Origin of the sequence: Paracoccus zhejiangensis (assembly GCF_002847445.1) — a bacterium.
In the GTDB taxonomy this organism is placed as follows: Bacteria; Pseudomonadota; Alphaproteobacteria; order Rhodobacterales; family Rhodobacteraceae; genus Paracoccus; species Paracoccus zhejiangensis.
On the sequence record NZ_CP025431.1, the window covers coordinates 171,671 to 227,690 of the forward strand.

The 56,020-nt window shown below is 66.3% G+C and carries 53 protein-coding genes (2 of these 53 cut by a window edge); 31 read left to right on the forward strand and 22 right to left on the reverse strand.

The features are described from left to right. From CX676_RS20105 to paaZ, 14 genes are all read left to right on the forward strand, one after another. On the forward strand, positions 1 to 556 hold the 3' portion of the coding sequence (locus CX676_RS20105; RefSeq protein WP_101754580.1) for a sulfotransferase family protein. 347 nt of this gene lie to the left of the window's left edge; the window shows 556 of its 903 coding nt (coding positions 348-903); its start codon lies off the left edge, out of view; the stop codon is at positions 554 to 556. A 29-nt stretch (positions 557 to 585) separates the two neighbouring features. Next, the gene (locus CX676_RS20110; protein WP_101754581.1) at positions 586 to 1,848 is read left to right on the forward strand and encodes an O-antigen ligase family protein; all 1,263 of its coding nucleotides are present in this window, start codon (positions 586 to 588) and stop codon (positions 1,846 to 1,848) included. Positions 1,849 to 1,850: 2 nt separating this feature from the next. After that, positions 1,851 to 2,705, forward strand: a complete 855-nt coding sequence (locus CX676_RS20115; RefSeq protein ID WP_101754582.1) for a sulfotransferase family 2 domain-containing protein — start codon at positions 1,851 to 1,853, stop codon at positions 2,703 to 2,705. Continuing rightward, positions 2,702 to 4,912 (forward strand): GumC family protein, encoded by a 2,211-nt coding sequence (locus tag CX676_RS20120; RefSeq protein WP_101754583.1) that lies wholly within the window; start codon positions 2,702 to 2,704, stop codon positions 4,910 to 4,912. Before CX676_RS20115 ends, CX676_RS20120 begins: the two co-directional genes overlap by 4 nt. 93 nt (positions 4,913 to 5,005) lie before the next feature. Beyond that, on the forward strand, positions 5,006 to 6,025 hold the full coding sequence (locus CX676_RS20125) for a nucleotidyltransferase family protein (RefSeq protein ID WP_101754584.1): 1,020 nt from the start codon (positions 5,006 to 5,008) through the stop codon (positions 6,023 to 6,025). 77 nt (positions 6,026 to 6,102) lie between these two features. Beyond that, complete coding sequence (locus tag CX676_RS20130; protein ID WP_101754585.1) at positions 6,103 to 6,948, forward strand: PaaX family transcriptional regulator C-terminal domain-containing protein; 846 nt, start codon at positions 6,103 to 6,105, stop codon at positions 6,946 to 6,948. A gap of 151 nt (positions 6,949 to 7,099) precedes the next feature. Then, positions 7,100 to 8,305, forward strand: a complete 1,206-nt coding sequence (gene pcaF, locus CX676_RS20135; RefSeq protein WP_101754586.1) for a 3-oxoadipyl-CoA thiolase — start codon at positions 7,100 to 7,102, stop codon at positions 8,303 to 8,305. Between the two features lie 15 nt (positions 8,306 to 8,320). Continuing rightward, complete coding sequence (gene paaA, locus CX676_RS20140; RefSeq protein WP_101754587.1) at positions 8,321 to 9,313, forward strand: 1,2-phenylacetyl-CoA epoxidase subunit PaaA; 993 nt, start codon at positions 8,321 to 8,323, stop codon at positions 9,311 to 9,313. Positions 9,314 to 9,337: 24 nt separating this feature from the next. After that, a complete protein-coding gene (paaB, locus tag CX676_RS20145; protein ID WP_101754588.1) occupies positions 9,338 to 9,622 on the forward strand; it encodes a 1,2-phenylacetyl-CoA epoxidase subunit PaaB in 285 nt (94 codons plus the stop codon). Next, a complete protein-coding gene (paaC, locus tag CX676_RS20150; protein ID WP_101754589.1) occupies positions 9,622 to 10,473 on the forward strand; it encodes a 1,2-phenylacetyl-CoA epoxidase subunit PaaC in 852 nt (283 codons plus the stop codon). The genes paaB and paaC overlap by 1 nt, the downstream gene beginning before the upstream one ends. A gap of 6 nt (positions 10,474 to 10,479) precedes the next feature. Continuing rightward, entirely contained in the window at positions 10,480 to 11,010 is a 531-nt protein-coding gene (paaD, locus tag CX676_RS20155) for a 1,2-phenylacetyl-CoA epoxidase subunit PaaD (RefSeq protein WP_101754590.1), read from the forward strand. A gap of 31 nt (positions 11,011 to 11,041) precedes the next feature. Beyond that, positions 11,042 to 12,118, forward strand: coding sequence for a 1,2-phenylacetyl-CoA epoxidase subunit PaaE (gene paaE, locus CX676_RS20160; RefSeq protein ID WP_101754591.1), 1,077 nt, complete (start codon positions 11,042 to 11,044; stop codon positions 12,116 to 12,118). 22 nt (positions 12,119 to 12,140) lie between these two features. Further along, positions 12,141 to 12,893: a Phenylacetic acid catabolic protein gene (locus CX676_RS20165; protein WP_101754592.1), complete on the forward strand. Its 753-nt coding sequence runs from the start codon at positions 12,141 to 12,143 to the stop codon at positions 12,891 to 12,893. A 40-nt stretch (positions 12,894 to 12,933) separates the two neighbouring features. Further along, positions 12,934 to 14,985, forward strand: coding sequence for a phenylacetic acid degradation bifunctional protein PaaZ (gene paaZ, locus CX676_RS20170; RefSeq protein ID WP_101754593.1), 2,052 nt, complete (start codon positions 12,934 to 12,936; stop codon positions 14,983 to 14,985). A 79-nt stretch (positions 14,986 to 15,064) separates the two neighbouring features. On the opposite strand, the gene CX676_RS20175 is transcribed toward paaZ, so the two are convergent. The 5 genes from CX676_RS20175 to paaG form a co-directional block, all read right to left on the reverse strand. Beyond that, a complete protein-coding gene (locus CX676_RS20175) occupies positions 15,065 to 15,412 on the reverse strand; it encodes a DUF1801 domain-containing protein (protein WP_157936016.1) in 348 nt (115 codons plus the stop codon). A gap of 75 nt (positions 15,413 to 15,487) precedes the next feature. After that, positions 15,488 to 16,087, reverse strand: coding sequence for a TetR/AcrR family transcriptional regulator (locus CX676_RS20180; protein WP_101754595.1), 600 nt, complete (start codon positions 16,085 to 16,087; stop codon positions 15,488 to 15,490). Between the two features lie 40 nt (positions 16,088 to 16,127). After that, positions 16,128 to 17,438: a phenylacetate--CoA ligase PaaK gene (gene paaK / locus CX676_RS20185; RefSeq protein ID WP_101754596.1), complete on the reverse strand. Its 1,311-nt coding sequence runs from the start codon at positions 17,436 to 17,438 to the stop codon at positions 16,128 to 16,130. A 31-nt stretch (positions 17,439 to 17,469) separates the two neighbouring features. Beyond that, the gene (gene paaI, locus CX676_RS20190; protein WP_232816695.1) at positions 17,470 to 17,919 is read right to left on the reverse strand and encodes a hydroxyphenylacetyl-CoA thioesterase PaaI; all 450 of its coding nucleotides are present in this window, start codon (positions 17,917 to 17,919) and stop codon (positions 17,470 to 17,472) included. Between the two features lie 11 nt (positions 17,920 to 17,930). Next, on the reverse strand, positions 17,931 to 18,725 hold the full coding sequence (gene paaG / locus CX676_RS20195; protein WP_101754598.1) for a 2-(1,2-epoxy-1,2-dihydrophenyl)acetyl-CoA isomerase PaaG: 795 nt from the start codon (positions 18,723 to 18,725) through the stop codon (positions 17,931 to 17,933). Positions 18,726 to 18,924: 199 nt separating this feature from the next. Here paaG and CX676_RS20200 point away from each other — a divergent pair, with 199 nt between their 5' ends. The 5 genes from CX676_RS20200 (at position 18,925) to CX676_RS20220 (ending at position 23,459) form a co-directional block, all read left to right on the forward strand. Continuing rightward, positions 18,925 to 20,070 carry an ABC transporter substrate-binding protein gene (locus tag CX676_RS20200; protein ID WP_101754599.1) on the forward strand — a complete coding sequence of 382 codons (1,146 nt, stop codon included), beginning with the start codon at positions 18,925 to 18,927 and terminating at the stop codon, positions 20,068 to 20,070. Between the two features lie 81 nt (positions 20,071 to 20,151). Continuing rightward, the gene (locus CX676_RS20205; protein WP_101754661.1) at positions 20,152 to 21,024 is read left to right on the forward strand and encodes a branched-chain amino acid ABC transporter permease; all 873 of its coding nucleotides are present in this window, start codon (positions 20,152 to 20,154) and stop codon (positions 21,022 to 21,024) included. Positions 21,025 to 21,026: 2 nt separating this feature from the next. After that, the gene (locus tag CX676_RS20210) at positions 21,027 to 21,983 is read left to right on the forward strand and encodes a branched-chain amino acid ABC transporter permease (RefSeq protein ID WP_101754600.1); all 957 of its coding nucleotides are present in this window, start codon (positions 21,027 to 21,029) and stop codon (positions 21,981 to 21,983) included. Then, complete coding sequence (locus CX676_RS20215; protein ID WP_101754601.1) at positions 21,980 to 22,765, forward strand: ABC transporter ATP-binding protein; 786 nt, start codon at positions 21,980 to 21,982, stop codon at positions 22,763 to 22,765. The genes CX676_RS20210 and CX676_RS20215 overlap by 4 nt, the downstream gene beginning before the upstream one ends. Continuing rightward, entirely contained in the window at positions 22,758 to 23,459 is a 702-nt protein-coding gene (locus tag CX676_RS20220; RefSeq protein WP_101754602.1) for an ABC transporter ATP-binding protein, read from the forward strand. Before CX676_RS20215 ends, CX676_RS20220 begins: the two co-directional genes overlap by 8 nt. 7 nt (positions 23,460 to 23,466) lie before the next feature. Here CX676_RS20220 and ade read toward each other — a convergent pair whose 3' ends face one another. Next, a complete protein-coding gene (gene ade, locus CX676_RS20225) occupies positions 23,467 to 25,170 on the reverse strand; it encodes an adenine deaminase (protein ID WP_101754603.1) in 1,704 nt (567 codons plus the stop codon). A gap of 124 nt (positions 25,171 to 25,294) precedes the next feature. After that, on the reverse strand, positions 25,295 to 28,717 hold the full coding sequence (locus CX676_RS20230) for a PKD domain-containing protein (RefSeq protein WP_157936017.1): 3,423 nt from the start codon (positions 28,715 to 28,717) through the stop codon (positions 25,295 to 25,297). 619 nt (positions 28,718 to 29,336) lie between these two features. Here CX676_RS20230 and CX676_RS20235 point away from each other — a divergent pair. From CX676_RS20235 to CX676_RS20255, 5 genes are all read left to right on the forward strand, one after another. Then, a complete protein-coding gene (locus tag CX676_RS20235) occupies positions 29,337 to 31,373 on the forward strand; it encodes a DEAD/DEAH box helicase (RefSeq protein WP_101754605.1) in 2,037 nt (678 codons plus the stop codon). A gap of 83 nt (positions 31,374 to 31,456) precedes the next feature. Beyond that, entirely contained in the window at positions 31,457 to 32,191 is a 735-nt protein-coding gene (locus tag CX676_RS20240) for an energy-coupling factor ABC transporter ATP-binding protein (RefSeq protein WP_101754606.1), read from the forward strand. After that, the gene (locus tag CX676_RS20245; protein WP_101754607.1) at positions 32,166 to 32,783 is read left to right on the forward strand and encodes an energy-coupling factor transporter transmembrane component T family protein; all 618 of its coding nucleotides are present in this window, start codon (positions 32,166 to 32,168) and stop codon (positions 32,781 to 32,783) included. Before CX676_RS20240 ends, CX676_RS20245 begins: the two co-directional genes overlap by 26 nt. A gap of 4 nt (positions 32,784 to 32,787) precedes the next feature. Further along, positions 32,788 to 33,363: a biotin transporter BioY gene (locus CX676_RS20250; protein ID WP_101754608.1), complete on the forward strand. Its 576-nt coding sequence runs from the start codon at positions 32,788 to 32,790 to the stop codon at positions 33,361 to 33,363. Positions 33,364 to 33,617: 254 nt separating this feature from the next. After that, entirely contained in the window at positions 33,618 to 34,658 is a 1,041-nt protein-coding gene (locus CX676_RS20255) for a 2-keto-3-deoxygluconate permease (protein WP_101754609.1), read from the forward strand. A gap of 70 nt (positions 34,659 to 34,728) precedes the next feature. Here the strand turns inward: CX676_RS20255 and CX676_RS20260 are convergent, their stop codons facing one another. Continuing rightward, entirely contained in the window at positions 34,729 to 36,378 is a 1,650-nt protein-coding gene (locus CX676_RS20260) for a flavin monoamine oxidase family protein (RefSeq protein ID WP_101754610.1), read from the reverse strand. 90 nt (positions 36,379 to 36,468) lie between these two features. Between CX676_RS20260 and CX676_RS20265 the strand changes: the two genes are divergently transcribed. Next, positions 36,469 to 37,245, forward strand: a complete 777-nt coding sequence (locus tag CX676_RS20265) for a nitrilase-related carbon-nitrogen hydrolase (RefSeq protein ID WP_101754611.1) — start codon at positions 36,469 to 36,471, stop codon at positions 37,243 to 37,245. Position 37,246: 1 nt separating this feature from the next. Here the strand turns inward: CX676_RS20265 and CX676_RS20270 are convergent, their stop codons facing one another. The 5 genes from CX676_RS20270 to cyoA are packed head-to-tail and all read right to left on the reverse strand — an operon-like array spanning position 37,247 to position 42,086. Beyond that, on the reverse strand, positions 37,247 to 37,972 hold the full coding sequence (locus CX676_RS20270) for an SURF1 family protein (protein ID WP_232816696.1): 726 nt from the start codon (positions 37,970 to 37,972) through the stop codon (positions 37,247 to 37,249). Continuing rightward, positions 37,969 to 38,343, reverse strand: a complete 375-nt coding sequence (gene cyoD / locus CX676_RS20275; protein WP_157936018.1) for a cytochrome o ubiquinol oxidase subunit IV — start codon at positions 38,341 to 38,343, stop codon at positions 37,969 to 37,971. Before cyoD ends, CX676_RS20270 begins: the two co-directional genes overlap by 4 nt. Beyond that, positions 38,343 to 38,969: a cytochrome o ubiquinol oxidase subunit III gene (gene cyoC / locus CX676_RS20280; RefSeq protein ID WP_101754613.1), complete on the reverse strand. Its 627-nt coding sequence runs from the start codon at positions 38,967 to 38,969 to the stop codon at positions 38,343 to 38,345. Before cyoC ends, cyoD begins: the two co-directional genes overlap by 1 nt. Next, positions 38,966 to 40,984: a cytochrome o ubiquinol oxidase subunit I gene (gene cyoB / locus CX676_RS20285; protein WP_101754614.1), complete on the reverse strand. Its 2,019-nt coding sequence runs from the start codon at positions 40,982 to 40,984 to the stop codon at positions 38,966 to 38,968. The genes cyoC and cyoB overlap by 4 nt, the downstream gene beginning before the upstream one ends. Positions 40,985 to 40,994: 10 nt before the next feature. Beyond that, a complete protein-coding gene (gene cyoA / locus CX676_RS20290; RefSeq protein ID WP_232816697.1) occupies positions 40,995 to 42,086 on the reverse strand; it encodes a ubiquinol oxidase subunit II in 1,092 nt (363 codons plus the stop codon). A 221-nt stretch (positions 42,087 to 42,307) separates the two neighbouring features. Here cyoA and CX676_RS20295 point away from each other — a divergent pair, with 221 nt between their 5' ends. Then, a complete protein-coding gene (locus tag CX676_RS20295) occupies positions 42,308 to 43,627 on the forward strand; it encodes an MFS transporter (protein ID WP_101754615.1) in 1,320 nt (439 codons plus the stop codon). A gap of 85 nt (positions 43,628 to 43,712) precedes the next feature. After that, positions 43,713 to 43,958, forward strand: a complete 246-nt coding sequence (locus CX676_RS20300) for a WGR domain-containing protein (protein ID WP_101754616.1) — start codon at positions 43,713 to 43,715, stop codon at positions 43,956 to 43,958. On the opposite strand, the gene CX676_RS20305 is transcribed toward CX676_RS20300, so the two are convergent. From CX676_RS20305 to CX676_RS20335, 7 genes are all read right to left on the reverse strand, one after another. Then, a complete protein-coding gene (locus CX676_RS20305; protein WP_101754617.1) occupies positions 43,955 to 44,920 on the reverse strand; it encodes a VOC family protein in 966 nt (321 codons plus the stop codon). The two genes, CX676_RS20300 and CX676_RS20305, sit on opposite strands and share 4 nt — an antisense overlap. A 35-nt stretch (positions 44,921 to 44,955) precedes the next feature. Then, positions 44,956 to 45,528 carry an NADPH-dependent FMN reductase gene (locus CX676_RS20310; protein WP_101754618.1) on the reverse strand — a complete coding sequence of 191 codons (573 nt, stop codon included), beginning with the start codon at positions 45,526 to 45,528 and terminating at the stop codon, positions 44,956 to 44,958. Between the two features lie 12 nt (positions 45,529 to 45,540). Beyond that, a complete protein-coding gene (locus CX676_RS20315) occupies positions 45,541 to 46,338 on the reverse strand; it encodes an SDR family NAD(P)-dependent oxidoreductase (RefSeq protein WP_101754619.1) in 798 nt (265 codons plus the stop codon). Between the two features lie 28 nt (positions 46,339 to 46,366). Continuing rightward, entirely contained in the window at positions 46,367 to 46,735 is a 369-nt protein-coding gene (locus tag CX676_RS20320; RefSeq protein WP_157936019.1) for a nuclear transport factor 2 family protein, read from the reverse strand. Continuing rightward, positions 46,732 to 47,634, reverse strand: coding sequence for a VOC family protein (locus tag CX676_RS20325; protein WP_101754621.1), 903 nt, complete (start codon positions 47,632 to 47,634; stop codon positions 46,732 to 46,734). The genes CX676_RS20320 and CX676_RS20325 overlap by 4 nt, the downstream gene beginning before the upstream one ends. 45 nt (positions 47,635 to 47,679) lie before the next feature. Then, positions 47,680 to 48,522 carry a fumarylacetoacetate hydrolase family protein gene (locus CX676_RS20330; RefSeq protein ID WP_101754622.1) on the reverse strand — a complete coding sequence of 281 codons (843 nt, stop codon included), beginning with the start codon at positions 48,520 to 48,522 and terminating at the stop codon, positions 47,680 to 47,682. Between the two features lie 85 nt (positions 48,523 to 48,607). After that, positions 48,608 to 49,306, reverse strand: a complete 699-nt coding sequence (locus CX676_RS20335) for an FCD domain-containing protein (protein ID WP_198590377.1) — start codon at positions 49,304 to 49,306, stop codon at positions 48,608 to 48,610. Between the two features lie 211 nt (positions 49,307 to 49,517). On the opposite strand from CX676_RS20335, the gene CX676_RS20340 reads away from it, so the two are divergent. From CX676_RS20340 to CX676_RS20350, 3 genes are all read left to right on the forward strand, one after another. Continuing rightward, a complete protein-coding gene (locus CX676_RS20340) occupies positions 49,518 to 51,284 on the forward strand; it encodes an FAD-dependent oxidoreductase (protein ID WP_101754624.1) in 1,767 nt (588 codons plus the stop codon). Positions 51,285 to 51,380: 96 nt separating this feature from the next. Continuing rightward, positions 51,381 to 52,424, forward strand: a complete 1,044-nt coding sequence (locus CX676_RS20345; protein WP_101754625.1) for a C4-dicarboxylate TRAP transporter substrate-binding protein — start codon at positions 51,381 to 51,383, stop codon at positions 52,422 to 52,424. 53 nt (positions 52,425 to 52,477) lie between these two features. Then, the gene (locus CX676_RS20350; RefSeq protein WP_232816698.1) at positions 52,478 to 54,424 is read left to right on the forward strand and encodes a TRAP transporter large permease subunit; all 1,947 of its coding nucleotides are present in this window, start codon (positions 52,478 to 52,480) and stop codon (positions 54,422 to 54,424) included. On the opposite strand, the gene CX676_RS22650 is transcribed toward CX676_RS20350, so the two are convergent. Next, positions 54,421 to 54,564: a hypothetical protein gene (locus tag CX676_RS22650; protein WP_157936020.1), complete on the reverse strand. Its 144-nt coding sequence runs from the start codon at positions 54,562 to 54,564 to the stop codon at positions 54,421 to 54,423. The two genes, CX676_RS20350 and CX676_RS22650, sit on opposite strands and share 4 nt — an antisense overlap. Further along, complete coding sequence (locus CX676_RS20355; RefSeq protein WP_101754626.1) at positions 54,561 to 55,790, reverse strand: MFS transporter; 1,230 nt, start codon at positions 55,788 to 55,790, stop codon at positions 54,561 to 54,563. Before CX676_RS20355 ends, CX676_RS22650 begins: the two co-directional genes overlap by 4 nt. Before the next feature lie 135 nt (positions 55,791 to 55,925). Between CX676_RS20355 and CX676_RS20360 the strand changes: the two genes are divergently transcribed. After that, positions 55,926 to 56,020: the 5' end (the start) of a MaoC family dehydratase gene (locus CX676_RS20360; RefSeq protein ID WP_101754627.1), read on the forward strand. It continues 367 nt past the right edge of the window; only the first 95 of its 462 coding nucleotides appear in the window; its start codon is at positions 55,926 to 55,928; its stop codon lies beyond the right edge, outside the window.

The window sequence follows — 56,020 nt, forward strand, 5'->3', positions numbered from 1 at the left end:
GCGGCTGATCTACCTGGTGCGCGACCCGTTGCGCCGGGCGGTCTCGCAATATGGCCACAGCTGGACCATGGGCCTGCTGGAGACTCCCCCCGGCGATCTGCCCGACAGTCACGAATATCTGAGCCTCATCGACGCCAGCTGCTATGCGCGGCAGCTGGACCTGTGGCGCGCGCATTTCGACGCCGGGCAGATCCTGATCGTCGATTTCGACGCGCTGATCGCCGATCCGCAGGGGCAGATTGACCGGGTTCTGGCCCATATCGGCGCCGCGCCGCTGCAGATAGACGAGCTCGAGCGGCAGAATGGCGGCGGCGAGCTGTCGCGGGTGCCGCGCGGGGTGCTGAAACTGGCGCATGGGCCATTGCGCCCGGTGCTGACCGGGCTTTTCGGCCATCGCAGCCGCGCGGCGATCCGAGGGCTTCTGGCGCGAGGCCCCGAGCGGCGTCCCCCGGCCTTCCCAGAGGCGCTGCTGGCGCGGATGCGCACAGATCTGGCCGAGGACGCGGCGCGGTTCCGTGCCATGACCGGGATGGAGCAGGCGCATTGGTCGGTGTGACGACAGAAAACATCCCGCAACGGACCCGGTTGCCGGGCGCCGGCCTGTCCCGTCCGGGGCAGCGATCGCTGTGGGTCCTGCTGGATGTCGGGCTGGCGCTGCTGGTTCTGCTCACCGCAGGCGACATTCCCAATCGCTGGGGGGTCAGCACGGCGCTTTGGGCACTGATCTATGGGCTGACGGTGCTGCGCATCCTGTCGGTCTGGCCGGCCTTCTTCCGGCTTCTGGCACGGAACTGGGTTTATCTGCTCTATCCCGCCATCTGCCTGATCTCCGTGGTCTGGTCGGTCGCGCCCAGGACCACGCTGGTCGGTGGAGTCCAGATCACCATGTCGGTGCTGATCGCCTGCTTCCTCGGCTGGCGCTTCGACCCGCGCCGGCTGATGCTGCTGGTCTTTGCCACCACCTTCGCCGGAGCCTTGGCTTCGATGTTGAACTATGCCAGCGGCGGGGCGATCACCCGGCCGCTTCACAGCGATGTCGGCGGTCTGCTGGGGATCTATACCAACAAGAACATGCTGGGCCATTACTCGGGCCTCTGCGCGCTGATCGCGATGACCTTCCTCTTGGCGCCCCGGACGCAGGTGCCGGCCCTCGCGCGGCGGGTGGCGCTGCCGGCGCTGGCTATCTGCATGGTCGCGGTGATGCTGTCCAAATCGATGACGGCGGTTCTGCTGCTGCCGCTTTACCTGGGCCTTATGCTGCTGCTGGCGCGCAACCGGCTTCCGGGCTGGCTGCGTTACGGCGCGATCGGCGTGATCATCCTGACCGTGGCGCTGGCCCCGGCGCTGATGGCGCTGGCGGATTTCGACCCGGCGGCGGCTTTGTTCGCCTCGACCGGCAAGGACGCCACACTGACCGGGCGGACCGAGCTTTGGGCCATTGCCGCTGGCGAGATCGCCAAGGTGCCGCTGATTGGCTATGGCTTCGGCGGCTTCTGGGCCGCGCCGCGATTCGAGCACCTGCATTTCCTCGTCCTGCAGGCCGGGGCCACCGCCCCCACCTTCCACGATTTCATCGCCGATGTCGGCATCGGCACAGGCTTCATCGGGATCATCGCCATCCTGGCGCTGGTCACCACCACCCTGCGCCGGGCCCTGCGGCTGTGGCGCTGGTCCGGTTCGGTCTTTGCCGCCGGCTGTCTCGTGACCGTGCTCTGGCCGCTGAACCTGGCGCTGGTCGAACCTTACCTCTACCGCCAGCACGAGTTGATGCTGGGCTGGATGATCATGATGGGCGTCAGCCTCGGACAGTTGCGCCGGGCCGACCTGCATCCCAACCGTAAAGAGTGACCATGAGAGAACTTCCCCCCTTCGCCCGCTTCAAGCAACGCTCGCGCCTCTATGCCGGGCGCTCCCTGCGCACCGTCGCCGGCCAGAGCCTCAGCGCGCCTTGCGTCTTCCTGCATGTGCCGAAATGCGGCGGCACCTCGGTCTCCGAGGCGCTCTATGCAACCGTGCCGCTGCATCGCAAGATCGGCATCCTCGACTCGCCCTCGATCCGCCGGGCGCTGGCGATGCAGGCGACCGGGCAGGACGATCTGTCCTTCCATGACGAGGGACCAAACGCCGAGGCGACGACCCGCTTCCGCGAGGCGCTGGTCTTGATGCACATGGCCCATCAGGCGACGCTGATCCACGGCCATTTCCTCTGGTCCGAGATCGCCTGGCAGCAGTTCGGCACCCGTTACCGCTATGTCACCATCCTGCGCGACCCGGTGGCGCGGACGATTTCCAACTATCGCATGGACAAGCGCAGCGGCACCTTCACCGGCGATTTCGACGCCTTCCTCGACAGCGACGAGGGGCGGCGGAAGGCGCTGCACAAGCTGCGCTATTTCAGCGGCATGGCAACGGTGACGCCGGAACAGGAGGCCGAGGCGCTGGAACTGGCGCGGCGGAACATGCAGCGCTTTACTCTGATCGGCTTTCTGGATGACCTGCCGGGCTTTGCCAGCGATTTCGCCCGCATCTTCGGCCCGCGCCCGCGCATCCCGCATTACAACATGGCCGAGGATCGCCCCGTTCAACTGACCGAAAATCAGATGGACCGGCTGCGCGCCCTCTGCGCCCCCGATCTGGAACTTTACCAACTGGCCAAGGAAATCGCGCCCGGCCTGCCGGCGCGCGCGCGCGAGGATGCCGCATGATCCAGAGCGATGGACCCTTCTGGCGCCGCGACGGCGTCAACCGCGACCCCGAGGCGGTGCCCGAGGTCGATCTGGCCTCGACGCTGCGCGCGCTGCGCGGCGGGCTTGGCCGGCGCTGGCGGCTGATCGCCGGGGTGACGCTGGCGCTGACCCTTCTGGCGCTGGTCTATGTGCTGCTGGCCACGCCGAAATTCACTGCCCGGGCCGAGCTGGTCGTGGACCCGCGCATCTCGAACTCGCTCTCGGGGCCGGAATCGCCGACGCTGCTTCTCTCGGACGCGCTGGTCGTCGACAGCGAGCTGAAGGTGCTGTCATCGCGCGAGGTGACGACGCAGGCCGCCGACGATCTGGGCCTGTTCGAGGTGGCGGTCGAGGACGAGGCGCCCGGCCTGATCGGACGGACCTTCGCCGCGCTCGGCGATCTCCTGGGCGGCGGTGAGGAGGAAGCACCGAACGCCGTGACCGCCGAGAATATCGAGGCCACCCGGCGCGAGGGAATCCGCCGCGAGATGATGCAGGATTTCGACATCACCCGCGACGGCGGCACCTATGTCATCGACATCTCGCACACCTCTGAGGACCCTGTCTTCGCGATGGAGGCGGTGAACACGCTGATCGACGCCTATTTCCAGGTCTCCTCGGACGCGGCGTTGTCCGATACCCGGCGCATCGCCGGCTGGCTGGACCAGCGCGTGGCGGTGCTTGGCGACGAGGTGCAGAAGGCCGATGTGAAGGTGACCGAGTACCGGCGCGAGAACGATCTTTTCACCATGCGCGACGACGTGCTGCCCTCCGAGGCGGAGCTGTCGGATGCCACCGACCGGCTGATCCGCCTGCGCTCGCAGCTGATCGAGATCGCCACCAAGTCCGACAAGATCAAGGGCATCGCCGGCACCGATTCCGTGGCCGCGCTGATGGACGGCACGCTTGGCGGCGATGTGGCGAGCCCCGCGCTGAAGGATTTCCAGACCCGCTATGCCGGACTGGTGGCGGAAGAACGTGATCTGGCCAGCCGCTTTGGCCCGAACAGCGACTCCGTCGCCCGCAACCGGCAGGACCAGACCCAGCTGCGCGACCTGATGCTGGAGGAGGCCGCCCAGATCGCCGAGCGGCTGGACACCCAGCAAGAGGCCACGCGGCGCGAGATCGCCGCCACCGAGGCGCAGGTCGAGGATCTGCGCGCCCGCGCCAATGCCGATGCCGAGAAATCGATCCGCCTGCGGGAACTCGAACGCGATGCCGATGCCAAGCGCAGCCAATATGTGACCATGGCGCAGGAAATGATCTCGGCCTCGCAGCGCGAGACCTTCCAGCGCGCTCCGGCCCGCGTCATCGCCCGCGCCGTGCCGCCCGATCAGGTCTCCTCGCCCAATGCCAAGCGGCTGTTGATCCTGACCATCTTCGGCGGGCTGGTGCTGGGCTCGGGCCTCGCCTTCCTGCGCGAGGTGATGGACAACCGCCTGCGCCGGGTCAGCGATCTGGGCGAGGGGCTGGGGCTGCGTTACCTCGGCTTCGTGCCGGGCGTGCCGCTGGTGCGCCGCCGCCTGCGCGGGTTCAAGGGGATGCTGGTTCCCCCCGCGCGTGACAGCGGCGAAGCCGCCGATACGCTGCGCAACCTGATCGCCGAATTGCAACGCCGCAAGACCGGCGGGGCGGCGCTGGTCACCGGCGTCACCTCGATCCGGCGCGGCGAGGGGCGGTCGGTGCTGGCCGGCTGGCTGGCGCAGGGCCTCTGCGACCGGGGCAGCCGGGTGGCGCTGGTCGATCTGGACCCGCGCGCGGGCAGCCTGTCGGCAGACCTGCCGGGGCGGATCACCCTTGGCGATCCTTCGGCCGAGCTCGAGCCGGATCTGGCACGGCTTGGCGAGGGCTGGCGCGACGGTGCGCCGCTGATCCTCGGGCTGGCCGAGGGTTCCGACGTGCTGGACCGGGCGCAGCAGCAGCGGCTGGCCGGGCTGATCGCCGCCCTGCGCGGCGATCTGGACCAGGTGCTGGTGATCCTGCCGCCGCTGTCCGACCGTGCCGAGGCCGAGACCGCGGCCGGGCTGATCGACGGCGCGATTTTGGCGCTGCGCTGGGGCGAGGATGCCTTGCGCCCGGCTGAGGCCACCGTCTCGGCCAGCGGCGCGCTGCGCCCGAAGCTGATCGGCGCGGTCTTCACCGCCACCCGTGCGGCGGGGTTCCAGCAGTATAACCGCGAGCTGTAGGGGTCGGGGCAGGCTGTCATGTTCAACAGTCTTGCCAACTGTTGAACATGACTGTATTCAACAGTTCAGACGATTGTTGAACACGGCCTCTCCATGATCCAGCGCCACAGCCCGATTGCCCATGCTGCCTATCACGACCTCATGCGCGGGCTGAAGGACGAGGCCGTCAGCGCGTTGCGCGGCACCCCCACAAGGGTCGAGCGCAATGGCCGGGCCTATTGGTATGACAGCTTCCGCGTCGGCACCGATGTCCGCAAGCATTATATCGGCGAGGACAGCCCGGACCTCAGCGCCCGGCTCGAGGCGCATCGCGCCGCGCGTGACGATGCCCAGGCCCGCCGGCGCAACCGTGCAAGGCTGGTGCGGCTTCTTAGGGCCGAGGGGTTCCTGGGCCTCGATCCGACCACCGGCAGCCTGATGGCGGCGCTGGCCGGGTCGGGGGTGTTCCGCCTTGGCGGCACGGTCATCGGCACCCATGCCTTCCGGCTTTACGAGGGCGAGCTGAACTTGCGCTTCGACCTCAGTCAGACCGCGCAGACCGACGATATCGACATCGCCAGTTTCGAGCGCCTGTCGCTGGCGCTGGAGGATGCCGCCAGCCCGCCGGTGCAGGAGGTGCTGGGCGATTTTGCCTTTGCCCCGGTGCCAAGCCTTCAGCCGGGCAAGACATGGCGCTGGAAGCAGACCACGGGCAACACGCTGATCGAATTCCTGACCCCGGCCTTCGGCGCCGAGGAGGGGCTGCGGCCCTTGCCGGCGCTGGGGGTCGAGGCACAGGCGCTGCATCACCTGAACTATCTCATTGCCGAGCCGATCGCCGCCGCGGTGCCCTATCGCAACGGCGTCCTGGTGCAGATCCCGCGCCCGGAACGCTTTGCCATCCACAAGCTGATCGTCGCCGACCGCCGCCGCAAGGATGACCGGCTGAAGGCCGAGAAGGACCGGATGCAGGCCGCCTTCCTGATCGAGGCGCTGGCCGAGGACCGACCCGAGGATCTGGCGGAAGCTTATGAAGAGGCGCTGGATCGTGGGCCGAAATGGCGCGAGCGCATCGCGGCCAGCCTGTCGCGGATGCCCGAAACGGCGGCGCGGTTGCAGGAGGTGGCGGGATAGGCCGCGACGAAACCCTTGGCAGGGTGCGGGGCAAAGCCTTACAGATATCCCCTGAATGACCGCAAAGGTGTGAGGGATTGTCTTCCGCAGACAGGGATATCATTGCCGGGCTACTGGACGGACTCGACATCCGCTCGGCCGGGTTCATCGTGACCGTCTATGGCGATATCGTCGTGCCGCGCGGCGGGGTTCTGTGGACCGGCACGCTGATCGCGATCTGCGGCGAAGTGGGCATCAATGAATCGCTGGTGCGCACCGCCGTCTCGCGACTGGTCGCCGCGCATCGGCTGAAGGGAGAACGGGCGGGGCGGCGCAGCTATTACCGGCTGGATGCCTCGGCCCGGCAGGAATTCGACGCCGCCGCCGCGCTGCTCTACGCCGAGGACAAGCCGGCGCGGGGCTGGCAGATCCTGCATGCGCCCGCGATGACGCCCGAGGCCGCGCGGGGCCTGCGGCTGGGGCATATGGGCGGGCCGGTTTGGATCAGGCCCGACCGGGGCCGGGCCGCGCCTGAGGGTGCGATCTGTTTTCCCGCCGCTGATCCGCCGGTGCTGGGCGAGGTGGCGCAGTTCTGGGACCTGTCGGATCTGGACCTGCGCTATCGCGACCTGCTGGCGCGTTTCGGCGATCTGGCCCGGATCGCGCCGCAGGGGGGGCTGGCCGATCTGACCGCGCTGGTGGCGCGGTTGCTGCTGGTTCATGTCTACCGGGGCGTCATGCTGCGCGACCCGCGCCTGCCGCAGGGCGCGCTGCCGCCCGGCTGGAAAGGGCAAGAGGCGCGCGATCTGTTCCGGAGCCTTTACGCCGCGCTGACGCCGCAGGCGGAACGCTACGTGGGCGCGCATTTCGAGGGGGTGGACGGCCTCTTGCCGGCGCGGACGCCACAGACCGAGGCGCGACTGGCCGGGGTTCTGGCCTCCTAAGCCGTTGAAAAGAGGGCAGGGGAGAGTGCCGACCTTAATACATCACAGATTTCCGCAAGAATTTTCTTTTCTGTGACGCATTGACGCGGTATAAGCTGACCAAGCGGTCGGTGAATGAGGGGATTCGCCGTCAGGGCCAGAGGAGATTTTCATGACCGACGCCTTCATCTGCGACGCTATCCGCACGCCCATCGGTCGCTATGGCGGTGCGCTGGCCTCGGTCCGGGCCGATGATCTGGCCGCCCTGCCGCTCAGGGCGCTGATGGAGCGCAACCCGGATGTGGACTGGTCGGCGGTCGACGACCTGATCCTTGGCTGCGCCAATCAGGCCGGCGAGGATAACCGCAACGTCGCCCGCATGGCGGTGCTGCTGGCCGGGATGCCGATCAATGTACCCGGCACCACGATCAACCGGCTTTGCGGCTCGGGCATGGATGCGGTGGGCATGGCGGCCCGCGCGATCCGGGCGGGCGATTGCGATTTCATGGTCGCCGGCGGGGTCGAAAGCATGACCCGCGCGCCCTTCGTCATGCCCAAGGCCGACAGCGCCTTTTCCCGCGCCAATGCGGTCTATGACACCACCATCGGCTGGCGTTTCCCCAACCCGGCGCTGAAAAAGGCCTTCGGTACCGACTCGATGCCCGAGACCGCCGACAATGTCGCCGCCGATTTCGGCATCAACCGCGCCGATCAGGACGACTTCGCCGCCCGCTCGCAAGCTCGGTGGGAAGCGGCGCAGGCGGCTGGCGTCTTTGCCGACGAGATCGTTCCGGTGACCATCCCGCAGCGCAAGGGCGATCCGCTGGTCGTGACGGCGGACGAACATCCCCGCCCCGGCACTACCGCCGAGATGCTGGCCCGGCTGAAGGGCGTGAACGGCCCCGACCTGACGGTCACGGCCGGCAATGCCTCGGGCGTGAATGATGGTGCTGCGGCGCTGGCGATCCTGTCGGGCGAGGCGGCGGCGCGGCATGGCCTGACGCCCAAGGCCCGCATCGTTGCCATGGCGGCGGCGGGGGTCGAGCCGCGGATCATGGGCATCGGCCCGGTCCCGGCGGTCCAGAAGGTTCTGGCCCGCGCCGGGATGACACTGGACCAGATGGATGTGATAGAATTGAACGAAGCCTTCGCAGCGCAGGCTCTGGCCGTGCTGCGGCAGCTTGGCCTGCCCGATGACGCCGACCGGGTGAACCCCAATGGCGGCGCCATCGCCCTTGGCCATCCCTTGGGGATGTCGGGGGCACGGCTGGTCACGACCGCGATGTATCAGCTGCATCGCACCGGCGGGCGTTACGCCCTCTGCACCATGTGCGTCGGTGTCGGTCAGGGCATCGCGATGATCATTGAACGCGTCTGACCGGGAGGCAGGACCATGTATGCTCAGATGGTGAAATCGGAAGGCATGAAGTCGCGCGACGAGATGAGCGCCGAGGAACAGGCCTTTCAGGACCGCATCGACCGGGGCGAGAAGATCGAGCCCAAGGAATGGATGCCCGAGGGCTATCGCAAGACGCTGATCCGCCAGATCGGCCAGCACGCCCATTCCGAGATCGTCGGCCAGCTGCCCGAAGGCAACTGGATCACCCGCGCGCCCACGCTGGAGCGCAAGGCGATCCTGCTGGCGAAGGTGCAGGACGAGGCCGGCCACGGGCTCTACCTCTATTCCGCCTGCGAGACGCTTGGCGTCACCCGCGATGAGCTGATGGAACTGCTGCACGCCGGGAAGATGAAATATTCCTCGATCTTCAACTATCCCACCCTGACCTGGGCCGATATGGGCGCGGTCGGCTGGCTGGTCGATGGCGCGGCGATCATGAACCAGGTGCCGCTGCAGCGCACCAGCTATGGCCCCTACAGCCGGGCGATGATCCGCATCTGCAAGGAGGAAAGTTTCCACCAGCGGCAGGGCTATGCCATCATGATGAAGATGGCCTCGGGCACGCCGGCGCAGAAGAAGATGGCGCAGGATGCGCTGAACCGGCTCTGGTATCCCTCGCTGATGATGTTCGGCCCCTCGGACAAGGACTCGGTCCATTCGGCGCAGTCGATGTCCTGGAAGATCAAGATGAACACCAATGACGAGCTGCGGCAGAAGTTTGTCGACCAGACCGTGCCGCAGGCCGAGTACCTGGGCCTGACCGTTCCCGATCCCGCGCTGAAATGGAACGAAGAAAAGGGCGGCCACGACTTCTCGGAACCCGACTGGTCGGAATTCTATGACGTGCTGGCCGGCAATGGTCCCTGCAACAAGGACCGTCTGGGGGCGCGGGTGAAGGCCTGGGACGACGGCGCATGGTTCCGCGACGGTCTTGTCGCCCATGCCCGCAAGGCCGCCGCCCGCCGCACCCCTGCCGCCGCCGAATAATCACGCTTTTTGAGGGAGAGACCCATGTCCAAGGAATGGCCCCTGTGGGAGATTTTCATCCGTGGTCAGCACGGGCTGAACCATCGCCATGTCGGCAGCCTGCACGCCCCTGATGCCGAGATGGCGGTGCTGAACGCCCGCGATGTCTATACCCGCCGCAACGAGGGCGTGTCGATCTGGGTGGTCCGCTCGGCCGATATCACCGCCTCCAGCCCGTCGGAAAAAGGCCCGCTGTTCGAGCCGGCGAATTCCAAGGTCTATCGCCACCCGACCTTCTTCGACATCCCCGATGAAGTGGGGCATATGTGATGCCCTCGCTTCCCGACATGACCACGGCCGACGCCGCCGATCTGGCGCGCGCGCAGGCCGCCGCCCATCCGGGCCAGACCGCGCCCCGTCCCGATGCCGACCAGGAGGCGCTGTTCGAGGCGCTTCTACGCATCGGTGACAGCACGCTGATCCTTGCGCATCGCGTCTCGGAATGGTGCGGCCATTCGCCGGTGCTGGAAGAGGATATCGGCCTTGCCAATGTGGCGCTGGACCTGATCGGCCAGACGCAGATGTGGCTGGGACTGGCTGCCGAGGTCGAGGGCAAGGGCCGCAGCGACAATGATCTGGCCTATCTGCGCGATGCCTGGGATTTCCGCAACCTGCTGATCGTTGAGCGTCCGAATGGCGATTTCGGCCAGACCCTGATGCGGCAATTCCTGTTCGATGCCTATCATCTGGAACTGCTGAGCGCGCTCATGCAATCGGCCGATCCGCGCGTGGCCGAGATCGCCGCCAAGGCGGTGAAGGAAGTGGCCTATCATCTGGAACGCTCCTCCGACCTGGTTATCCGCCTTGGCGATGGCAGCGAGGAAAGTCACCGCCGGATGCAGGACGCGCTGAACGATCTGTGGCCCTATACCGGCGAGATGTTTCTCTCGGACGACAAGGACGTGACGCTGGCCGCCGAGGGCGTGATGCCCGATCCCTCGAGCCTCAGGGCGAAATGGGACGCGGTGGTGCGCGAGGTGCTGGACGAGGCGACGCTGTCGATCCCCGAAAGCGACTTTGCCCACAAGGGCGGCAAGCAGGGCGTCCATACCGAGCATCTGGGCTATATCCTCGCCGAGATGCAGTTCCTGCAGCGCGCCTATCCCGGCGCAAGCTGGTAAGCGGTCGTGGAACAGGTCGCCGCCGCACAGCCTGATCTGGCGCAGGTCTGGGACTGGTTGTCCGAAGTGCCGGACCCCGAGATCCCGGTCATCAGCCTGACCGATCTGGGCATCATCCGGAATGTCGAATGGCAGGGGGATGTGCTGGTCGTCACCGTCACGCCCACCTATTCGGGCTGCCCGGCGACCGGCATCATCAACCTAGATATCGAGACGGCTTTGCGCGATCGCGGCATCGGCAAGCTGGTCCTGAAACGGCAGATCTCGCCGCCCTGGACCACCGACTGGATCAGCGCCGAGGGGCGGGAGAAGCTGCGCGCCTATGGCATCACGCCGCCGGTCGATGGCACCGCCGCCGACGGACGGCTGGCCGGGCGCGTGGCGCGGATGGCCGGGTCCACGAACCTGACCATCGAATGCCCGCGCTGTGGCTCGACCAAGACCGAGAAGGTCAGCCAGTTCGGCTCGACCCCCTGCAAGGCCAGTTATCGCTGCACCGGCTGCCTCGAGCCCTTCGACTATTTCAAATGCATCTGAGACTGCATTCCGCATCAGGAAGGATACCCACATGGCACGCTTCCACCCGCTGAAGGTGACGGATGTGCGTCGCGAAACGCGCGATGCGGTCGTCGTGACCCTTGCGCCTTCGGACGAGCATCGCGAGCTGTTCGATTTCACCCAAGGGCAATACCTGACCTTCCGCCGCGATTTCGACGGCGAGGAACTGCGCCGTTCCTATTCCATCTGTGCCGGCAGGGACGAGGGCGCGCTGCGCGTGGGCATCAAGCGCGTCGATGGCGGGGCCTTCTCGACCTGGGCCAACGAGAACCTGCAGCCCGGCGACGAGATCGAGGCGATGCCGCCGATGGGCCGCTTCAGCACCGCGCTGGATCCCGACGCCGCCCGCACCTACCTGGGTTTTGCCGCCGGTTCGGGCATCACCCCGGTCCTGTCGATCATCAAGACAGTGCTGGCGCGCGAGCCGAAATCGCGCTTCACGCTGGTCTATGCCAACCGCCAGATCAACTCGATCATGTTCCGCGAGGAGCTGGAGGATCTGAAGAACCTCTATCTCGGCCGCTTCGCCGTCATGCATATCCTCGAGACCGAGGGGCAGGAGATCGACCTCTTCACCGGCCGGATCGATGCCGAGAAGATGGCGGGGCTGTTCAAGCACTGGATCGAGGCCGAGGGCGTCGATACCGCCTTCATCTGCGGCCCCGAGCCGATGATGCTGACCGTGGCGCAGGGCCTGCGCGATCACGGGCTGGGGGACGAACAGATCAAGTTCGAGCTTTTCGCCAGCAGCCAGCCGGGCCGGGCCAAGGCCAAGGCGGTGTCGCGCGACGCGGTGGAACCCGGCAGCGGCACCGAGGCGACCGTCACGCTGGACGGTGCCACCCGCAACTTCCAGATGCCGCGTCAGGGCGAGACCATTCTGGACGCCGCCATCGCCAACAGCATGGACGCGCCCTATTCCTGCAAGGCCGGGGTCTGCTCGACCTGCCGCTGCAAGGTGCTGGAGGGCGAGGTCGAGATGGCGGTGAACCACGCGCTGGAAGATTACGAGGTTCGCGCCGGCTATGTGCTGAGCTGTCAGGCCTATCCGCTGAGCGAGCGGGTGGTCGTGACCTATGAGGAATGACCGGCAGGGGGGGAGACCAGCCATGACCGAGACCATGAACATCGAGGACTATCTCGCCAAGGGTGGCGTCCTGACCGCGCCGGGGAACGCCCCCGCCCGCTATCGTGGCGAGCTGATGCGGCTGATGTCGTCTTTCGTTGACAGCGAGCTGGCCGGTTCGGCGGGCTTTGCCAATGCGATCAACTTTGCCCCCGGCATCAAGGAACGCATCGCCGCCAGCCGGATCACGCTGGAAAAGGCCGACCATGCCGGTCGCGTGCTGGAGGTGATGGCCGATTTCGGCACCGACATGGCGCGTTATCAGGCGCAGCACCAATGGGATGCGCGGGTCGCGCGCGATGCCGATCTGGGCACCACGCGCCAATCGGGCGACATGCGCCTGTCGGTTCTGCACTACCCGATCACCGGCTGGACCGATGCGGTGGTGATGAACGTGCTGCAGGGTCTGGCGACCGATGTGCAGATGACCGAACTGACCCGCGTCTCCTACGGACCCCTGGCCGAGGTCTTCCGCCAGATCGCGCCGCGCGAAAAGCGCCATGCCGAGCTGGGTCTGGAAGGGCTGGAGCGGATCGTGGCGACAGAGGCAGGCCGGCGCGAGGCGGTGAAGGCCATCGCCTATTGGCGCCCGCGCGTGGCCGCAGGGTTCGGCATGGCCCATTCGGGCCGCTTCGAGACGCTGAAGAAATTCGGCCTGCGCCATGCCACGAACGAGGACCTGCTGGCCCGCTGGCAGAACCTGACCGGCGGACACCTGGCCGCTCTGGGCCTTTGACCCGCATCTGATCCCCCCAAAGAATTTCCGAGGAAAAGCCATGACAACACCGCGCCGACTTGAAAGCTATGTCGGTGGTCGCTGGACCGCCGGCGCGAAGGACGGAGTGCCTTTGCTGGATGCCGCCACCGGCCAGACCGTGGCGCTGATCGACTCGACCGGCATCGATTTCGGCGCCGCGCTGGCCTATGGCCGTGAGGTCGCGGGGCCGAAGCTGCGCGCCATGACCTTCCACGAGCGCGCGGCGATGCTGAAGGCACTGGGGCTGGCGCTGATGGCGATGAAGGAAGAATTCTACACCGAAAGCCTGCATACCGGCGCCACCCGCAGCGACGCCTGGGTCGATATCGAGGGCGGCATCGGCACCATGCTGACCTTTGCCTCCAAGGGCCGGCGCGAATTGCCGAATGCGCGGGTGATGGTCGATGGCGATGTCGAACTGCTGTCGCGCGACAACAGCTTCAGCGCCCAGCATATCCTGACCTCGCTGCAAGGCGTGGCGGTGCATATCAACGCCTTCAACTTCCCGATCTGGGGGATGCTGGAAAAGATCGCGCCGACGCTGCTGGCCGGGATGCCCTGTCTGGTGAAGCCCGCCAGCCAGACCGCCTACCTGACCGAGCTGATGGTGCGCCGCATCGTCGAGACCGGCATCCTGCCCGATGGCGCGCTGCAACTGGTCAGCGGCTCGGTCGGCGATCTGCTGGACCATATGACGGCGCAGGACGCGGTGACCTTTACCGGCTCGGCCTGGACCGGGCGCAAGCTGAAGGCGTATCCGGCGATCATCGCCAATTCGGTGCGCTTCACCATGGAGGCCGACAGTCTGAACGCCTCGATCCTCGGCCCCGATGCGGCGCCGGGAACGCCGGAGTTCGACCTGTTCGTGAAAGAGGTCGCCCGCGAGATGACGGTGAAGGCCGGGCAGAAATGCACCGCCATCCGCCGCGCCTTCGTGCCGCGTGCTTTCAGCGAGGCGCTGGTCGCCGCGCTTGGCGAGCGGCTGGCGAAAACCGCCGTCGGCCTGCCGGGGGAGGAGGGGACGCGCATGGGTCCGCTGGCCAGTCAGGACCAGCGTGAGGAGGTGCGCGAGCGCATCCGCGAATTGCAGGCCGTGGCCGAGATCGTCGCCGGCGATCCGGGTTCGGTGCGGCTCAGTTCGGGCGATGCCGAGGCCGGGGCCTTCCTGAACCCGGTGCTGATGTATGCCGACAAACCCTTCGACGCCGCGCCGGTTCATGATGTCGAGGCTTTCGGGCCGGTGGCGACGGTCATGCCCTATGACGGGCTCGACGAGGCGATCGCGCTGGCGAAGCTGGGCAAGGGCTCGCTGGTCTCCTCGGTCTTTACCGACGATCCACGCGTGGCCGAGGAACTGGTTCTGGGCGTCGCGCCCTGGCATGGCCGGGTGCTGATCGGCAACCGCGCCTCGGCCAAGACCTCGACCGGGCATGGCTCGCCCCTGGCGCCGCTGGTCCATGGCGGCCCGGGCCGCGCCGGTGGCGGCGAAGAAATGGGCGGCATTCGCGGCGTGAAGCACTACATGCAGCGCACGGCGGTGCAGGGCGCGCCGCGGCTTCTGTCAGCGGTGACTGGGCGCTGGATCGAGGGGGCGGATACCCAACAGGGCGAACATCCCTTCCGCAAGTCCTTGGCGGAACTCAGGATCGGCGACCAGCTGATCACCGCCAGCCGGGTCATCACCAAGGAGGATGTGGAGCATTTCGCCCATTTCACCGGCGACACCTTCTATGCCCATATGGACGAGGCGGCGGCCAAGGCGAACCCGTTCTTCGATGACCGGGTGGCGCATGGCTACCTGATCGCCTCCTTCGCGGCGGGGCTGTTCGTCGAGCCCAATCCCGGCCCGGTGCTGGCAAATTACGGCGTCGACAACATGCGCTTCCTGACCCCGGTCTATTTTGGCGACAGCCTGCAGGTGCGACTGACCTGCAAGGAGATCAACCCGCGCGAGTCGGCCGAACATGGCGAGGTGCGGTGGGATTGCCGGGTGACCAACCAGAAGGACGAGGTGGTGGCGCAATATGACGTGCTGACCATGGTGGCAAAGACCTGGCCGCTGGCCGGATGACAACAGGGCAGGGGGCGCTGCCCCCCGCCGGTTCCGCCGGATCAGGAAGGCCCGGCCCATCGCAGGTGGCGCCATTGCCCTATCCGGCAGCATCCAGCGCGATGGCCTCGCTGACCAGCTGCGCCAGCTTTCGCCGATCCGGATCGGTTCCCAAGGGCAATTTCACATGCCGCATCTGTACACCGCTTCCCTCCAGCAACCCATCAGGATCGCTCAGCCTTGCGCCCTTCGAGAAGCCCAGTGACACGTGTCCCTTTGCCGTCTGGATGTAGCAGACCATCGACCTGCCCGAATAGCATGGCTGACCCCATTTGAGCTCCTCGCCCAGCCCTGCATCCTGCGAGAGGACGATATCCCGCAACGCCGCAGCAAGTTTTCGCTGGTCCTCGATCAGACCGGAGAACCACTTTTCGACTGCAGGTGTCATGGAGGCCACCCCATCAATCCGCATCCTTGATGATGGCATCCTAGCAGATTTTGGCCGCGATCAAGGGACCGACCGTCAGCGGACCGACTTGATGCCCTCGAGGATCAGCGTGGTGGCCACGTCGGCATAATCATCGCGGCTGATCCGGCCGCCATCCTTGAACCACATGTAGACCCAGTTCATCATGCCGAAAAGCGACATGGTGACGGGCTGCAACAGGGGCCGTTCGCGGTCGTCGAGGTCGGGGTTGATCTCGCGCAGCACGGCGGCAAAGCGGCGGACGATGCGGCGCTCGATCTCGTGGATCTGCGCCTTCTGCTCGTCCGAAAGCTGCGAGGCGGCGTTCAGCTGGACCTTGTGCTGGTTGTCGGCGCCGCGATATTGCATCAGCACGCTGCCGACCAGCACCCTGAGCCGCGCCTCGGGCGTCAGCGCCGGGTCATCGGCGGCCTCGATCGCCTCGTCCAACTCTTGCAGATGGGTGATGATGATCGCGAAGATCAGCGCGTCCTTGCCGGGATAGTAATGGTAAAGCAGCGCCTTGGACACCTGCCCATGCGCCGCGATCTGGGCCATGGAAGCTTTTTCCATGCCCTGTTCGGCGAAGACCTCGGCGGCGCTGTCCAGGATGCCGCGTCGTTTTTCCTCGAAATCGATCGCTCGTGTCCGAGCCATGAACTCTCCTTCGCGTCACCTGCCCCGGGGCAGTCTGCTGTCATTCCTTGGGGCGGTTGTCCACCACCCGCTTGGCCTTGCCCTCGGACCGCGCCACGCCGTTCGGCTCGAGCACGTTGACCTTGGTCGAGACGCCGACCACGCTCTTGATGTGATGCACCAGGTCCTTCGCCGCCTTGGCCCGGGCGTCGTCGCTGGACTGATCGGGGGTGCATTCGACATGGACGGTCATGTTGTCCATGCGCCCCGCGCGGGTCAGCTCGATCTGGAAATGCGGGGCGAGACCCGCGCATTTCAGGATCTGCTCCTCGATCTGGGTGGGGAAGACATTGACGCCGCGCAGGATGATCATGTCGTCGCTGCGCCCGGTGATCTTCTCGATCCGGCGATGGGTGCGGGCGGTGCCGGGCAGGATGCGGGTCAGGTCGCGGGTGCGATAGCGCACCATCGGCAGGGCTTCCTTGGTCAGCGTGGTGAAGACCAGCTCGCCCATCTCGCCATCGGGCAGCACCTCGCCGGTCTCGGGGTTGATGATCTCGGGATAGAAATGATCCTCCCAGACATGCAGCCCGTCCTTGGTCTCGACGCATTCCTGCGCCACGCCCGGACCCATGATCTCGGACAGGCCATAGATGTCGACCGCCTGCATGTTGAAGGCCTGCTCGATCTCCTCGCGCATGGCATTGGTCCAGGGCTCGGCCCCGAAGATGCCGACCTCGAGCGAGCTTTCGCGCGGGTCGAGGCCCTGGCGGTGGAACTCGTCGAGGATCGACAGCATGTAGCTGGGCGTCACCATGATGATGCGCGGCTTGAAATCGTTGATCAGCGTCACCTGCCGCTCGGTCATGCCGCCCGACATCGGCACCACGGTGCAGCCAAGGCGCTCGGCCCCGGCATGGGCGCCGAGCCCGCCGGTGAAGAGGCCATATCCATAGGCATTGTGCAGCATGTCGCCCGGCCGCCCGCCCGCCGCCCGGATCGAGCGGGCGACGAGGTTGGCCCAGTTGTCGATATCGCCGGTGGTATAGCCGACCACGGTGGGCTTGCCGGTGGTCCCGGACGAGCCGTGGATGCGCGCCAGTTTCGACTGCGGCACGGCGAACATGCCGAAGGGATAGCTGTCGCGCAGGTCCTGCTTCACGGTGAAGGGGAACTTGGCCAGATCGGCCAGCGTCTTCAGGTCCTCGGGGTGGATATCCGCCTCGATGAAGCGCTTGCGGTAGAAGGGCGAGTTCTCATAGGCATGTTTCAGCGAGCGCTTCATCCGGTGGAATTGCAGCGCCGCGATCTCGTCGCGCGAGGCGGTTTCGATCGGGTCGAGCTCTCGGGTCTGGCGGGATGTGGGGTGCATGGAATCCTCCCTTGCAAAGATCGCGGTCCGGTCAGTCCTCGACCGGCAGATGGGTGCCCTTGACGCTGCGCGAATGGCCGCGGAATTCGGCCACGTGCACGCCATCCTGGTTGGTCAGGCGAATGTCATAGATGCCCGAGCGGCCGCGGCGCGAGACCTCGGTCGCGGTGGCGGTCAGCCGGTCGCCGATGCGGCCCGGTTCCAGAAAGGTCACGCTGCAATGCTGCGCCACGGTCAGGGTGTTGTAGCTGTTGCAGGCAAAGGCAAAGGCGCTGTCGGCCAGCGTGAACATATAGCCGCCGTGGCAATTGCCGTGACCGTTCGACATGTCGGCGGTGATGGTCATCGACAGCGTCGCCGCGCCCGGGGCGATATGGTCAAGGTTCATGCCAAGGCGCTGGCTGGCCGAATCGTCGTTCCACATGGCGCGGGCCGAGGCTTCTGCCAGTTCCTGCGGGGTCATCTCGCGGACAGGTTTCATTGGCGCGCTTGTCATTGACCCGTGAACTCCGGCTTGCGTTTCTCGAGGAAGGCGGTGACGCCCTCGGCGTAATCGGCGCTGTGGCCGGCGCGCTGCTGGGCGTCGCGTTCCAGGTCGAGCTGGTCGTCGAAGCTGCTGGTGGCGGCGGCCTGGATCAGCTCCTTGGTCAGGCCCAGCCCAAGGGTCGCGCCGGCGGCCAGCCGCGCGGCGAGGGCCTGCGCCTCGGTCATCAGCGCCTCGTCATCGACGGCCTTCCAGATCAGCCCCCAGTCGGCGGCAGTCTCGGCCATCAGCGGCTCGGCGGTCAGCATCAGCGCCTTGGCGCGGGGCTCGCCCAGAATGCGCGTCAGGCTCCAGGTGCCGCCGGAATCGGGAACCAGCCCGATCTTCGAGAAGGCCTGGATGAATTTCGCCGAGCGCGCTGCCAGCACGATGTCGCAGACCAGCGCCATGTTCGCCCCGGCCCCCGCCGCCACGCCGTTCACCGCGCAGATGACGGGCTTCGACAGCGAGCGGATCATCCGCATGTTGGGGTTGTAGAACCGTTCCAGCGTCGAACCCAGATCGGGCTTCGGTCCGCCCTTGCGCGGATCGCGATTGCCCAGATCCTGCCCGGCGCAGAAGCCGCGCCCGGACCCGGTCAACAGCACCGCCCGCACGTCCTGATCGTCATGCGCCCGCTGCAGCCCTTCGCGCAGCGCAAGGTGCATCTCCTCGTCAAAGGCATTCAGCTTGTCGGGGCGGTTCAGGGTCAGCGTCAGCACGCCATCGGCAAGCGCCGACAGCACGGTCCGGGAACTGGTCATGGTCGTCCTCCTTGCCCGAAAATTGTCGGGCCCTCGCAGAAATGTGTTGCATAGACCGACCGGTCGGTCAATGATAAATGTAACGCAACGTCAGGACCGCCTTGGGGGAGGAGCGCATGACGACAATCTGCGACGGCCGCCGACCGGTCAACAGGACGATCGCGCGCTGACCCATAATCAACGCTCTGGGAGGAGCCCCATGAAAACGACCCTGACCACCACCGCCCTGTCGACGCTGCTGGCGCTTGGCCTTGCCACGGCGGCCTCGGCCGAGATCCGCATCGGTGCCACCCTGTCGGCCACCGGCCCCGCCGCCTTCCTCGGCGACCCCGAGGCGAAGACGTTGGAGATGCTGGTCGAGGAGGCCAATGCCGCCGGCGGGCTGAACGGCGAGGAAATCGCGCTGGTCCTCTATGACGATGGCGGCGACCCGAACAAGGCGCGCACCTTCGCCACCCGCCTGGTCGAGGATGACGAAGTGGTCGCCATCATCGGCGGCTCGACCACCGGCACCACGATGTCGATCGCCTCGGTTGCCGAGGATGCCGAGATCCCGTTCATCTCGCTGGCCGGTGCCATCGAGATCATCGACCCGGTCCGCCCCTTCACCTTCAAGACCCCGCATACCGACCGCATGGCCTGCGAAAAGATCTTCGAGGACATGCAGAAGCGCGAGATCACCACCATCGGCATGATCTCGGGCACCGACGGCTTCGGCGCCTCGATGCAGGCGCAGTGCAAGGACGTGGTTGGGAATTACGGCATCACCATCGCCGCGGACGAGACCTATAATCCGACCGATGCCGACATGACCGCGCAGCTGACCAAGATCAAGAATACTGCGGGCGTGCAGGCGGTGCTGAACCCGGGCTTCGGTCAGGGCCCGTCGATCGTCACCCGCAACTACAAGCAGCTGGCCATCGAGCTGCCGCTCTACCAGTCGCATGGCGTTGCTTCGGACGGGTTCATCGAGCTGGCCGGCGCCGATGCCGCCAATGGCGTGCGCCTGCCGGGTACCGCGCTGCTGGTGCCGGGCCTTCTGGCGGCGGATGATGCGCAAAAGTCGGTCGTTGATGCCTACAAGGCTGCCTTCGAGGGCAAGTACAGCACCCCGGTCAGCACCTTCGGCGGCTATGCCAATGACGCCTGGCTGATCCTGTCGAACGCCATCACCACGGCGGGCGAGGCCGATCCGGCGGCGATCCGCGATGCCATCGAGGCGACCACCGGCCTCGCCGGCACCACCGGCATCTACAACATGAGCGCCGAGAACCATCTGGGTCTCGACCTCTCGGCCTTCCGCATGCTGGAAATCAAGGATGGCGGCTGGACCCTGGTCGAGTGATCCGCGCGCCCCGCGCCCCTCATGGGCGCGGTGGCTTTCACCGGGCCGCGTGACGGCCTGCCCTGCCTGCCGGAGAGCCTCATGTCCGAGCTTCTGCAATTCCTCTTTTCCGGGGTGACTGTCGGCGCGGTCTACGCGCTGGTCGCGCTTGGCTTTACCATCATCTACAACGCCTCGGACGTGGTGAACTTCGCCCAGGGCGAGTTCGTCATGCTGGGCGGGATGCTGACCTTCGCCGGCTCGGCGGCGGGCCTGCCGCTGCTGCTGGCGGCGGTGATCGCCATCCTTGCGACGGCGGCGATGGGCGTCTTGATGAATAAGTTCGCCATCGAGCCCGCGCGCGGCGCGCCGGTCGTGTCGCTGATCATCATCACCATCGGCGCCTCGATCTTCATTCGCGGCGGCACGCAGCTGATCTTCGGCAAGCAGATCCACACCTATCCCTCGATCTCGGGCGACACGCCGATCCGCATCATGGGCGCAACGATCCTGCCGCAAAGCCTGTGGGTGATCCTCGGCGCGGTGCTGGTCTTCATCGGGCTGTGGCTGTTCTTCACCCGCACCCTTCTGGGCCGGGCGGTGCTGGCGACCTCGAACAACCGGCTGGCGGCGCAGTTGGTGGGCATCAACACCAATTTCGTCATGACCCTGTCCTTCGCGCTGTCGGCTGGCATTGGCGCGCTAGCCGGGGTGCTGATCAGCCCGATCACCATGACCTCCTATGATGTGGGGCTTGCGCTGGCACTGAAGGGCTTCGCCGCCGCCATGCTGGGCGGCATGGGCAATCCCAAGGGCGCGCTGGTCGGCGGGCTGTTGCTGGGACTGATGGAGGCGCTGACGGCGGGATACCTCTCCTCGCAATACAAGGACGCGGCGGCCTTCATCATCATCCTCGCGGTCCTCTTCTTTATGCCGCAGGGCCTCTTTGGCCGCAAATCGACCGAGCGGGTGTGACCATGAAACTCTCGTCCAAGCATGTCACCCTGCTGGTCCTGCTGGCCCTCGTGGCGATCAGCCCGATGCTGTTTCCCTCGGGCTATTACTACCGGGTCGGCGCGCTGATCTTCGTCAACGCCATCGCCGTCACCGGCATCGTCATCCTGACCGGCTATGCCGGCCAGATCAGCCTTGGTCATGCGGGTTTCGCCGGCATCGGCGCCTATGCCTGCGCGCTGGCCCCGGTGCATCTGGGCCTGCATCCGGCGCTGGCCGCGGTGCTGGGCGCGCTGATCTCGGCGGTCCTTGCCTGGCTGGTCGGTCGTCCGATCCTGCGGCTGAGGGGCTATTACCTCGGCGTTGCCACGCTTGGTTTCGGCATCCTCGTCTCGATGGTGCTGAACAATGAACGGCAGCTGACCGGTGGTCCCGACGGGATGGAGGTGCCCGATCTGGGCCTGCGCGGCGTGCTGAAGGACTGGGGCCTTGACCTCACGAATGGCCAGTTCTGGTATTTCTTCAGCGGCATCTGCCTGCTGATCGGGGCCTGGCTGGCGCTGAACCTCTATCACAGCCCGACGGGCCGGGCGCTGCGCGCGTTGCACGGGTCCGAGATCGCCGCCCGCGTCGTCGGCGTCGATGTGGCCCGCGAAAAGCTGAAGGCCTTCGTCATCTCGGCGGTCTATGCCTCGGCCTCGGGCTCGCTGCTCGCGTTGCAGAACAAGTTCATCACCCCCGATGTCGCCGGCTTCATGCACTCGATCGAGATGGTGACGATGGCGGTTCTGGGCGGCGTCGGCTCGGTCCTTGGCGCGGTCTTCGGCACGGCGGTCCTGACGCTGCTGCCGCAGGTGCTGACCGCCTTCGGCGAATATGAACAGCTGATCCTCGGGCTGGTGATGATGCTGGTGATGATCTTCCTGCCGGCGGGCCTCCTGCCGTCGATCCTGCGCAAACTCCGGGGGGCCGAGGCATGAGCGAACATCTTCTGTCGATCGAGGGGCTCGGCATCACCTTCGGCGGGCTGAAGGCCGTCGATGATGTCAGCTTCACCGTCCGTCCGGGCGAGATCGTCTCGGTCATCGGCCCGAACGGGGCGGGCAAGACCACGCTCTTTAACATGATCTCGGGCATCTACCTGCCGGGGCGCGGCAAGGTCATGCTGGGGGGCGAGGACGTGACCGGCCTGGCACCGAACCTTCTGGCGCAGCGCGGCATGTCGCGGACCTTCCAGAACCTGCAGATCTTCCAGTCGATGACCGTGCTGGAGAACGCCATCGCCGGCTATCACCTGACCGAGCGCGGATCGGTGCTGGCCGACCTTCTGAACCTCCCGGGCTCGCGCCGCCGCGCTGCGGCGGCGGCGGAGGGCGCGCGGGCGCTGCTGGCCCGCGTTGGTCTGGACCGGGCGGCGGATCGCGAAGCCGGCAGCCTGTCCTATGGCGCGCTGAAGCGGCTGGAAATCGCCCGGGCGCTGGCGCTGTCGCCGAAAATCCTGCTGCTCGATGAACCCGCCGCCGGCTGCAACGCCGTCGAGACCGAGGAGATCGATCACCTGATCGCCGAGGTCGCGGCATCGGGCGTCGCCATCCTGCTGGTCGAGCATGACATGAAGATGGTCATGCGCATCTCGAACCATATCGTCGTGCTGGACCATGGCGAGAAGATCGCTGAGGGCGAGCCCGCCGCGATCAGCCGCGACCCGGCGGTCATCGCCGCCTACCTGGGAACGGAAGCAGGGGAGACCGCCGATGCTTAAGGTCGAAGGCTTGCGGTCGAAATACGGCCGGATCGAGGTGCTGCACGGGATCAATCTGACCGTCGATTCGGGCGAGATCGTGACCGTGGTGGGGGCCAATGGCGCGGGCAAGACCACGCTGCTCAAGTGCCTCTCGGGCATCCAGCCAGTCTCGGCGGGCGCGATCCATTTCCGCGGCGAGGCGCTGACCACCGTGCCTGCCTACAAGCGTATCCATCGCGGTCTGGCGCAATCGCCCGAGGGGCGGCAGATCTTCACCAACCTGACGGTCGAGGAGAACCTGCGGCTTGGCGCCTATCAATACCGCGATGACCGGGTCGAGAAGGACATGGACGAAGCTTTCCACATGTTCCCGATCCTGCGCGAGAAGCGCAATCTGGCGGCGGGCGGATTGTCGGGCGGCCAGCAGCAGATGCTGGCCATGGCCCGTGCACTGATGGCGCGACCGGCCTGTCTGCTGCTGGACGAGCCGTCGATGGGCCTTGCGCCGATCATCGTGCAGCAGATCTTCGACGTGGTCAGCGAACTGAAATCGCTTGGGGTCACCGTGCTCTTGGTCGAACAGAACGCCTTCGGCGCGCTGAAGATCGCCGACCGGGGCTACGTGATGGAGACCGGCCAGATCACCATGGAGGGCCCGGCCGCCGAGCTGATCGCCGATCCGCGCATCCGCGGAGCCTATCTGGGGGTGTGAGCCGCGGCTAGGGCATCACCTCGAAGCGGTCGACATCGACCATGCCGTGATCGGTGATCTTCAGATGCGGGATCACCGGCAGGGCAAGGAAGGCCATCTGCAGGAACGGCTCCTCCAGCGTGACCCCCAGCCCCAGCGCGGCGGCGCGCAACCCGCGCAGCTGCTGTTCGACCACCTCGAAGGGCTCGAGGCTCATCAGCCCGGCGATCGGCAGTGCCAGTTCCGCCAGCACCTCGCCGCCCTCGGCCACGACAAAGCCGCCCTCGATCTCGGCCAGCCGCTGTGCGGCCAGCGCCATGTCGCCATAGTCGACGCCCACGGCGATGATGTTGTGGTGGTCATGGCAGACCGTGGCGGCGATGGCGCCCTTGGTCATGCCAAAGCCGCGCACGAAGCCGTTGGCGATATTGCCGTTCCTGCCATGCCGGTCGATCACCGTGACGCGGGCCAGGTCGCGGGCCGGATCGGGGCGCTTGTCGCCGCTGTCGGGGGTGATCTCTTCGGTCAGATGCTCGGTGATGATCTTGCCCGGCAGGATACCAATCACCGGGGTGTCAGTGCGGTTGCCGGCATAGCGGAAGGACTCGGCGCTGATCGTCGGCGGCTTGACCGAGTGCCGCGCCACTGGCGCAACCGTGCCGCGCGCCGCGAAGGCAGCGTCACCGACCACCCGCCCACCGGCGATGACCAGATCCGCACGGCATAGGGCCAGATCCGCCAGCACCACGATATCGGCGCGCTTGCCCGGTGCGATCTGGCCACGATCCTTCAATCCGAAGGCCTCGGCCGCGGACAGGCTGGCGGCGCGATAGGCTACCAGCGGCTCGACCCCGGCAGCAATGGCGGTGCGGATCATGTAATCCAGATGCCCATGCTCGGCGATGTCCAGCGGGTTGCGGTCATCGGTGCAAAGGCAGAGATAGGGGGAATTCCGCTCGGTCATCAGCGGGATCAGCGCGGTCAGGTCTTTCGAAACCGAGCCCTCGCGGATCAGCACCCGCATCCCCTTCTGCAGCTTCTCGCGCGCCTCGGCGGCCGTGGTCGCTTCGTGCTCGGTGCGGATGCCGGCGGATAGATAGGCGTTCAGATCCTTGCCCCGGACCAGGGGCGCATGGCCGTCGATATGGCGGCCACGAAAGGCCTCGAGCTTGGCCAGCGCGCCGGGGTCCTTGTGGATCACGCCCGGGTAATTCATGAACTCGGCCAGCCCGATCACCGCCGGATGATCCATCAGCGGGGTCAGATCGCCCACCTCGAGCCGGGCGCCAGCCGTCTCCATCGTGGTCGAGGGCACGCAGGAGGAAAGCTGCACCCGGATATCCATCAGCGTATGGGCGCTCGCCTCGAGGAAATAGCGGATGCCGGCGAGGCCCGCGACATTGGCGATCTCGTGGGGGTCGCAGATGGCGGTGGTGACGCCCTTGGGGCAGACGCAGCGGTCGAATTCGAAGGGCGTGACGCAAGAGCTTTCGATATGCAGATGCGTGTCGATGAAGCCCGGCACGAGGATTTTTCCGCTGACATCGATGACCTCGCGCCCCTCGTAATCGGCGCAGGTGCCAACGATGGTATTGCCGCAGATCGCCACATCCCCCTCGAGCAGATCGCCGGTCACCAGATCCAGCACCCGCCCGCCGCGCAGCACCAGGTCGGCCGGTTCGCGGCCATGGGCCTGATCGATCAGGTCGGGAAGGGGCGGAAGGGTCGGCATGGCGGCACCTGCATCAGCCGGGATGGCTGGCCTGCGGTTGTCGGCCAAGGGGCGGGCCTTGTAAAGAGAGGCCCCGCCCACCGGGACGGCGGGCTGCGCAGGCAGACAGGTCTGGTCGGAGCGATCAGAAGTCCTGCCGATAGGTCAGATCGACCGAACAGGCCTCATAATCGTCCTGCCCGATGCCGTCATAGCGGGCCGCGAGGCGCAGCCAGCCCCGGTTCACCATATCATAGTCGACCACCAGCTCGATCCCGCCGCGCCAGTCCTCCCTGCGCGCGTTCAGCGCCCGGGTCCGGGAATAGGTACCCGACAGCCCGCCGCTCAGCGTCATCACCCCATTCTTGACCGCGATCGGCACCTCGAGACCCAGCCCGAATTCAGCCTCGGTCATGATCACCTGCTGCCCGGCCACGGCATCGCCGCTTCTGTCGCGATAGGCATCCAAACTGTCCTTCAGATGCGACAGGTCCAAAGAGGGGATCAGTACGGCACCATTGCCGATTCCATGGCGACCCTCGATCCCGGCGGTCATGAGCCAGCGTTTGCCCTCCACGTCATCCTCGGTCAGACCTGGCAGGGTTACCGTGTTGTCGATCTGGCCCCAGAGTGCCGAGGCCGAGAAGACCAGCGGCTGATCTGCCATGCGCCCGACCCAATAGGGTCCGACCAGCCAGCCATCGCCTTCGAACCGGCCCATCGGTTCACTGACATCGGTCTTGCTGCGGTCAAGCTGCAGCATGGCGCCGATCAGGTTGTTGGTCTCGCGATGGAGATGCGCCCCCAGCGCCAGGTTCACATAGTCGCTCTCGGCCCCCTCGATATCGGACCATTCGCCCTTGGCATTGATCCACCAGCCCGCCTCCGAGACATAGGCGATGTCGATCGTGCCGCTGCCCGCCAGCATCATTGCGTCGCCGGTGCCGCCCCCCGGGTCAAAGTAGCTGCGCAGCTTGGGCTGCGCGGCGATCAGGGCACGGCCGCGCGCCGTCATCCCCTGGGCTGCGACCTCACGGGCCATCTCTGCCAGATTGGCGCGGATGGTCAGCGGCGGGGCGGCAAGGCTGGGATTGCCGGCCGCATCCTCGGCCGCGCCCTCGGGCAGGGCGACCGTCAGGCTTTCGCCTGTGGCTGGGGTGGTGATCCGCGCGCTGTAGCTTGCGCCCGACCCCGACAGCGAGACCACCCGGCCATTGCCGCGCAGGTCGCCCGCCACCAACCCGCTGACCGGTTCCGAGAAGCGGATGGTGATGGTGATGGTGTCGCCCGGCACAAAGCTGTCGCCGGCATAGGCCAGTTCGGCGGTCGGCGGCGTGGCATCACCGGGTGGCAGCACCATGACCCGCAGGCTATCCGTCGGTGACGGGTCGATGCCGTCATGCACCGAGAGGCTGAAGCTCAGCGCCTCTGCCGCTTCGCCCGGTTCGAGCAAGGGTGCGGTAAACTGCGCGATGGGCTGGTCGTCCCCGCTCAGCACCACCGAGGGGCCGTCGGTCTGCGTCCACAGATAGCTCAGGCTCTGTCCCGTGTCATTGGCCGAGGAAGCGCCCCCATCCAGGCGCACCACCGCCCCCGACGCCACTTCGAGATCGCCGCCTGCACGGGCGGTGGGCAGGGTATTTGCTGCGGCCTGAATGGTGATCTGGACGGTGGACTGGGCCGAGACCGAAACCCCGTCATCGACGGTCAGCTGGAAGGTCAGAACCGCATTCGGCGATCCGGCGGGTAGGACCGGCGGATCAAAGCGGGGATTGGGCGAGGTCGGATCGTCGAGCACCACCGCAGGGCCGGCTGTCTGGGTCCAGAGATAGGTCAGGCTCTGCCCCGTGTCGTTGGCCGAAGAGGCCCCGGCATCCAGCGTCACCGTGCTCCCCGAGGCAACCGTCTGGGGTGGCCCGGCATCCGCTGTCGGCGGGGTGTTCGGCTCGGCGGTGACGGTGATCCGGACCATGTTCGGGGCAGAGGTTGCGATCCCGTCATTCACCACCAGGCAGAAGACCAGCATCTCCATCGGCCCCGTCACCGGCACCGTCGGCGCGGTGAAGCTGGGTGTGGCGCTGGTCGCATCGCTGAGCACCACGGTCGGCCCGTCGGTCTGGGTCCAGAGGTAGGTCAGGGTCTGCCCGGCATCATTGGCAGAGGACGCGCTGCCGTCCAGCATCGCGCTGGCGCCCGACGCAAGCGTCTGGCCCGGCCCGGCACTGGCCGTCGGCGGCGTGTTCGGCGGCGGGGTGACGGTAATCTGGATCGTATCGGCGGTGGAGTCCTCGACCCCGTCATTCACCACGAGGCTGAAGGTCAGCACCTCCGGCGCAGCCCCCACGGCCAGCGTGGGCGCGCTAAAGCCGGGCGAGGCGACCGAGGCATTGTCGAGCGTGACCGCCGTGCCGCCGGTCTGGGTCCAGGCATAGGTCAGGCTTTGCCCGGCATCATTGGCGGACGACGCGCTGCCATCCAGCGTCACGCCGGCACCCGACGCAAGCGTCTGGTCCGTCCCGGCACTGGCTGTCGGCGCCGTGTTCGGCGGCGGGGTGACGGTGATCTGCACCGTGTCGGCAGGGGAGGCCTCGACCCCGTCATGCACCACGAGGCTGAAGGTCAGCAACATTGGCGCATCGCCCACATTCAGCGTCGGCGCGGTGAAGCCGGGCGTGACGCTGGTGGCATCGCCGAGCGAGACCGCCGTGCCGCCAGTCTGGGTCCAGGCATAGGTCAGGCTCTGCCCGCCATCATTGGCCGAGGAGGCCGAACCGTCCAGCGTCCCAGCTGCGCCCGAGGCGAGGGACTGATCCGGCCCGGCACTGGCCGTGGGCGGGATGTTCGGTGGCGGGGTGCTCGGCGGCGGAGTGACGGTGATCTCAACCGTGTCAGCGACGGAGTCCTCGATCCCGTCATTCACCACGAGGCTGAAGCTCAGCACCACCGGCGTATCCCCCATGTTCAGCGTCGGGGCGGTGAAGCCGGGCGATGCGATCGAGGCATTGCTGAGCGAGACCGTGGTGCCACCGGTCTGGACCCAGGCATAGGTCAGGCTTTGCGCGGCATCATTGGCCGAGGAGGCGCTGCCATCCAGCGTCACGCCATCGCCCGAGGCGACCGTCTGGTCGGGCCCGGCATTGGCCGTCGGTTGGGTGTTCGGCGGCGGGGTGACGGTGATCTGCACCGTGTCGGCGGTGGAGGAGGCAATCCCGTCATTCACGATGAGGCTGAAGCTCAGCACCTCGGGCGCATCCCCTGCATTCAGCGTCGGCGCGATGAATGCGGGCGCGACGCTGGTGGCATCGTCAAGCGAGACCGCCGCACCCCCTGTCTGGGTCCAGGCATAGGTCAGGCTTTGCCCGGCATCATTCGCCGAAGAAGCCGAACCGTCCAGCGTCCCGGGGTCGCCCGAGGCGAGGGACTGATCCGGTCCGGCAACGGCCGTCGGCGGGTGCTCGACCGCAACGCGGGTGTTGATGAAGCTTGTCGAGAGCAGACCGCTCAGCGCAAGCTCGTAGCGATAGGTCACGGGGTCTTCCGGCGTGATCGCATCGAAGATGACACCCATGTAGTCGTCCGTGACATGGGTTCCGGTTGCGCCGTTCTGCGAGATGATGGTGACGCTGCTAAAGCCGCAGTTCTGTTTCAGCGAGTCCGCGGTGATGGGGTTGCTGGCGTAAGGGACACCGCCGGAGTAGAAATAGCTGCCTCCGACATCTTCATTAGGCGACTGAAACCAGATCCATGCGAGTTGGGTGACGTGGTTGTACACCTCGAAACTGCAGTTGGGGAACGCTTCCCGGCCCAAAGGCGTCGGATGCTGGAAAATGTACTGCGGACCAAATGCCCGGGCCCCGGGGGCACCGAAGACGGCAAAGAGCGGTGTGAGGATGAGCAGGCACAAACCCGGCAGAGGACGCATTCCGACCCTTTGATTTCGCGGGGAATCCCGCATGGTTGCGCCAAGCTTTTTACCGAAAAGTCGTAAAACAACTGCTAACAGCCTCTGACCGGGGGAGGCGGCTGCGCAGCCCGAGGCAGTGCCTGCATCACGCAGCCTTTGACTCTCGGCCTCCCGGCGGCTAAGGCAGCGGATCGGCTGTTCTGGGATGCGTGCGAGAGGTTGGAGGCGCGCGGACGGGACCGGGCCGTGAACCCGGGCCACGGCCCCCTATCAGGCAGACGAAATGACCCAAGACGAGATTGCCGCGCCTCTGGCCGCGGCTTTGGCCGAACGAGGCTATGAAACCCTGACCTCGGTGCAGCAGGCGGTGCTGACCCCCGATGCGCGCGGTCGCGACCTTCTGGTCTCGGCCCAGACCGGCTCGGGCAAGACCGTGGCCTTCGGCATTGCAGCCGCCCCCGACCTCTTGGACGGCGACAGCCTGCCGCAGGGGACGCCGCCGCTGGCGCTGGCCATCGCGCCGACGCGCGAGCTGGCCTTGCAGGTCGCGGCGGAACTGACCTGGCTTTATGCCGGAACCGGGGCGCGCATCGCCACCTGCGTCGGCGGCATGGATTACCGCACCGAACGCCGGGCGCTGGAGCGGGGGGCGCAGATCGTCGTCGGCACGCCGGGCCGGCTGCGCGACCATATCGAGCGCGGTGGCCTCGACCTTTCGGCGCTGCGCGTGGCGGTGCTGGACGAGGCCGATGAGATGCTGGATCTGGGTTTCCGCGAGGATCTGGAATTCATCCTCGGCTCCGCGCCCGAGAGCCGCCGCACCCTGATGTTCTCGGCCACCGTTCCCGCCGCCATCGAGAAACTGGCGCGCGACTTCCAGCAGGATTCGCTGCGGATCTCGGCCATGGGCGAGGCGCGCCAGCATGGCGACATCGCCTATCGCGCGCTGAACGTCGCCCTGCGCGACAAGGAAAACGCCATCTTCAACCTCCTGCGCTTCTACGAGGCGCGGACGGCGATCATCTTCTGCAAGACCCGGGCCAATGTGAACCACCTGCTGGCGCGGATGGGCAATCGCGGCTTCCGCGTCGTGGCGCTGTCGGGCGAGCTGTCGCAATCCGAACGCACCCATGCGCTGCAGGCGCTGCGCGACGGCCGGGCGCGGGTCTGCATCGCCACCGACGTGGCAGCGCGCGGGATCGACCTGCCGGGGCTCGAGCTGGTGATCCATGCCGACCTGCCGACGAATTACGAGACGCTGCTGCACCGCTCGGGCCGGACTGGCCGGGCCGGGGCCAAGGGGGTGTCGGCGCTGATCGTCACGCCGTCCGAATACAAGAAGGCGCAGCGGCTCTTGCAGGGTGCCAAGGTCGTGGCCGAATGGGGCCAGGCGCCCTCGGCCGACGAGGTCAGCGCGCGGGATGACGAGCGGATGCTGGACCACCAGGCGCTGTCGGCACCGCTCGAGGACATGACCATCGCCCGCGACCTGCTGGCCCGCTTCGGGGCCGAACAGATCGCCGCCGCCTTCGTGCAATTGTGGCGCGAGGGTCGCCCGCCCCCGGAGGAACTGGTGGACAGCCTGCCGCCCTCGGACGCCGCTCCGCGCGCGCCGCGCGAGTTTGGCGATTCCGTCTGGTTCGGCCTGTCGGTCGGCCATACCGGCCGGGCCGAGGCGCGCTGGCTGCTGCCCAAGATCTGCGAGGCCGGCGGCATCACCCGCGACGCCATCGGCGCGATCCGGGTGCGCGAAGAGGAAACCTATGTCCAGATCGCCACGGCCGATGCGCCGCGCTTTGGTGATCGGATCGAGATCGAACCGGGGCTGATGATGCGCCGGCTGCAGGGCGAGCCGGTACTGGACCGTCCCGCCGGACGCCCGGCCCCGCATCGCGGCTCGAAGCCCTGGGACAAGCCGGGGAAACCGCGCAAGCCGGCTGCCGAGGCGCCGGCCCCGGCCCGCGCGGTGGAATCCGCCGCCGCCGAGCCGGCATGGTCGCCCGCCGATGCCGGGCTGGAACCGGCACCCGCCAAAGCCGCCCGCGCCAAGCCGCGCTGGAGTTCCGCCGAGAAGGCCGCCAAGTCGCGCAGCAGTGATGCGGGCCCGGCAGGCGAGGGCAAACCCGCCGCCAAGGGCAAGGGCTGGGCAGCGCCGAGGTCCGAGGGCAAGCCTGCGGGCAAGTTCGGCGGCAAGCCGGGCGGCAAGCCCGCAGGAAAACCGGGTGGTAAACCCGGCGGCAAGCCGGGTGGCAAGTTCGGCGCCCCGCGCCGCGCCGAAAGCGGCAATGCCCCGCCCCGTCGCCCCAAGGGCCGGGGATAAGCCAGCACAACGCGGCGGGCGGGTTTCCCTGCCCCCGCCTCTGCGGCTAAAGAGACGGCAGAGCCGCAGCGCAGGACCTGCCGATGAGTGACACCGCCAGCGACGACATCCGGCTTGACGATCTCGGTTACGAGATCGCCGGACGGCCGGTGCTGTCGGGGCTTACGCTTGCCACCTCGGCCCGGTCCATCGGCGTGGTCGGGCGCAATGGTTCGGGCAAAAGCACGCTGGCGCGGCTGATGGCCGGGCTCTTGCAGCCGACCAGCGGTAGCATCCGCATCCACGGCCATGACCTGTTCCGCGACCGTCGGGCGGCGCTGGCAACCGTCGGCATCCTGTTCCAGAACCCCGAGCACCAGATCATCTTCCCGCGCGTCGATGAGGAGATCGCCTTTGGCCTGCGCCAGCAGGGCCAAGGCAAGACCGAGGCCGCCGAGGGCGCCCGCGCGGTGCTGGCCGGGTTCGACAAGCTGCACTGGCAGGACGCGCCCATCGCGGCGCTGTCGCAGGGGCAGAAGCATCTGGTCTGCATGATGGCGGTGCTGGCCATGCGGCCAAGGCTGATGATCCTCGATGAACCCTATGCCGGTCTCGACATCCCGACGCGGCGGCAATTGCAGCGCTACCTGAACCGGGCAGAGACGCGGCTGTTCCACATCTCGCATGACCCCGCCGATCTGGCTGATTGCGATCGGGTCTTCTGGCTGGATCAGGGGCGCATTCTGGCACAGGGCGCACCCGGCCCGGTGCTGGCCGACTTCACCACCGAGATGAACCGCTTGGGAGAGCTTGATGATCTCGCTGACCTCGCCGGTTGAGACCCGCGCCCATCGCTGGCCGGCCGGCGCGAAGCTGGCGGCGCTGTGTCTCGCCTCGACCGGGCTGTTCCTGACCGATAGCCTGACGGTGCATCTTGCCGCGCTGGCCGTCGTCCTTGCCCTCTATGCCGCGCCGGGCCGGGTGTTCCTCGCCGCCGGGATGCACCACCTGCGAGTCGTGCTGCCCTTCGTCCTGCTGCTGATGGTCTGGCATCTCGTCACCGGAGAGCTGCGGGCCGGCGTGTTGATCATCTTGCGCATGGTGGTGCTGGTGGCGCTGGCCAATCTGGTCACCATGACCACGCGGCTCAGCGACATGACCGATCTGGTCCACCGCCTGACCGCGCCGCTGCGACGCCTCGGCCTGCCGGCTCATCTCCTGGAGACCGCGATCCCGCTGGTCATCCGCTTCATCCCCGTGCTGGTCGCCCGCGCCGAAACGCTGGCCGAAGCCTGGCGTGCCCGGTCCCGCCGCCGGCCCGGCTGGCGCCTGATCTTTCCGCTGATGCTTCACGCGCTGGACGATGCCGACCATGTCGGCGAGGCTTTGCGCGCGCGCGGCGGCCCCCTTGGACATAAGAGACCGGAGTAACCTCATGGAACGCGACCTTGCCCGCATCGCCCTTTTTGCCGCGCTGATCGCCGCGCTGGGGCTGGTGCCGCAGATCACCCTCGGCTTCGGCGTGCCGATCACCGCGCAGACCCTTGGCGTCATGCTGGCCGGGGCGGTGTTGGGGGCATGGCGCGGGGCGGCGGCCGCGGCGCTGCTGCTGTTGCTGGTGGCGCTTGGCCTGCCGCTTCTGTCGGGCGGGCGCGGGGGGCTTGGGGTCTTCGTCGGGCCGACCGCCGGCTTTGCCCTGGGTTTCCCGGTCGCGGCCTTCGCCACCGGGCTTTTCGTCGAGCATGTGCGCCTGCGATCTGCCGGGCTGACGGCAGGACTGGGCGCGGTCTTCGGCGGTATCCTGATCCTCTACCTTCTCGGCGCCACCGGCCTCTCCCTCGTCATCGACAAGCCGCTGGCCGAGGCGTTCAAGCTGGTCGCGGTATTCATTCCCGGCGACCTGCTGAAGGCCGTCATCACCGGGCTGCTGGTTCAGGCGCTGGCACAGGCGCGGCCGCAGGCGCTGGACTGGTATCGCGGTCGCGCGGCTGCGGGTGCGCGACGGCTGTAGCGGTTCCAGACTAAAAACCGATCGGTTCAGCACGAACCGACATGAAATCAGGCTCTTGCGGTATCGCGTGATACCCCCGCCGGCATTGCTGGCCGCCCTCCTCTGTTGTCATCGTTCGGGTCAGAGCTGACCGGATCACCCCGCCGTCCACACAAGGCATTCCCCGTCAGCCCGACCCTGACCCAAACACCACTCGGGTCCACGCCCAGGCCGCCGCGCGGTTCGGGCGGCGGACAGATATTCGGAGGAAACCCATGGAAACCCTGTTCAGACAGCTCGGCCGCATCCCCGGCGCGCTGATGATCGTGCCGCTGTTTCTTGGCGCCGTCGTCGCCAGCCTTGCACCCGGCATTCTCGAGATCGGCAGCTTCACCACCGCGCTGTTCAAAAGCGGCACGCCGGTTCTGATCGGTCTCTTCTTCGTCTGCGTCGGTTCGCAAATCGATCTGCGCGCGGCGGTCCCGGCGGTCGAGAAGGGCATCGTCCTTTTGCTGGCCAAGTTCGGCATTGCCGCCGCCATCGGCCTTTCGGTCGCTTTCCTCACGCCCGAGGGTACGCTGTGGGGGCTGCTGCCGGTCGCCATCATCGCCGCCATGTCAAACTCCAACGGTTCGCTGTTCGTCGCGCTGACCAGCCAGTTCGGCAATCGCAGCGACAAGGGCGCGATCTCGATCCTGTCGATCAATGACGGGCCGTTCCTGACCATGATCGCGCTTGGTGCCGCCGGCCTGGCGCAGTTCCCGGCGCTGGCGCTGTTCTCGGCCATCTTCCCGATGATCTTCGGCTTCATCCTCGGCAACAGCAGCCCGACGGCGCGGGCCTTTCTCGCGCCGGGCGAAAAGCTGATCATCCCCTTCGTCGCCTTCGCCATCGGCGCCGGGATCAATTTCGGCGTGCTCCTGAGCTCGGGTGCGGTCGGGGTGATCCTTGGCCTTGGCACGGTGGTCCTGTCGGGCGGGGCGGCGGTTCTGTGCCTCTGGGTCTGGCATGTGCTACGCCGTCATCCGCGCCCCACGCGCAACCTGGTCGCCGGGGCGGCCGAGGCCAGCACCGCCGGCAATGCCATCGCCACCCCCGCGGCCATCGCGCTGATCGATCCCTCGCTCGCGCCGATCCAGGGCATCGCCACCGCGCAGGTCGCCACCGCGGTTGTCTGCACCGCCTTCACCATGCCCTTCCTGGTGGCCTGGCTGGCCGGCTGGCAGCGCCGCAACGGCATCTCGCCCGAGGCCGAGGAGGCCTATTATGAAAGCAAATCCGCTGCCGGGCAGACAGCGGCGACCCCTGCGGAATAGGCCAGAGCAGCTTTGGAACACGGGGCAGGGGGCGGCGACGCCCCCTGATGCTTCGCGCCGCGCCGGCTGCTCAGTCGTCCAGCGCCACCGGGCCGATCGTTGGCCACAGATCGCCCGGTCCGGGGTTCTGGGCATCCGAGGCCCCGCCCAGATGCGTCATCACCCCCCAGACCGCGTTCAGAGCGGTCTGCACCGCGCCCTCGACCCAGGCCGGCGTCCAGCTGATCCCGTCGCCCGCCAGGAAGATACCGCGCTGTTCATAGGGCATGGCCGATTGCATGAAATGGCCATACATCCGGTGGTTATAGCGGTAATGGCCGGGCAGGGCGCCCTTGAAGGCGCCCAGGAAATTCTCGTCGCTTTCCCAGCTGACGCAGATCGGGTTGCCGCGGATATGGCTGCGGATGTCGATGCCGGGATAGACCTTGTCCAGCGCCGCCAATGCCAGCTCCACCCGCTTCTCGGGGCTCAAGGGCAGCACCTTCAGCGCATCCGTCATCCAGGAATAGCTGAGGCAGATCACCGCCGGCTTGTCGGGGCCATTGTCGAAGAAATAGGTGCCGCGCGTCAGCCGGTCGGTCAGGGTCATCGACAGGATCGGGCGGTCGGTCGCCGGGTCGATGTCGTTCCAGAAGGGCCGGTCGACCATGACAAAGGTTTTCGCCGCCTGCATGTAGCGGGTGCGGTCCAGTGCCATCCACAGCTTCTGGTCAAAGATCGCCTCGTCCACCGCGACCGAGGTGGTCAGCAGGTGGCTCTGGCAGGTGACCAGCACCGCCGCGTAATCACGCACGATGCCCCATTGATCGGTGACGGTGAAACCGCCGTTCCGCCGCCAGATGCGGCTCGCACGCCCCAGCGTCGCCCCGCCGTTCAGGCTGGCGAGCGTGGTGCCCTCGGGCCAATGCGCGCAAGGCGCGGGCTGGCGCCAGAGGCGGTGCAAGACGTTCTCGACGCCCCCCACGATGAAACGCTGGTGATCGTCCAGTTCCAGCAGGTTCACCCGCAGGATCTCGAGCATCGAGTTCGGGAAATCGCTGTCCCACCCGCCGGTGCCGAAACCGACCTGCCCGAAGACCTCGCGGTGGCGGAAGCTGAGCGAACGGAAGGCCTGCGAGGAGACGACGAAATCGTAAAACGTCCGCTCGTCCCATTTCTCGACCAGCGGGTCCCAGATCTCCTTCAGCCGCGCCACATCGCGGTCGCGCACCGCCTGTTGCAGATCGGCGAAATCCGCATGTTCCTGCAGCGCGGCGCGATAGGCCACGGCAACCTCGTGATAGAGGCGCGGCAGATCGTCCAGCGTGCGGGCGAAATGCGTCTCGCCTTCAAGGTCCACGATGGTCGAGCCGGCGGCGGGGGTCAGCGGGTTGGGGAAGGGCTGGCTCTCTAGCCCGACCAGATCGACATAGTGATAAAAGCCGGTCGAGGAGACCGGGAAGCGCATGCCCCCCAGTTCCGCCACCACATCCTCGGTGCCCTCGAAGGTCTCGGAGCGCAGACGGCCACCGAACTTGCCCGACTCGTAGATGATCGGGCGCAGGCCCAGCTTCATCAACTCGTGCCCGGCGATGATGCCGGCGGCACCGGCGCCGATGATGGCGACCTCGGTGCCGTGGTGCTCGGCGGGGATCGAGCCCAGCCCGGCGGGGTGGCTGATCCAGTCGTCATAGGCAAAGGGGAAATCGGGCCCGAAGGCGGTAACCGGTTTCGTGCTCATGCGTCTTTCCCCCAAGGTTTCCACCCGCATGGTCAATCGCCGCGGATCGGATAAAATGCCCTCGGATTATGGGCTTGGGAGGGGTCGGAAGTGAAGCTTGCACTCTGGCAGTCGCCGCCGGCAAACGGCCGGATTGATGATGTTTTTTCGGCGATCTGTCAGCAGCTGCGGGCAGCCGCCGCCGCCGGGGCAAAACTGCTGGTCGCGCCCGAGCTGATTCTGCCGGGCTATAATCGGCCTGACCTGCATCGCGAGCTGGCGCAGCCGCTGGACGGCGAATGGATCACCCGGCTGCGCGAGATGGCGCGCGAGGCCGGGTGCGGCATCTGCCTAGGCTGGGCCGAGCGGGCGGGCGAGGCGGTTTATAACGCCGCCACCACCATCGGGCCTGATGGCGCGGTGCTGTCGCATTACCGCAAGATCCAGCTTTTCGGGCCGATGGAGCAGGCGAGCTTTGCCCATGGCAGCCAGCTGGTGCCGGTGGTTTCGCTGGAGGATCAGGAGCTTGCGACGCTGATCTGCTATGACATCGAGTTTCCCGGCCATGCGGCGGAACTGGCGGCGGGGGGCGCGCGGCTGATCCTTGTGCCGACGGCCAATCCGATGGGCTACGAGCATGTGCAGCGGGTGCTGGTCCCGGCGCGTGCGCATGAGACCGGGGCGGTGGTCGCCTATGCCAATTTCTGCGGCGCCGAGGGCGGTCTGACCTATGGCGGGCTGTCGGTCATCGCGGGGCCGGATGGGCAGCCGCTGGCCATGGCGGGCGCCTATGGAGAGGCGCTGCTGGTCGTCGACCTGGCGGCGCTGGACAGCCTGCCAGCCGCGGCGTTTTCCGAGCAAGCGCAGGAATACCGGCCCGCGCGTTAGGTCAGGCCCGGTCCTGCCGCCGCCCCTGCCGCAGCAGGATCACTACCCCCGCCGCCGCCATGGCGGCCAGCGCGAACCATGTCAGCGCATAGATCAGGTGGGTGTTGCGGAAGGCGATGACGGTCAGCCCGCCGACGGGGTAGCCGCCGGGCTGTGGCGTGGCATCGGCATCGATGAACAGGGGCGCGACGGGGCCGAGGCTCTTGGCCGCCGCGATGGCCGCAACATCGCGGGAATACCAGCGATCCGCTGCCGGGTCGTTCACCCGCAGGAAGCCGCCGCCCGGTTCGGACTGGCGGGCAAGGCCGGTTACGCTGACCTCGCCCATTACCTGCCCCTCGGGTCGCGTTGCTGGGTCGGCACGCTCGGGCGGCACGAAACCGCGATTGACCAGCACGGTCCCCGCCCCGGTTCGCAGGGGCGTCAGCACCCAGAAGCCGCCGCCAAGTTCCGTCACCGCCTGCACCAGCGTCTCGGCCCCGTGGTCGAACTGGCCGGTGGCGGTGACATGGCGATAATCCTGTTCGCCGGGCGGGAGGGCGAGAAGATCGCTCAACCCCACCGGATCGGCCTCGACCCGCACCTCGACCTTCTGGATCAGGTCCAGCTTCCACGCCAGCCGCTGCATCTGCCAGACGCCCAATGCTGCGAAGCACAGGGTCAGCGCCACGCCAAGGATCAGCGCCAGCCCGACCTGCCAGCGCGGGCGCAGGGTGTCGTGGCTCAATTCGCCGGCGGCTCGGTCATCATGCCGGGCATCATGTTGGCATCCATGTGATACATGACCCAGACCGTGCCAACGACGGCGATGACCAGCACGATGATGGTGAAGACGAGCGAGATCAGCGTCCAGCCGCCCTCGGCCTTGGGGCTCATATGCAGGAAATAGACCATGTGCACGATGATCTGCGCCACGGCGCAGATCAGCACGAGGAAGGCCGTCAGCCGCTCGGACGAGAAGATGCCGGACATGACCAGGAAGAAGGGAATGGCGGTCAGGATGGCGGCAAGGATGAAGCCGGTGACGTAATCCTGCTTGGTGCCATGGGGGAAGGGGGCGGCGTGGGTCTCGTGGTGGCCCTCATGCGGATCGCTCATCAGATCATCCCCATCAGATAGACAAAGGTGAAGACCCCGATCCAGATCACGTCGAGGAAGTGCCAGAACATCGACAGGCATTCCAGCCGCCGCTGGTTGGCGCTGGTCAGCCCGTGCTTGCGGACCTGCAGAACCAGCGCGGCCATCCAGATCAGGCCGAAGGTCACATGCAGCCCGTGGGTGCCGACGAGGGTGAAAAAGGCCGAGAGGAAGGCCGAACGCCCCGGACCCGCGCCGATATGGATCAGGTGGTTGAACTCGTAAAGCTCGATGGCAAGGAAGGCGAGGCCAAAGCCCGCCGTGATCCCCAGCCATTTCATCACCTCTTTCTGGTCGCCCCGATGCATCGCCAGCATGGCAAAGCCATAGGTGATCGAGGAAAACAGCAGCATCGCCGTGTTCAGCGCGATCAGCCACAGGTCGAAGAGTTCCTTCGGCCCCGGCCCGCCGCCATAGCGATGGCCCAGCACCGCGAAGGTGCCAAAGAGTGTGGCGAAGATGAGGCAATCGCTCATCAGGTAGATCCAGAAGCCAAGCGGCGTGCTGTGGCCCTCGGGGTGATGCGGCTCCTCTTCCGGGTGGAAGACGCGCGGATCGGTGGGCTCTGTGATGATGGGCGTGCTCATGCTGTCTGGCCCGCCTGTCCCAAGGCCCGGCTGCGGGCGTCCTCGGTCGCGGTGACGGTGGCGGCGGGGATGTGGAAGTCGCGGTTATAGTTGAAGGTGTGCAGGATCGAGGCGAGGATCAGCGCGAGGAAGCTGACGGCGGCCAGCCACCAGATATGCCAGACCAGCGCAAAGCCAAGCGCGGTGCTGATCCCGGCAAGGATGATGCCGGCGCCGGTATTCCTCGGCATGTGGATCGGCTTGAAGTTCGACAGTGGCCGCTGGTAGCCGTGATCCTTCATGTCTTGCCAGGCATCCACGTCATAGACGACCGGGGTGACGGCGAAGTTGTAATCGGGCGGTGGCGACGAGGTCGACCATTCCAGCGTCCGCCCGCCCCAGATGTCGCCGGTGGTGTCGCGCAGCTGGTTGCGGTCGCGGATCGAGACGTAGAACTGCATCAGCATGGCGCCGATGCCGGCGGCGATCAGCAATGCCCCAAGCGCGGCGATGGCGAAATAGACCTGCAGCGAGGGGTCGTCGAAGGTGCGCAGGCGCCGCGTCACGCCCATCAGCCCGACGACATAAAGCGGCATGAAGGCGACCCAGAAACCCACCACCCAGCACCAGAAGCTGACCCGGCCCCAGAACTCGTTCAAGCGGAAGCCGAAGGCCTTGGGCCACCAGTAGTTGATCCCGGCAAAGACGCCATAGACCACGCCGCCGATGATGACATTGTGGAAATGCGCGACGAGGAACAGCGAGTTGTGCAGCACGAAATCGGCCGGCGGCACCGCCAGCATCACCCCGGTCATGCCGCCGATGCAGAAGGTCAGCATGAAGGCCACGGTCCACATCATCGGCAACTCGAACCGGATGCGGCCGCGATACATGGTGAACAGCCAGTTGAACACCTTGGCCCCGGTCGGGATCGAGATGATCATCGTGGCGATGCCGAAGAAGCTGTTCACCGAAGGGCCCGAGCCCATGGTGAAGAAATGGTGCAGCCAGACCAGATAGCTGAGGATGGTGATGCAGATGGTGGCATAGACCATCGAGTTGTAGCCGAACAGCCGCTTGCCGCAGAAGGTCGCGGCGACCTCGGAAAAGATGCCGAAGGCCGGCAGGACGAGGATGTAAACCTCGGGATGGCCCCAGATCCAGATCAGGTTCACGTAGAGCATGGGGTTCCCACCAAGGTCATTGGTGAAGAAGTTCATCCCCAGGTAACGGTCCAGTGCCAGCAGTACGAGGGTCGCGGTAAGCACCGGGAAGGTGGCCACGATCAGCACGTTGGTGCAAAGCGCCGTCCAGGTGAAGACCGGCATCCGCATCAGCGTCATGCCCGGGCAGCGCATCTTCAGGATCGTCACCAGCAGGTTGATGCCCGAGAGCGTTGTCCCGACCCCGGCGATCTGCAGACCCCAGATATAGTAATCCACCCCCTCGGTAGGACTGGCGACGATGCCCGAGAGGGGCGGGAAGGCCAGCCAGCCGGTCATGGCGAACTCGCCCACAAACAGCGAGATCATCACCAGAACCGCGCCGCCCACGGTCATCCAGAAGCTGAAATTGTTCAGGAAGGGGAAGGACACGTCCCGCGCGCCGATCTGCAGCGGCACGACGAAGTTCATCAGCCCGGTGATGAAGGGCATGGCCACGAAGAAGATCATGATCGTGCCATGGGCAGTGAAGATCTGGTCATAGTGATGGGCGTTCAGATAGCCCTCGGAGCCGTTGAAGGCCCAGACCTGCTGCAGCCGCATCATGATCGCATCGGCAAAGCCGCGCAGGAACATGACCATGCCGAGGATCATGTACATGATGCCGATCTTCTTGTGGTCGACGCTGGTCAGCCAGTCGCGCCACAGGTAGCCCCAGAGCCGGAAATAGGTGACCGCCGCGACCAGCGCCGCCCCGCCGATCGCCACGACGGCGAAGGTGCCAACCACGATCGGTACGTCCAGCGGAAACTTGTCCAGCGTCAGCCGGCCGAAGAGGAAGCTGCTTTCGATCTCGTGCCCGGTGACGGCCATGGCGGATCCCTCAGTTCTGGCGCAGGAATGCGTATTGATGGGTCAGGGCCGGGCCTGACGGCTTGGCGCTGGCAGAATCCTCGTCGGCGGGTGCGGCGTCATGGCCTTCATGGCCACCGCCTTCGCCCTCGGCACCGCCTTCGCCCATGTCATGCCCCTCGCCTCCGGCCTCCGGAGCCTCGCCGTGGCCGCCCTCCATGCCATGGGTGCCGGTGCCATCGGTCATCATCGCGTCCATGCAGGTCTGGCCCGGCTCGACGCAGCGGTTGAGGATGTCGTGATAGAGCGTTTCGTCGCCCAGGGCGAATTGCGCGGCAGGTTCGTTCTCGCTGGGTTTCAGCAATTCGCGGTAGCGGTCGCGGTCCAGCACCTGTTCCGAGGCCCGCGCCCTGGCAACCCAGGTATAGAAATCCTCGACCTCCATCCCGTGGAAGGGGAACTTCATCCCCGAGAAGCCGGCGCCGCTGTAATGCGAGGACATGCCCTTGAACTCGCCCGGTTCGTTGATGACGGCGTGCAGCTTGGTCTCCATCCCGGGCATGGTGTAGATCATCCCGGCCAGCGTCGGCACGTAGAAGGCGTTCATCACCTCGGTCGAGGTCAGCTTGAAGGCGATGGGCCGGTCCAAGGGCGCGGCCAGTTCGTTCACCGTGGCGATGCCGTATTGCGGGTAGATGAACAGCCATTTCCAGTCCATCGACACCACCTCGACCACCAGCGGCTCGGCATCGGCATCGACGCCGCGGGTTTCCTCGTCCAGCGGGCGATAGGGGTCGAGCTTGTGGGTGCTGACCCAAGTCAGCGCGCCAAGCCAGATGATGATGACCAAGGGCGCGGCCCAGATCAGCAGCTCGAGCGAGGTCGAATGGTGGAAATGCGGGTCATATTTCGCCTCGGAGTGGTCCGATTTGCGATAGCGGATGGCGATGGCGACGATGGCGACCATCACCGGCAGCACGATCACCAGGATCAGCGCCGTGGTGATCCCCAGAACATCGCGCAGCTTGGCGGCCACGTCGCCCGAGGGCGCAAGCACTTCCGAGGAACAGCCCGCCAGCGTGGCAAGCAGGATTGCAGCGATCGGGAAGCGTGAACGAATCATCTCGATGCACCCACCTTTGCGGACCCGGACAGCGGATTTGCTGCTCTGCCCCGTTCGGGCCAAGTGCGGCGTTAAACCCGGTTCTTGCCCGAACCATGACAAGATCATTCCTGATTGTCCATAAGCTGCCCGCGCAACCGCACCGAACTTGACATTGGGATCAATGGCCTGTTCCCTCATGGTCACTGCATCCACTGTCGCGGGTCTGCGGGGGTACCAACATGAACACCGGCAACACCGTCCCGGCGGAGACCCCGCATCAGCGGGTCAGGCTTTCCGATCTGACCATCGGCGTCATCATCGGGCGCACCTCGGAATTCTTCGACTTCTTCACCTTCGCCATCGCGGCGGTGCTGGTCTTTCCGCAATTCATCTTTCCCTTCGCCTCGCCGACGAACGGGGTGCTTTACGGCTTTCTGGTCCTCGCCCTCGGCTTCGTAGCGCGGCCCGTCGGCACGGCGATCTTCACCGAGATCGACCTGCGATTTGGCCACGGGTTCAAGCTGACCTCGGCGCTGTTCCTGCTGGGTCTCTCGACCGTCGCCATCTCGTTCCTGCCCAGTTACGACCAGGAGGGCTGGCTGACCGTTGCCAGCCTGATCCTGTTCCGCATGGGGCAGGGGGCAGCGCTTGGCGGGGCCTGGGACGGGATGTCCTCGCTCTTGGCGCTGCACGCGCCCGCCGGGCAGAAGGGCCGTTTCGCCACCATCCCCCAGATCGGCGCGCCGATCGGGCTGATCCTTGCCAGCAGCCTTTTCATCTACCTGAAGACCTCGCTGTCGGAAGAGGAATTCCTCAGCTTCGGCTGGCGCTATCCCTTCTTCGTGGCCTTCGCCATCAACGTCGTGGCGCTGTTCGCGCGCCTGCGGCTGGTGGTCAGCGACGAGTTCAAGACGCTCTTTTCGGAATCCGAGCTGGACCCCTGCCCGGTGCCGGTCGCCATCCGCGAGGAATGGCTGAACATCATCATCGGGGCCTTCACGCCCCTGGCGACGCTGGCGCTGTTCCACATGGTCACGGTGTTCCCGCTGGGGTGGATCTATGTCCACACGCCCGAGGATGCGCTGGCCTTCCTGGTGATCGAGATCATCGGGGCGCTGTTCGGGCTGGGGGCGATCATCGCCTCGGGCTTCATCGCCGACCAGATCGGGCGGCGAACGCTGTTGACCTATTGCGCCATCGGCATCGCCATCTATGCCATCCTGTCGCCGCTGATCCTTGCGCTCGGCCGCAGTGGCGAGGCGCTGTATGTGATCATCGGCTTCTCGCTGCTGGGCCTGTCCTTCGGGCAAAGCTCGGGCGCGGTGGCTTCGGGCTTCCTGAAGAAGAACCGCTTCACCGCCTCGAACCTGACGGCGGATCTGTCCTGGATGTTCGGCGCGGGTTTCGCGCCCTTCGTCGCGCTTTACCTGACCGAGACGCTGGGGCTGTGGTCGGCGGGGGCCTATCTCTTGTCAGGCGCGCTCTGCACGCTGGCCGCGCTGACGCTGTTCCGCCGCCGGCAAGAGGAACGCCGCAGCCAGGATGGCTCCTGGCGCTGATCCATCAGCGGCGTGAATCGATGCCGCCGAAGCGATTCAGATTACTCGTTGGACGGGCGGGGCCGGGCGGCGGCAGACTGCCGCCATGGACAGCGACCCCATCCACCTGACCCGTTGCGACCCCGCGCAGAACTTGGCGCGCTTCTATCGGCTTGAACTGGCGGGCGATCTCTTCGGGGGTGTGCAGCTTTTGCGCCAATGGGGCCGGCTTGGCAGCGCCGGCCGCATCGGGCGGACTTGGTTCGCCAGCGCCGAGGCGGCGCAGGCCAGCCGGGACGACTGGCTGCGGCGCAAGCGGGCGCGCGGCTATCGCGAGGGTCAGAAAATCTAGGCCTCGTTTTCCGCCTCGTAGTTGTGGACGAAATCCTTCGGCAGTTCCGGCCCCCAGAGATAGAGCGAATCCTCGGGCGGGTAGTCGCCATCCTGCCAGTCACAATCGGCGGGGATATAGTCGATATCGGCGGAATATTCCGAATAGCTGCCCCAGGGATCGCGGACATAGTGGAAATAGTTCGAGCCCAGCACATGCCGGCCCATGCCCCAGCCGCGGGTGAATCCCTTGTCGGCCATGTTCATCGCGCCGATGCCGATCTCGTTGATGCCGCCCATGTCCCAGCTGCAATGATGCAGCCCCGGGGCCGAGGATTTGGCGAAGGCCAGAAGGTGGTGGTCCGAGCCGTGGATGCCATGCATGAAGCAGATGCCATCGCCCGAGCGGTCCGAGAGGCGCAGCCCGATGGCGCGGCTGTAGAACTCGATCGCCTTCGGCACATCCGGGGTGAACAGCAGCACATGCGCCAGGCGCAGCGGACGCACCACCGGGGCCTTGGACCGCTGCGGCGCAGCGGCCACGCCCGCCGGAACGGAGACCACCGAGAAGGGTGATTTCTCGTTGGGCGAGGTCTTTTCGGCCACCTTCACCTCGATCATCACCCCGAACGGGTCGAGGAACCAGAAACCGTTCGAGACGACCCCGCGAGGCGCATCCAGAAGCCGCACCCCCTGCGCCTCGATCCGGCGGCGCATCGGTTCGAAATCCTCTTCGAAGACCGCGAAGGACAGGTGGTTCAGCTTCTTGCGCCCCGCCTCGTGGATGCTGAGCCAGCGGTGATCCGAGCCGAAGGTGTAAAGCCCAAGCCCGTCGCCTTCCTCGCGCACGTCGAGGCCGAAGGCGCGGTAGAACTCATCCGCGACCTTGAGGTCGGGGACGGTCATCATGAAGGTATCCATCGAATGGATGCCCAATTCGCCCGGCCGTTTCGTCGGCGCGACTTTTCCGGTAATGGCGGTCATCTCGTCCTCCTTCTCACAGGCTGATCACTGGTGTCTCACAGGGCGGCCAGTCGGCGGGCCTTCAGCACCGCGCCGAAATCCGCGAGGGTATTCAACATGTCATGGGCCGCCTCGATCTGGGTCGGGTTGCCGTGGAACCGGCCCTCGTCATCGCGTTGCTGGGCATAAAGCGGGCAGACCACGCCCTGCACCAGCGGGATCATCTTCAAGGCCACCGCCACCCGGCGCAGATCCTCGACCGCGCGGGCGGCACCGGAAATGCCGCCATAAGCCACGGCGCACATCGGCTTGCCCGCCCATTCCGGGCCAAGGTAATCCAGCGCGTTCTTCAGCGCGCCGGGGATGGCATAGTTGTATTCGGTGGTGACGAAGACATAGGCGTCGCCGCGCGCGATGATCTCGCTGAAGCGCTTGGTATGCTCGTGGGTATATTGCTGCAGCCGGGGGTGGTTCGGCTCGTCCATGATCGGCAGGTTCAGCGCCGCCAGATCGACAACCTCGGTCTGAAAGCGCGCATCCTTGGCGGCGATGTCGGTGAACCATTCGGCCACCGAGGCCCCGCCGCGGCCCTGCCGCACGCTGCCGATGATGATCTGAAGGGTCAGCATGACGCGCGGCCCTCAGCGGATATTGGCGGTCAACCCGCCATCGACGACCATCCTTGTGCCGGTGATATAGCTGGCGCGGTCGGACGCCAGAAAGGCCACGGCATCGCCGATTTCCTCGACCTTGCCCCAGCGGCGGGCGATGATGCCCTTGCCGCCGCAGAACTCGCCCAGCCAATCCTCCTTGTCCTGATCGCCGGCCATGCCGCCAGCCCAGCCCTCGCGCCATTCGGTGCCGATGATGCCGGGGACGACGGTGTTCACGGTGATGCCGCGATCGGCCATGTCGGCAGCCAGGTAGCCGCTGGCATGGATCATCGCGGCATTGTTCATGCCGTAGTTCAGCGCCGGCATCCAGGTCATCAGCCCCGAGGCGCCGGTGATGTTGACGATCCGGCCCGAGCCGTCGGTGGCGATCATGCCCTCGAATTCGCGGATCACCCGCAGGATGCCGGTGACCTTGATATCGATATCGGCCTGCCAGTCGGCATCGCTCCAGGTGATGGTGCGGTCCTGCCGGCGGATGGCGGTGCCGACGCTGGTGGCGAGGATGTTGATCTCGGGCACCTTGGCACGCACAGCCGCCGCCGCAGCGCTGACCGAAGCGGTGTCGCTGACATCGGCGGCGATCGGTGTGGCGCTGACGCCGAATTCCTCGGTGATGGCGCGGGCGGTGGCGGCCAGTTCCTCGGCATTGCGCGCCAGCAGGAACAGGTTGCAGCCCTCGGCGGCCAAGGCCCGGGCGATCCCCCGGCCGATGCCCTTGCTGGCGCCCACGACCACGGCGGTCCGGCCTTCGAGTCCCAGATCCATCTCTCTCTCCTCCCCTGTGTTCAGTCGCCTAACCTGGCAGCGGCGTCGGCTGATAGGCGATCAGCCGCCAGGCCCCGCCTTCCTCGGCCCAGATGGCCAGAAAGGCGTTGTCGATCCGCCGGCTCTCGCCGGCTACCAGCACCTCGACGCTCATCCTCCCGCCCAGCAGCACCGCGCCGGGCAGGTCTTCGGTCCAGTCGGTCTGGTGGCTGACGCTTTGATAGACGAAATGCCCCGCCGCGACCTTGTCCAGATAGCTTTGCAGCGTGTCGCGATCCCCCAGCGAATGGCTGTAATGCAGCCGGTCCGACAGCAGCTCGCGCAGCGCCGCGACATCGCCCGCCTTCATCGCGGCATAGCGGCGATCCTCCAGACGGGCGATGTCGGGCCGGTTCATCCCAGCACCGCGCAGGCGTTGAAATGGCCCATCCATTCCCGCGATGGCAATTGCCCCCAGCGGTTCACCACCTTGAAGTTCGACAGGTTCTCGCCCGGATCGACGATGCGCGGCTGGAAATGCGGATCGGCGATGATCTCCATTTCCGCCGTGTTCTCGACCAGGAAGCCGGCCGCATCGACGTAATAGGCGAAGATATTGTCACCCGCGCCATGCCGCCCCGGACCCCAAACCAGGGTGCGGTCCTGCGCGTCCAGGACATCGCCGAGCCGCTTGAAATCGGCGAAATCGGCGAACTCCCAGCTGTAATGGTGCAGACCCCCGCCATCGGCGGACTTGGCCATGCCAAGCGTATGGTGCCGCCCGTCGCCCGCCCGCATCCAGGCCAGTTCCCAACCCTCGGTGCGTTCGCTGAGCTTCAGACCCAGCACCTGCATCATCAGCTGCGCCGAAGCCGCAGGATCAGCCGCGGTCAGGTTGGCATGATCGAGATAGCGCGGATGGATGCCCGGTCCGGCATAGCGGCGCGGACGGTCGCGGGGCATGGGGGTATGGACCTCGATCACATGGCCTTCGGGGAAGGCCACGGTCACCGATTTCTCGATCACCGGCAGCGAGGGGGTCTCGCTGACGATGCGCAGCCCGGCCTCGCGCGCCCGGCGGGCGACCTCGTCCACATGGGCGGGATCGAGCGTTTCCAGACCGATCGCGCGCAGGGACGAGTGATCGGCCCGGTGCATGATCAGTTCGGCGTGACGGGCATTCGATGTCAGCAGCGCGCGGTCAGCGGTCAGTTCGACCAGCGAGGCGCCGGCGATCAGTTGGGCGTCCTCCACGGCGCCCTCCAGATCGCTGACATTCAGGGCGACATAGCCCAAGCGATGAACCAGCGGTTCCATGATGGTGTCCTCCTCTTTCCTCCTCGGGGGATCTGCGGGCGACCGTCAGGCCGCTGCCGCCGCTGCCTTCTTCTCGTCCACGATGGGATTTTTCAGGATGCCGATGCCCTCGATCTCGACCTCGACCACGTCGCCCGGCTTCATGTAGAGCTTGGGGTCGCGGGCCATGCCGATGCCGGCGGGGGTACCGGTGACGATGATGTCGCCCGGTTCCAGCGTGATCGCCTCGGAGATGATCGAGATCAGGTCGGCGACCGAATAGATCATGTCATCGGTATTGGCGTCCTGAACCACCTTGCCGTTCAGCCGGGTCTGCAGGCGCAGGCCCTTGGCACCGGCGGGCAGTTCGTCCGCCGAGACCGCGATCGGGCCGAAGGCGCCGGTATCGTCGAAATTCTTGCCGACCGTCCATTGCGGCGACTTGAACTGGTAGTCGCGCAGCGAGCCGTCGTTGAAGATCGAGTAGCCGGCAACGTGGTCCAGCGCCCTTTCCTTCGACACGTGGCGGGCGGATTTGCCGATGATGGCGACCAGTTCGCCCTCGTAATCCAGGTCCTGCGAGACCAGCGGCCGGATGATCGGCGCGCCGTCAGCGATCAGGCTGGTCGAGAAGCGCGGGAACAGCGTCGGGTAATCGGGCTGCTCATAGGGCGATTCGTCGGTGTGGTCGGAATAGTTCAGGCCGACGCAGATGATCTTGCCCGGACGCGCCAGCGGCGGGGCCGCGGTGACGGTCGCCAGGTCGATCGCGGGGGCCGAAGCCACCTTGTCGGCATGGGCGCCGTTCAGCACCTCGACCAGATCGACCGGGCCGAGATCGGCCCAATCGCTGTCACGTTGAACGGCCACACCTGAAGTGCCGTTCCGGTCATAGCTCGTCACTCGCATCGTCGTTTCCTCCGTTCAATCTGTCATCGGTTGATGACCTAGAGATAGGCGAGGCGAGATCGATAATCAACTTTATTTTCGAAAATCAGTCGTCAAATCCACTATCTCGCAAATCTTCGTCCGTCATGATGATCTCGACCGTGCGGGCAAGATGGTTTCGAATCAATTGGTTGGCGGTTTCCGCGTCGCGTGCCACGACCGCATCGGACAGGGCGCAGTGCTCGACCAGATGATCGCGTCCGGACGAAGAATAGTGGTGCGACAGCTTGCGATAGCGGTCGGCGTGATCGGTCAGCTGGCAGCGGTACAGCATCAGCCGGGGCGAATCGCAGGCTGCGACCAGGCTGTCATGAAAGGCCCGGTGGCGATTTTCCCATTCGGGGTCGATATGGCCGTCAGGCGTCAGGCTGGAGCGTTTGCCAAGCGCATGGATCGCCGCGACCACGCCGGATTCCCACTGGTCATCGCCGCGCTCGATCGAGCGGCGGATGGCCAGCGATTCGATCTCTTGCCGCATGAACAGTAGGTCCATCAGGTCCGAGCGCGAGATCGGGGCGACGCGAAAGCCCTTGTGCTCCTCCAGCACGACCAGCTTTTCGGCGGCCAGCCGGGTCAGCGCCTCGCGTAGCGGGCTGAGGCCCACGCCATAGCTGTCCTTCAACTCGTCGAACCGCAGCCGCGCGCCGGGGCGCAGCTCTCCGTCAACGATATCGCTGCGCAGCCGGTCATAGACCGAGGCCATCAGGGTCTTGCTGTCTCCGTCGAGCCGCCGGGTCATGGTCATGTCTCGTCCTCCGGTTTGGTGCCGGAAACCCGGCTGTTCGTTATCACATGCATCGAAGATCAGCGCAAATTTCGATGATCGCCTGCGCCTTAGAAGGACAGCGTGATCCGCTGCCATCGCAACAATTCGACATTATCATTGATTTTCGAAAATACATCATTTAATCGTAACACATCGATTGATTCGTAACTTCCACGGAGGAGGGGCTGCGATGGCAACCGGAATTTCCACGGATATCCTGATCGTCGGCGCCGGACCGGCAGGACTGGCCGCCTCGGCGCTCTTGTCGATGTACGGGGTCGAGAACCTCGTCATCAACAAGTATGGCTGGCTGGCAAATACGCCGCGCGCCCATATCACCAACCAGGGCACCATGCAGTTGCTGCGCGATCTGGGCATCGAAGATCGTGCCATGGGTCTGGCCAGCAAGCAGAAGCTGATGGCGAACAACGTCTTCTGCCACAGCCTCGCCGGCGAGGAGTTCGGGCGCGTCCTCTCATGGGGCAATCACCCGGCGCGCAAGGCCGATTACGAACTGGCCAGCCCGACCGAGATCTGCGACATCCCGCAGACCTATATGGAGCCCTTGCTGCTGGAGGCTGCCGCCTCGCGCGGGGGCAAGATCCGGCTGAACACCGAGTTCCTGCGGCTGGATCAGGATGATGACGGCGTCACCGCCCATGTCCGCGACCGGCTGTCGGGCGAGGAATTCACCATCCGCGCCAAGTACATGATCGGTGCCGACGGGGCGCGCAGCATCGTGGCGGAACAACTGGGCCTGACCATGACCGGTCAGATGGGCCTGTCGGGCAGCATGAACATCCTCTTCGATGCCGACCTGACGAAATACGTCGCCCATCGCCCCAGCGTGCTCTACTGGGTGCTGCAGCCTGGCGCCCGCACCGGCGGCATCGGCGCGGGCGTGATCCGCATGGTCCGGCCGTGGAACGAATGGCTGGTGATCTGGGGCTATGACAGCAGCCAGGGCGAGCTGAAGCTGACCGATGAGGAGGCGACGGCGATCGTCCACCAGCTGATCGGCGACGACACCATCCCGGTCAAGATCCGCTCGACCTCGACCTGGACCGTGAACAACATGTGGGCGACCGAGTTCTCGAAGGGCCGGGTCTTCTGCATGGGCGACGCCGTCCACCGCCACCCGCCGCTGAACGGGCTCGGCTCGAACACCAGCATCCAGGACGCCTATAATCTGGCGTGGAAACTGGCGGCGGTGCTGAAGGGGCAGGCGGGGCAGGGGCTTCTCGACAGCTATTCCGCCGAGCGCGTGCCGGTGGCCGAGACCATCGTCACCCGGGCCAACAACTCGATCAAGGATTACCCGCCGATCTTCGACGCGCTTGGCATGACCTCGGGCGATGACCCCGAACGGGTCGAAGCGCTGATGGCGGCGCGGAAGGGTGCGGACGAGGCTGCCAAGGCGCAGCGCCGCGCGCTGAACGATGCGATCCGACGCAAGAACTACGAATTCAACGCCCATGGGGTCGAGATGGGCACGCGCTATGCCTCGGGCGCCGTGGTGCCCGATGGCACGCCCGAGCCGGGCTTCACCCGCGATGCCGAGCTTTACTATCACCCGACCACCTGGCCCGGCGCGCGCCTGCCACATGTCTGGCTGGATCATGACGGCAAAAGGGTCTCGTCCATCGATTTGGGCGGCAAGGGGCGTTTCGTCCTGCTGACCGGGCCGGGCGGGGCGGGCTGGCGCGCGGCGGCGGACAATGTCGCGGCGCGTCTGGGGATCGACCTGCCGGTCATCTCCATCGGCCCGGATGGCAGCGATGCCCATGATGTCTATGCCGACTGGTTCTATCAGAGCGGCATCCAGGAGGACGGGGCGATCCTTGTCAGGCCCGACAACTATGTCGGCTGGCGCCATGACAGCGCGGCTGACGATGCCGAGGCGCTGCTCGATGCCGCGCTGAGCCAGATCCTTGCACGAGACAGCCGGGCGGCCTGACCGCCCGGACCACCTATCCCTGACCCCGAACACTCGCCCGGTCGCCACGGCGCGCGACCGGACGGCGTGATCATGCTCAACAGGAGGAGACAAATCATGAAAACCATCACCGCAACTGCCGCATTGCTGACCCTCGCCGCGCCCGCGCTTGCCGAGGAGGTCGAGCTGACCATCGCCTCCAGCCACGCCATCCAGATCCCCTGGGTCGCGCCGCTGCAAGAGGTGATCGTGGCCGAGACCAACAAGCGGCTGGAAGCCATGGGGTCCGAGGACCGGGTGAATTGGACCGAATCCTATGGCGGCGCGCTCTACAGCTTTGGCGACACGCTGGAGGCGGTGGGCGACGGCATCACCGATGCGGGCTGGGTTGGCTCGCTCTGGGAAGAAAGCAAGATGCCCTATGACAACCTGACCTATTTCACCCCCTTCTCGACCGATGACGTGCGTCTGCAGATGCAGGTGTTCAACCGGCTCTATGACGAGGTCCCGGCGCTGAAGCAGGAATGGGAAGACAATAACGTTGTCATGCTGGGCGCGACCGGCGCCGATACCTATCACCTCTATACCAACTTCCCGGTCACATCGATCGACGACCTGAAGGGCCGCAAGATCATCGCGCCGGGGACCAGCGGGCCGTGGATCGCCGCCGTGGGCGCGGTGCCGGTGAACGGGGCGCTGCCGACCTATTACAACCAGATCGAGACCGGGGTGGCCGATGGCGTCATCTCGATCCTGACCGGGGCGCATCCGCTGAAGATCCACGAGGTCGCACCGCATGTGACGCTGGTCGGCGTCGGCTCGAACATGGTGGGCGGCTTCGGCGTGAACAAGGATGTCTGGGAGGGCCTGCCCGCCGATGTACAGCAGGTGCTGACCGAGCTTGGCCCGGATTACAGCGCCCGCAATGCGGATCTGCTGCAGGAACGCTATGACGCGATCCTGACCGAGCTTGAGGCCGATCCTTCGGTCACCCTGACCACGCTGCCCGAGGCCGAACGGCAGAAATGGGTCGAGGCGCTGCCCGATCTGGCCGGCCAATGGGCGGCGAACCTGCCCGAGGGCAAGGCGCTGCTCGAGGCCTATATGGCCGCGATCCGCGAGGGCGGCGCCACGCCCTCGCGTGACTGGGCGGTCAACTGACAGCGGGGGCGCGGGTCCGCGCCCCCCATCATCAGCTTTCGGGAGGACATGAGATGTTGCAATCCGACGAACTGCCCGCCGCTTCGACCGGCGCGGCGCTGCGGGCGTTCAATCAGGTCTCGGGCGCCCTCTCGGCGCTTGGCACGGTCTGGATCTTCGTCCTGATGCTGCTCATCTGCGCCGATGTGGCCGGGCTGGCGATCTTCTCGCGCCCGCTTTACGGCGTGGTCGAGCTGGTCGAGCAGACCATCGTGCCGGTGGTCTTCCTGCAACTGGCCCATGCGCTGGCGCGGGGACGCCTGACCCGCGCCGATTTCCTCTACGGTCCCCTGACCAAATCCGACCCGGCGGCGGCGGGGCTGCTGGACCTCGTGTTCCTCATGATCGGAGCCGCACTGTTCGCGGCGCTTGGCTGGGTGCTGTGGGGCGACTATGCCGATGCCTGGCGGGGCGGAGACTATATCGGTTCGACCGGCATCTTCACCATGCCGACATGGCCCTTCAAGCTGCTGACCGCGATCGGCTGCCTCGCCACCACCATCCAGTTCGTGCTGGAAGCCGTTGAAACCGCGCGCCGCCTGCCACAGCTTCTGACGCAGCGGGGGCGCTGGCTGGTGCCGGTGGCCCTGGGCATCCTCGCCTTCGCCGCCGCCGTCGCCCTGGTCGCACTGGGCGATGTCAGCCGCATCGGGCTGGGGCTCTTGGCCATCGTCGCGCTGCTGGTGCTGCTGATGGCCGGGATGCATGTGGCGGTGGTGCTGGGCATCGTCGGCGTGGTGGCGATCTGGCTGATCCGCGACAACCCGAACGTGGCGCTGAACGCGCTGAAGACCTCGGCCACCGGCACGATCAACAAGTTCGATTTCGGCGTGGTGCCGCTGTTCGTGCTGATGGGTCTCTTCACCGATATTTCCGATATCGGCCGCGATGCCTATCGCGTGGCGGCGTGGTGGACGCGCAAGCTGCTGGGCGGCCTCGGCATTGCCACCGTCGCTGCCAATGCGGTCTTCGCGGCTGTGACCGGCATTTCCATTGCCTCCTCGGCCATCTTCTCGCGCGTCGCGGTGCCGCAGATGATCGCCCATGGCTATACCCCGCGTTTCGCCACCGGCACGGTCGCCGGCTCCTCGGTGCTGGGCATGCTGATCCCGCCGAGCCTCTTGCTGATCATCTATGGCTTCGTCACCGAAACCTCGGTCGGCAAGCTGTTCCTCGCCGCGCTGATCCCCGGCCTCATGATGGCGATCATCTTCTGCGTCACCATCCTGCTTCTGGCGAAGTTCCGCCCCGATTTCGTCGGCCAGCCCACCGGCAATGACGATCTTGAGCCGGAGACGCTGGTCAGTTCCGCCCGCCGGCTGCTGCCCATCGCGGTGCTGGTCTCGATCGTCCTCGGCGGCATCTACCTGGGCTTCTTCACGCCCACGCAGGCCGGCGCGGTCGGGGCGTTCGCCACGCTGATCGTGACCGTGCTGCGCCGACGGCTGACCCGTGCCGCATTGTGGAACGTGCTGCGCGAGACCGGGCAGATCAGCGTCACCGTGCTGTCGCTGGTGATCGGCGCCAGCGTGCTGACCAAGGCGCTGGTCATGTCCACCCTGCCCGCCGTCATGGTGCAATATGCGGTCGATTCTGGCTTTGGCCTCTGGGGGGTGATGGCGCTGTTCCTGCTGGTCGTCATCGTCATGGGGATGTTCCTCGACTCGACCTCGATCATTGTCATCACCGTGCCCATCGTCGCGCCGCTGATCGTCACCCTCGGCACCGCCACCATCGGCCCCGACGTGCTGATCTGGTTCGGCCTCATTACCGTTATCGCGGTCGAGATGGGGCTGTTGACACCCCCTTTCGGGATCAGCGTCTTCGTGGTGAAAAGCACCGTGGGCGACCTGTGCAGCCTGCAGGACGTGTTCATCGGCGTGATGCCCTATGTGCTGGCCATGGCGGTTCTGATCCTGATCTGCATGGCCTTCCCGGTGGTGGTGACCGGGATCCTCTAGCAGAGCATCCCGCCACTGGTCAGCGCCACCGGCAGGCCATAGGCCCGCCACAGCGCCAGACCGGCGACCAGCAGAGCCATGAGCCCGGCCGCCAGCAAAAACCGCTGCGGCCGGGTCAATGGTGCCAGCCCGCCGTTCATGCCACGGCCTCGCGCCGCAGCAATGGCGCGTCCTTGATCGGCCAGTTCAGCGCGGCGGCCAGCACGGCGATGACGATGGAAAGCTGCCAGGCGAGGTCATAGGAGCCGGTGACGCGGTAGGCATAGCCCGCGCCCCAGGCCCCGAAGAACGATCCGATCTGGTGCGACAGGAAGACGATGCCGAACAGCATCGACATGTGGCGGATGCCGAAGATCTGCCCCACCAGCCCGCTGGTCAGCGGCACGGTGCCAAGCCACAGGAAGCCCATGGCACAGGCGAAGACCGTGGCGCTGAGCGGCGTGATCGGGAAGGCGAGGAACAGCGCCATGACGACAGCCCGGCCCAGGTAGATCGCCGCCAGCACATGCTTCTTGCGCCAGCTGTCCGCCGACATGCCGAAGACATAGGAGCCGAGGATGTTGAACAGCCCGACCAGCGCCAACGCCCGCGCACCGATCGAGGGGTCCAGCCCCTTGTCGACCAAAAAGGCCGGCAGGTGGGTGCCGATGAAGGCGACGTGGAAGCCGCAGACGAAGAAGCCGGCGTTCAGCAGCCAGAAGCCCGAATGGCCGGCGGCCTCGCGCAGCGCCTCGCCGAGACCCTGCGCCGGGGCGGTCTGCATCGTGGAGGGCGTGGCAGGGCGACCGGCGATGCCGATGGCCAGCGCCACCATCACTGCCGCCAGCCCGGCATAGATCAGCAGCGTCTCGCGCCAGCCAAAGGCGCCGATCAGCCCCTGCGCCACCGGCACCAGCAGGAATTGCCCGACCGAGCCGCCGGCGGTGACGATGCCCGCCGCCAGCCCGCGTCGCTCGGGCGGGACCGCACGCACCGCCGCGCCAATGGCGACCACGAAAGTCACCCCGGCCATCGAGATCCCGACCAACCCGCCAAGCGTCAGGTTCAGCCCCAGCGCGGTCGAGACTGTCGCCGACAGCGCCAGCCCCAGCGCGTAAAGCGCCCCGCCAATGGCCGCCACGCGTCCGGCCCCGTGCTTGTCGGCCAGCGCGCCGACGAAGGGCTGGGCGAGGCCGAGAATCAGGTTCTGCACAGCGATGGCCAGACCGAAAGCCTCGCGGCCAATGCCGGTTTCCAGCTCGATCGGGCGCAGGAACAGGCCGAAGGACTGGCGGATGCCCATGGCGATGGTGACCAGCGCCGCGGCGCAGATCAGCACGATCCAGGGATTGCAGGGGATAAGCGGGGGGTTCGGGGCAGGGGACATGGGCGCGCCTTGTGACCAAGCGGAAAGGAATACGGATCGAATCGGGCTTGAGGTAAATAGATAATCGATATAATCTATTATGGCGAGTCCCGATCTTTCCCCCGGGGCCATCCTGATCCGCGACGGAGAAACGGCATGAAAGACAAAAGCTTGGCGCAGCGCCTTTATCTCGACGATCTCGAGGTCGGGCAGGAGTTTCTCAGCGGCGAGCATGCGCTGGATGCCGACCA

What these genes read in the sequence shown, in the direction of transcription:
- CX676_RS20115 (WP_101754582.1), top strand. Translation starts at nt 1,851, where the DNA reads ATGAGAGAACTTCCCCCCTTCGCCCGCTTCAAGCAACGCTCGCGCCTC.
- CX676_RS20120 (WP_101754583.1), top strand. Translation starts at nt 2,702, where the DNA reads ATGATCCAGAGCGATGGACCCTTCTGGCGCCGCGACGGCGTCAACCGC.
- CX676_RS20125 (WP_101754584.1), top strand. Translation starts at nt 5,006, where the DNA reads ATGATCCAGCGCCACAGCCCGATTGCCCATGCTGCCTATCACGACCTC.
- pcaF (WP_101754586.1), top strand. Translation starts at nt 7,100, where the DNA reads ATGACCGACGCCTTCATCTGCGACGCTATCCGCACGCCCATCGGTCGC.
- paaA (WP_101754587.1), top strand. Translation starts at nt 8,321, where the DNA reads ATGTATGCTCAGATGGTGAAATCGGAAGGCATGAAGTCGCGCGACGAG.
- paaB (WP_101754588.1), top strand. Translation starts at nt 9,338, where the DNA reads ATGTCCAAGGAATGGCCCCTGTGGGAGATTTTCATCCGTGGTCAGCAC.
- paaC (WP_101754589.1), top strand. Translation starts at nt 9,622, where the DNA reads ATGCCCTCGCTTCCCGACATGACCACGGCCGACGCCGCCGATCTGGCG.
- paaE (WP_101754591.1), top strand. Translation starts at nt 11,042, where the DNA reads ATGGCACGCTTCCACCCGCTGAAGGTGACGGATGTGCGTCGCGAAACG.
- CX676_RS20165 (WP_101754592.1), top strand. Translation starts at nt 12,141, where the DNA reads ATGACCGAGACCATGAACATCGAGGACTATCTCGCCAAGGGTGGCGTC.
- paaZ (WP_101754593.1), top strand. Translation starts at nt 12,934, where the DNA reads ATGACAACACCGCGCCGACTTGAAAGCTATGTCGGTGGTCGCTGGACC.
- CX676_RS20175 (WP_157936016.1), bottom strand. Translation starts at nt 15,412, where the DNA reads ATGACACCTGCAGTCGAAAAGTGGTTCTCCGGTCTGATCGAGGACCAG.
- CX676_RS20180 (WP_101754595.1), bottom strand. Translation starts at nt 16,087, where the DNA reads ATGGCTCGGACACGAGCGATCGATTTCGAGGAAAAACGACGCGGCATC.
- paaK (WP_101754596.1), bottom strand. Translation starts at nt 17,438, where the DNA reads ATGCACCCCACATCCCGCCAGACCCGAGAGCTCGACCCGATCGAAACC.
- paaI (WP_232816695.1), bottom strand. Translation starts at nt 17,919, where the DNA reads ATGAAACCTGTCCGCGAGATGACCCCGCAGGAACTGGCAGAAGCCTCG.
- paaG (WP_101754598.1), bottom strand. Translation starts at nt 18,725, where the DNA reads ATGACCAGTTCCCGGACCGTGCTGTCGGCGCTTGCCGATGGCGTGCTG.
- CX676_RS20200 (WP_101754599.1), top strand. Translation starts at nt 18,925, where the DNA reads ATGAAAACGACCCTGACCACCACCGCCCTGTCGACGCTGCTGGCGCTT.
- CX676_RS20205 (WP_101754661.1), top strand. Translation starts at nt 20,152, where the DNA reads ATGTCCGAGCTTCTGCAATTCCTCTTTTCCGGGGTGACTGTCGGCGCG.
- CX676_RS20210 (WP_101754600.1), top strand. Translation starts at nt 21,027, where the DNA reads ATGAAACTCTCGTCCAAGCATGTCACCCTGCTGGTCCTGCTGGCCCTC.
- CX676_RS20215 (WP_101754601.1), top strand. Translation starts at nt 21,980, where the DNA reads ATGAGCGAACATCTTCTGTCGATCGAGGGGCTCGGCATCACCTTCGGC.
- CX676_RS20220 (WP_101754602.1), top strand. Translation starts at nt 22,758, where the DNA reads ATGCTTAAGGTCGAAGGCTTGCGGTCGAAATACGGCCGGATCGAGGTG.
- ade (WP_101754603.1), bottom strand. Translation starts at nt 25,170, where the DNA reads ATGCCGACCCTTCCGCCCCTTCCCGACCTGATCGATCAGGCCCATGGC.
- CX676_RS20230 (WP_157936017.1), bottom strand. Translation starts at nt 28,717, where the DNA reads ATGGGTGTCATCTTCGATGCGATCACGCCGGAAGACCCCGTGACCTAT.
- CX676_RS20235 (WP_101754605.1), top strand. Translation starts at nt 29,337, where the DNA reads ATGACCCAAGACGAGATTGCCGCGCCTCTGGCCGCGGCTTTGGCCGAA.
- CX676_RS20240 (WP_101754606.1), top strand. Translation starts at nt 31,457, where the DNA reads ATGAGTGACACCGCCAGCGACGACATCCGGCTTGACGATCTCGGTTAC.
- CX676_RS20245 (WP_101754607.1), top strand. Translation starts at nt 32,166, where the DNA reads ATGATCTCGCTGACCTCGCCGGTTGAGACCCGCGCCCATCGCTGGCCG.
- CX676_RS20250 (WP_101754608.1), top strand. Translation starts at nt 32,788, where the DNA reads ATGGAACGCGACCTTGCCCGCATCGCCCTTTTTGCCGCGCTGATCGCC.
- CX676_RS20255 (WP_101754609.1), top strand. Translation starts at nt 33,618, where the DNA reads ATGGAAACCCTGTTCAGACAGCTCGGCCGCATCCCCGGCGCGCTGATG.
- CX676_RS20260 (WP_101754610.1), bottom strand. Translation starts at nt 36,378, where the DNA reads ATGAGCACGAAACCGGTTACCGCCTTCGGGCCCGATTTCCCCTTTGCC.
- cyoD (WP_157936018.1), bottom strand. Translation starts at nt 38,343, where the DNA reads ATGAGCGATCCGCATGAGGGCCACCACGAGACCCACGCCGCCCCCTTC.
- cyoC (WP_101754613.1), bottom strand. Translation starts at nt 38,969, where the DNA reads ATGAGCACGCCCATCATCACAGAGCCCACCGATCCGCGCGTCTTCCAC.
- cyoB (WP_101754614.1), bottom strand. Translation starts at nt 40,984, where the DNA reads ATGGCCGTCACCGGGCACGAGATCGAAAGCAGCTTCCTCTTCGGCCGG.
- cyoA (WP_232816697.1), bottom strand. Translation starts at nt 42,086, where the DNA reads ATGATTCGTTCACGCTTCCCGATCGCTGCAATCCTGCTTGCCACGCTG.
- CX676_RS20295 (WP_101754615.1), top strand. Translation starts at nt 42,308, where the DNA reads ATGAACACCGGCAACACCGTCCCGGCGGAGACCCCGCATCAGCGGGTC.
- CX676_RS20300 (WP_101754616.1), top strand. Translation starts at nt 43,713, where the DNA reads ATGGACAGCGACCCCATCCACCTGACCCGTTGCGACCCCGCGCAGAAC.
- CX676_RS20305 (WP_101754617.1), bottom strand. Translation starts at nt 44,920, where the DNA reads ATGACCGCCATTACCGGAAAAGTCGCGCCGACGAAACGGCCGGGCGAA.
- CX676_RS20310 (WP_101754618.1), bottom strand. Translation starts at nt 45,528, where the DNA reads ATGCTGACCCTTCAGATCATCATCGGCAGCGTGCGGCAGGGCCGCGGC.
- CX676_RS20315 (WP_101754619.1), bottom strand. Translation starts at nt 46,338, where the DNA reads ATGGATCTGGGACTCGAAGGCCGGACCGCCGTGGTCGTGGGCGCCAGC.
- CX676_RS20320 (WP_157936019.1), bottom strand. Translation starts at nt 46,735, where the DNA reads ATGAACCGGCCCGACATCGCCCGTCTGGAGGATCGCCGCTATGCCGCG.
- CX676_RS20325 (WP_101754621.1), bottom strand. Translation starts at nt 47,634, where the DNA reads ATGGAACCGCTGGTTCATCGCTTGGGCTATGTCGCCCTGAATGTCAGC.
- CX676_RS20330 (WP_101754622.1), bottom strand. Translation starts at nt 48,522, where the DNA reads ATGCGAGTGACGAGCTATGACCGGAACGGCACTTCAGGTGTGGCCGTT.
- CX676_RS20335 (WP_198590377.1), bottom strand. Translation starts at nt 49,306, where the DNA reads ATGACCATGACCCGGCGGCTCGACGGAGACAGCAAGACCCTGATGGCC.
- CX676_RS20340 (WP_101754624.1), top strand. Translation starts at nt 49,518, where the DNA reads ATGGCAACCGGAATTTCCACGGATATCCTGATCGTCGGCGCCGGACCG.
- CX676_RS20345 (WP_101754625.1), top strand. Translation starts at nt 51,381, where the DNA reads ATGAAAACCATCACCGCAACTGCCGCATTGCTGACCCTCGCCGCGCCC.
- CX676_RS20350 (WP_232816698.1), top strand. Translation starts at nt 52,478, where the DNA reads ATGTTGCAATCCGACGAACTGCCCGCCGCTTCGACCGGCGCGGCGCTG.
- CX676_RS22650 (WP_157936020.1), bottom strand. Translation starts at nt 54,564, where the DNA reads ATGAACGGCGGGCTGGCACCATTGACCCGGCCGCAGCGGTTTTTGCTG.
- CX676_RS20355 (WP_101754626.1), bottom strand. Translation starts at nt 55,790, where the DNA reads ATGTCCCCTGCCCCGAACCCCCCGCTTATCCCCTGCAATCCCTGGATC.